Source organism: Colwellia asteriadis, assembly GCF_039523295.1.
Classification (GTDB): domain Bacteria; phylum Pseudomonadota; class Gammaproteobacteria; order Enterobacterales; family Alteromonadaceae; genus Colwellia; species Colwellia asteriadis.
Genome location: NZ_BAAAFA010000011.1, coordinates 68565 through 126235 on the forward strand (window position 1 = coordinate 68565; position 57671 = coordinate 126235).

Genomic DNA, 57671 nt, shown 5'->3' on the forward strand with positions numbered 1-57671 from the left:
AATAACCTGAGTTCGACTTAACAAATGTTTCTCTAGCAGCTATTTTTCCTAATTTTTTCGTTAAATTTACTTGCAATAGACCAGCCATTGACGCGCAATTTTCCTTGCTTATCATATGAAAAGAAGAAAAATTATCAAGCTAGCGGTTCATAAGAATAATTTTTACTGATATTTAAATTTGTTAAATGTCTCTTGAACCGAGTTCAGGTTAAATAGTTAATCCAAAGCAAAGTGGGAAAGTTAAACAATAAGCTTTTTACTTTGCTTTGGGTACTTAAAATGAGTTTAGACATTTAAAAGTCGGTAAAGCTCCAAGCAATAAAGCGACTGATTTTTTGCCCTTGTGTCATATTAATAACTTTATAGTGTGCAACATTCGCTTTTTTCAAACTGAGTTTAAGCAAAGACAAATTATCTTTTTTAGAAACTAAGCAAGTAAACCATAATACTTGCGCTTTAAAGTGTTTGCTCTCATTGATCATTTTACGAATAAAAGCTAACTCACCACCATCACACCAAAGCTCAGCCTTTTGGCCGCCAAAGTTCAATGCTGAAGTATTTTTAGCAATAGTATTAGCGTTATTATTATTTTTTTGTTTGTTTTTTGCTAATTTCTGCCACTTCTTTACAGAGCCTTCACTTGCTTGAGCAAGTGACTTATGAAAAGGAGGGTTGCATAGCGTGACATGATAAAACTCATTGGCTTGAATAATATTGGTAAATATTTTTGAGCTATCAGATTGTAAGCGACAATCTATATTATTCATTAAATTGCTATTTTCAGCTAAGTTATTATTGGCTTGTTCAATAGAGCGTGGGTCAATATCAGAGGCTGTAAATTGCCAATCATAAACACGCTGCCCTAAAATGGGGTAAATACAGCTAGCGCCAGTGCCAATATCTAATGCCTTTATCGGTGTGTTTTTATTAAGAATATTAGCAGGAACTTTTGCTATTAAGTCATGTAAGTAATGAAGATAATCAACCCGGCCTGGAATTGGCGGACATAAATACCCGAAAGGAATATCCCAAGCGTTAATTTGGTAGTGATGCTTTAATAAAGCCAAGTTAAGTGCTTTTACCGAATTACTGTCACTAAAATCAATAGTATCTTGATTGTTATAAGGATTTTTAATTATTAACTTAGCTAGCGGTGAGTGCGATTTAACTAATGCGCTAAAATTGTAGCCGTTTTTATGTAGATTATTTTTATGCACTATAATGCTTACTTATTTTCACTAGGTTTAGTGCCAATTTTGAACAAGCCGTTACTCGTAAACTGCACAACTTGCTGACGCTTTTTACCTAATAAAATGGAGCCGTCATCCATAAAAAGAAAGTTTTTCCAGCAGCGCTTGAATACCTGCCACGTAGTTTCAATTACATTGTCTCGAGCAGAGCAATAATAAACAACCGTATTACCATCCCAGTTTAAATGTTGTTCAATTAGTTCAGGTAATGCAGGGTTATCACTATCCCAAACGCTTTCCCATTTACCTTGCTCAACCCAGTTGCTTTGATCAAAAGGCCAGTCACCTTTTTTAAAAAAGTCGGGGTGATCCGCTTGGCGACTAATAAAGGTATCCCAAAGTATATTGGCCCGTTCAGACACCATTGGCTTTATTTTAGGGAAGTCTTTTTCAATGATAGGTAAGCTCTTGTGTTTAAAAATCCAAGCATTTTTTAATTGTTCAACAGGGAAATAATTCATATTGTTGTTTTATTGGAACATTACGGGGGTATAGCCTAATTATACCCAGCAAACAGGAAATTAAAAAGCTGAGTTTACAGCTGAAGCCTTTTAGGAGAGATTAGTGCTACATAAAGTAACATTTTTGTTGAAAATGGCATGACATAATATTTATATCGATAATGGCTTCATTATCATTATAAATAACGCGTTGATTTATTAACGCTTGAGTGAATAACTATTACCTGAGAAAACTATGATTCGTACCATTTTTAATACCACATTAGCTAAAAAATCATTACTAAGCGCCGCATTATCATTGGCGTTAGTAACAACCGCTAACGCAGAGCAGTTTACTTTTGAGCAAGGTAAAAGCACTAAATCAGCGACTACCTTAGTTGTTTTTCAAGCAAAAGAGCAGCCATCGAGCGATTTGAAACACTTAATTAATGCTTCTGAGCAGCAGATTTCTAACGTGTTAAAAGTTGCTAAATTTACGGGTGAAAAAGATCAATTAGTTGAAGTGATAGCTCCTCATGGTATTGATGCAGAGCGCGTTATTATTATCGGTTTAGGTGATATGAAAAACTTACATGCGGGCGCTGTTAATAATATTGGCGCTAGTGTCGCCGCTAAGTTAGCAAAAATGGACGCAGAAAATATCTCAATATTAACTCAAGGGGTTAGTGACGATACCAGTAATGCTAGCTTTGCGGCACATTTAGCACATGGTATTAACTTACGCTCTTATCAATTTGATAAATATTTATCGAAGAAAAAGCCGGCAGAAAAACACTATCACTTATCGGTAATAGATGAGCAAAAAGCACAAATAACTTACCAAGGGCTAAGTGCTATTGAAGCTGGCGTTTTTCTAGCACGTGATCTAACTTCTGAAACTCCTACCGAAATGACGCCTGTTGATTTTGCAAATGCGGCGAAAAGCTTAACTAAACTAGGAGTTAAAGTAACCGTGCTTGAACCTAAAGAGATTGAAGCTTTGGGTATGGGCGCATTACACGCGGTTGGCCGAGGCTCGCTTGAAGGCTCTCGATTAGTTGTTGCCCATTGGCAAGGAAGCGATGAAACACCTATCGCGTTAGTCGGTAAAGGTATTACGTTCGACTCAGGTGGTTATAATATTAAAGCGGGCAGCTCTATTTCTCGTATGAAATCAGATATGGCAGGTGCTGCAGCAGTATTAGGCACGGTTAAAGCAATGGCATTACAAAAAGCTAAAGTTAATGTGGTTGCCGTTATGCCAATGGCAGCAAATATGGTCTCAGAAACATCCTTCGCACCGGGAGACGTATTAACAACGGCTGAGGGATTATCGGTTGAAGTACTCAATACTGATGCTGAAGGGCGCTTAATTCTTGCTGACGGTATGTGGTATGCGCGTGATAAATACAAAGTTAATACTATGATTGATGTTGCTACTTTAACGGGCTCAAAAGTACGTGCGTTAGGCGATCGTTACAGTGCTATTTTTACCGATGATGAACAGCTATTAACCCAGTTAACGGTATCGGGTAAAACCGTTGAAGAGCAAGTGTGGCGTTTACCTTTAGCGTATAAAGATATGCTTAAAACACCGATAGCCGATTTGAAAAATATTGGTACTTCTGGGCCGGGTGCATCAACAGCTGCAGTATTTTTACAGCACTTTGCCGGTGATACAACATGGGCGCACTTAGATATTGCGGGTAATGCATTAGCAGCAAAAGATAAAGATGTAATGCCTGCTGGTGGTACTGGCTACGGCGTACGCTTATTGAGTAACTGGTTATTAACGACACAAGTAAAGTAGTTAAAAACTTAGTTTACTGTGTTGAAAAAATGGCTGATTTTCAGCCATTTTTTATGTGGGTTTATTCCACTTTATTTGTGAATGTTTTCTTTTTGACTTTAGCAAGCCGATAAGCATCAAACATAGCAAATAGCCAAATGAATAATAAGGCATAACCTAACCAGTTATACTGTGGTGGTTGCTTAGCTAATTGTACGGTAACGGCTTGAGAAATAGCCTCAATCGTTAGCGCAATTTCGCCATTAGTTATTTGTAAGGCTACTTTTTCGCTGATACGATTTAAGGTACTGAATAAATTATATAAAAGAAAGGTAAACGCGCTAATAAAGCTCAAACCGATAAAGTATTTTTTTAAGAATACATGTCCAGAGCCAGGATACAGTAATGCTGACAATAATACGGCTTTGTGTTCTAGTTTCATAAAAGACCTTAAATAATTTTTCAGGTAAACAACTTAGATAAATACACGATAGCTTACATCAAGTAATGCTCAAAGGTATAAGTCATAAAAATATGAAAATTTAAGGGAAGTAGAAAAGCAAAAAGCCACTTTAAAAGTGGCTTTTCAAATATGGTGCGCGGTAAGTGATTCGAACACTTGACAACTCGCAAGTCAGGCGAGGACTCTACCACTGAGCTAACCGCGCACAGTATAAATTTTTTAAGAGCCTTATAGGCTTTAACGAGCGCTATGTTAGCGCCTGTCTGATTAGCTTGCAAGCGGTTTTAATCGAAATAGCTTAAATGAGTGCTTAAGTGCTTATTTAATCTACATGAAGCGCAGTTAACACTCAAAATCTATCAAACTATCAAGTTGTTAGTTACCTAAAGCTTAGCTTCGCTATTATAGTTCAAATTCTGGCGAATTATTTTTTGTTGGTGGTAGTTCATCTTTATTTTGCTCAAGGCGTTGTTGAATAACGCGCAAACGCCACGCTAATAAGACTGCAGCAGCAGTTAAACCAATAATAAAGCCAATCCAAAAACCGTAAGGTCCCATTTTAGGAACTACCCAATCAGTAATGCCTAATACTAAACCAACACCAAGACCAATTAACCAATACGAAACGAAGGTAATATATAAAATTGACTTTGTATCTTTATAACCCCTTAAGGCGCCGGCCGAAACTACTTGAATAGTATCTGAGAATTGATAAATTGTTGCGAGTAACATTAAGCTAGCGGCAAGTTCTATTACAGGTAACTCGCGACTATAAATACCGGCTATTTGCTCTCTAAATACCACGGTTAAAATAGCGGTTACACAAGCGAGTAATAAACCAAGGATCACCGAATAAAAACTGTAATCTTTGGCTTGTTGGTAGTTTTTATTTCCGATGGCATAACCGACTTTAATGGTTGTTGCCATGGCAATACTCAATGGCACCATAAACACTAAACCTGTAAAGTTTAATGCGACTTGGTGACTTGCCACTACTTGTGAGCCAAAAGGTACTAAAATAATGGCAACAATAGCAAATAAACTTACTTCAAATAATAATGATAAAGCTATGGGAATACCGAGCCCGAGGATATTTTTGATATGGGTGAAATTAGGCCAATAAAAGCGGGTAAATAAGTTAGCCTGTTTTAATATGCTTGAGCGAAAGCAATAAATCAGCATGCTGATAAACATAGCCCAATAAACGATTGCGGTAGCAATACCACAACCTGCACCACCTAAAGCTGGAGCACCTAACTTGCCATAGATAAAAATATAATTGGCAGGAATATTTACCAATAACCCGATAATACTAATAATCATGGTCGGTTTTACATATGAAAGACCTTCCGCATAATTTCTTAATACTAAATACAAACAAAAGCCAGGAGCGCCCCAAACGATATAAGCTAAATAATCTAAAATTAGCGTTTCTAAATTACCTTCTAAGCTAAACATCGGTGAAAGTAGCGGTGTGGCAACGTAGTAAAGTGCAATAAGAGATATGCCTAAAGCTAATGATATCCAAGCGGTTTGATAGGTTTGCTCAGCAACTTCAGGGTACTTATTTGCACCAGCAAGTTGAGAAACAATCGCGGCTAATGCCATGATTAAACCATAAATAGTCAATATTAATGGTAGCCAAATACTATTAGCCACCGCTACAGCGGCTAAATCTTCAGCACTGACACGCCCAGCCATAACAATGTCAACAAAGCCCATTAAGTTCTGGATCAATTGTGCAATTAAAATAGGATAAGTGAGTTTGAGTATACTTTTACTGTGCGTAAAAAAGGCAGGTAAATTCATAAAGATCTTACATAATGGAAATAACGTGAAATATTACTGTGCGTAATGATTTAATATTTTATGACTAATAACTTTATTGTATAAGTACATTATAATTAGCGCATCATAGATGAGATATACCTAGCAAACAAGCGCTAACTTGTGACTTAAGGAAGTTTATTTATACAGTATTTTTGAGTCGTTAAATTGATGTTAATCATCTGTGTCAATCGACAGTTGAATTTTTTTTCGGTATTCATCAATATGCAAATGGTAGTGAATTTCCATACAACAAGCTGGGCATTCATCATAGTAATCTTGATCGCCCGCTGAAGCATCAACAGTTGTATGTAGGTGATGACCACAATGAGGGCAACAAATACGTTTTTCACTGAGTTGATTTTGCATGTTAACCTCCATATTCCAATTGAGTTTATAAGTATAGTTAGGTCGTGCTTAATGGTAGTTTAATGCCATAATACGAGCGAGTAATGCTTTAGCTTGCTCAAGGTAAATATTACCAAAAAGGTTAGCGTGATTGAGAATATGATAAAAATTGTAAACTAGCTTTCTTTGCTCATAACCATCATCTAAAGGATATTCTGCTTCATAACCATGGTAAAAATCGTTAGGAAAGTGTCCAAAAAGTTCAGTCATAGCGATATCAACTTCTCTATCACCATAATAACAAGCAGGGTCAAATAACATCGCCTGTTTATGTGTGAACCCTGTATTGCCTTGCCATAAATCGCCATGTACTAAACAAGGGGTTGCATGATAACAACGTAATATTTGATGGCAAACCTTGGCAATATGGTCAATATCGCCCAGTAGAATTGAACGCTCAGAGAGCAATTGTAATTGCCAAGCAATGCGTTGTTCAGCAAAAAATGAATGCCAATGCTTGCCCCAGTGATTAGGCTGTATAGTGTCGCCAATAAAGTTATCGTGTTGCCAGCCAAATTGATTATGTCGTGTTTCATAATGCATTTGTGCAAGCTGCTGCCCTAATTGGTACCATAGTACAGGTTTAGCTTTGCTAAAATTAATGTAATCGAGTACTAGAAAGCTTTTATCTAAGGTGGTGCCTATTGAGGCAACATGGGGGCAGGCTATGTGGGTAAGCTTACTTATTTGCCTTAAAGAATAAGCTTCAGCTTGAAAGTTAACTAAACACTCTTTTTTATTCAGTTTAATAAAGTAACTACGTTGTCCATCACTTACTTTAAAAGATAAATTAAGCGGTTGTTCGTTACTGTCCAATAAAGTATTTGTTAACGAGCAAGCACTAACTGCCTGCTTTTCAACAATATGAAAGCGTTTACCTGTTTCAGTGCTAATGGCTTGTTCAATACTCTGCCACATAGACACCTCCAAAGCTTGTTTAACACCTTTTAGAGTATAGTCGCTTTCTGTCAGAGTGCCTTAGCTGAGCGGTTATTCATCATCAATTTTTAAATATTTAATTTTTCCTTCAATACCATCCCATTGCTTTGCGTCTTTAGGTGGCTCCTTTACTTCAGTAATACGTGGCCAGTGTTGAGATAACTCCGCATTAAGTTCAATAAACTCTTTTTGATGTTCAGGTACTTCATCTTCTTGGAAAATAGCGCCAGCAGGGCACTCTACTGGGCACAAATCACAATCAATACAATCATTTGGATTTATAGCTAAAAAATTAGGGCCTTCATAAAATGCGTCGGCGGGGCAAACGGCGACACAATCCGTGTATTTACATAAAATACAATTATCAGTAACTACAAAAGCCATGGTTTTTTCTCAAAAGCAAATTAAAGGTTTTACAAGGTTAGAGCGGTAGATCATACCTTTGTTTCTCACAATTTCAATCTCTTGTTTCTAAAATGCCTCGGGATAGGTAAAATAGCGAAAATTACTTCCGTCCCAGCTGGATTTCAAAAGAAATGATTCGTTTAACCAATATAAAACTAGCCCTTGACCATCAAGCGCACGAACTTCAACAAGCTATTTTAAGTAAACTCTCAATTGATGAAGCGCAACTAGTTAACTTTTCTGTATTTAAACGTGGTTACGATGCCAGAAAAAAAAGTAATATTTTTTTAATTTACACTGTAGATGTTGATACCACTGAAAATGAACAGCTATTAGTGAAGTTTCAGCAAGATAACCAAGTCAAGGAAACGCCAGATATGGCGTATAAATTTGTTGGACAGGCTCCTGAAAATATAACCGAACGACCGGTTGTGATTGGTATGGGACCATGTGGTTTATTTGTTGGTTTAGTGTTAGCGCAAATGGGCTTTAAACCGATTATTTTAGAACGCGGTAAAGAAGTTAGAGAGCGAACTAAAGATACGTTCGGTTTTTGGCGTAAAAAAATATTAAATACTGAGTCTAATGTACAATTTGGCGAGGGCGGTGCAGGCACTTTTTCTGATGGGAAACTTTATAGTCAAGTAAAAGACCCTAAGCACTATAGCCGTAAAGTGTTACATGAATTTGTTGAAGCTGGCGCACCGGATGAAATTTTATATGTCAGTAAACCCCACATAGGTACGTTTAAATTAGTCACTATGGTTGAGCAAATGCGCGCAAAGATATTTGAACTTGGCGGTGAAGTTCGCTTTAGTGAGCGGGTAGAGAAAATTCACTTTGATGACAACACAAGTTCTGCAATCTCCACAGAAGGTGTTACTCCCGAATTAGCAGGCTATCAGCAAAAACAAGTAACGGGTTTAACATTAGCTAGTGGCGAGGAAATAAAAACTCGTCATATTGCTTTAGCTATTGGTCATAGCGCACGTGACACCTTTAAAATGCTTTTTGATGAAGGTATTTTTATAAAAGCTAAACCTTTCTCGGTAGGGTTTAGAATTGAACATGAACAATCAGTTATTGACGATGCTCGTTTTGGTGAAAATGCTGGTAACGAAATCTTAGGGGCTGCAGATTATAAACTAGTACATCACTGTAGTAATGGCCGCTCAGTGTATAGTTTTTGTATGTGCCCTGGGGGGACTGTGGTTGCGGCAGCTTCTGAAGAAGGGCGTTTAGTGACTAATGGCATGAGCCAGTATTCACGCCATGAACGTAACGCCAATAGTGCTATTGTGGTTGGTATTGACCCGAGTGACTTTACTCAAGGGGAATACGGCGCACAAACAGATTCAGTATTAGCAGGTATAGAATTTCAACGTAACTTAGAAGAAAAAGCCTTCCGTTTAGGAGGTGATAGCTACGATGCACCTGTGCAGTTAGTTGGTGATTTTCTTGCCAATAGAAAAAGTGGTGAACACGGAAGTGTTGCGCCATCGTATAAACCAGGCGTTACTTATTGTGATTTAAGTGAAGCGTTACCGCCTTATGCGGTGGCTGCTATTAGAGAAGCATTGCCAGCTTTTGAGCGAAAAATTAAAGGCTTTTCAATGAATGATGCCACATTAACAGCAGTAGAAACGCGAACTTCTTCGCCCATTCAAATAACGCGCGACAAAGAAACACTAGAAAGCCTTAATGCTAAGGGCTTATATCCTGCAGGCGAGGGCGCAGGTTATGCTGGCGGTATTTTATCTGCAGGGATTGATGGCATTAAAGTGGCTGAAGCTATGGCGTTATCAATGTTAGCGAGTAAGTAAGCTACGAAACAGGAAATGAAAAGGTAGCTCTTTATTGATACCTTTTCATTTTACTGTGAATTTATCCCATTTATATAAACAGCATAAGAGTTAGCTAAATAAATATTATTTTAGCTCCTTAATATTAGAGATTTTTTTGCTTTGCCAATGTGAGTGGGGTAATTGCTGTTGTAAGGCATGCATGCTTTTCCAAATTGATTTCAGCGCCATATGGTTTGCTAACCATGTCGGCGCATTACCGCCGCCATCGGCAATCACCGTATATTCAATAGCTATTCGTAGCGAGCCACCTTGCAGTTTAGGTGTTAACTTCCAATGAGCGTGATGAATGGTGACAATAAAAAAATCGTCAATGCTTTCGTCAAGAGCCGTGGTTAAATTCTCAGGAGGAGCAAGTTGTGTCACCGACATATCAACGCTGAGATCATCATTTTGCCAAAAGCGAGAATGCAACAATAGTAGTCGCGGTTTTAATGGCCATATTTTTGAGAAAGTCACGAAAAAACTTTGCTCACTTGCTGATGCGTGAGTAAGTATTTTACTTTCTTGTGCGCCTTTTAACCAATTGGGCGTATTATCAACATCTTGAAGAAATAATAAAAAACCGGCAAGGCTTGATTCAACGCTGAGTTTTGCTTGTATTTCAATTAAACCAGCGGCACTTTGCTGCGTTGGCAGTTGAGCATCTCTATAGCTGACACTTAAATGCCTATTATCTTCCCATACAGTCCAAGGCATATTGCTTGCGTGACAACTAAAGTGAGAGGTAAGTACAATAAATAGGAAAAAGATAAGTTTCATGAGATAAAATGTTGCCATTCAATAATGATTGGTTATAGCTATAGCCACTTCAAAAGGCCGCCATAGTAGATTTTTTTATTATATTTTACAATGTTATCTTGTACATAAGTTAGTGCCAAACGATGATTTTTATCGTCATTACTTTGTTTTAATTTGGCTTGTAAATTAACGTTTAAAGCTTCTTTAGCGTGAGATGACATAAATTCTCAATGAAAGCCCTTGTTTAAAAAGCGCAAGGCTTTTACAATCCCTATCCAAATAACATATAAAAGGAGCTTTTGCTCTTTTTTATGTTTTAATGCCGAAAAATGCTAATAAAATGAAGTATTAGCTACTACTTTTAAATTAATTTTCAAGCGACGCTTGGTATGCGCCGCCACTGATAAGGAAAAATTATGCCTGTAATAACTCTCCCCGATGGTTCTCAACGCTCATTTGAGCAAGCTGTTTCTGTAATGGATGTTGCCCTTGATATTGGTCCTGGTCTTGCTAAAGCAACTATTGCTGGCCGTATTAATGGTGACTTAGTTGATGCGTGTGAGCTGATTGAAGCTGATGCAAACTTACAACTTATCACCAGCAAAGATAGCGAAGGTCTTGAAATTATTCGTCATTCATGTGCCCACTTATTAGGTCATGCTATTAAACAGTTATATCCAAACGTTAAAATGGCGATTGGACCTACGATTGATAATGGCTTTTATTATGACATCGATCTTGAAGAATCAATTACCGAAGACGATTTAGCTAAGCTTGAAAAGCGTATGACTGAATTAGCGCGTACGGGTTATGAAGTCGTTAAAAAAACAGGTTCATGGCAAGATGCCTACGATGCATTTACAGCACGTGGCGAAACTTATAAATTACAAATTCTTGATGAAAATATTGAGAAAACAGACACTCCTGCTTTATATCATCATGAAGAATATATTGATATGTGTCGCGGCCCTCATGTACCAAGTATGCGCCACTGCCATCATTTTAAATTAATGAAAGTTGCAGGCGCCTACTGGCGTGGTAATTCAGACAATAAAATGTTGCAACGTATTTACGGCACAGCATGGGCTGATAAAAAACAACTTAAAGCTTATATCGTACGCTTAGCTGAAGCTGAAAAGCGTGATCACCGTAAAATTGGTAAAACGCTAGATCTATTCCATTGGCAAGAAGAAGCGCCAGGCATGGTATTTTGGCATAACGATGGTTGGACTATTTACACCGAACTAGAAAAATTTGTTCGTGAAAAACTACGTTCATACGATTATGACGAAGTAAAAGCGCCAATGATGATGGACAGAAGCCTTTGGGAAAAATCAGGTCACTGGGATAAATATGCTGATGGCATGTTTACCACTGAGTCTGAAAAACGCGAATACGCTATTAAACCGATGAACTGTCCAGGGCACGTACAAATCTTTAACCAAGGCTTAAAATCGTACCGTGATTTACCATTACGTATTGCTGAGTTTGGTTGTTGTCATCGTAACGAGCCGTCAGGTTCACTACATGGCTTAATGCGTGTTCGTGGTTTTACTCAAGATGATGCGCATATTTTCTGTATGGAGTCACAAGTTCAAGCAGAAGTGACTAAATGTATTGAAATGGTTTACGACGTTTATGGCTCATTTGGTTTTGAAGATATTGTTGTAAAACTTTCTACTCGACCAGAAAACCGTATTGGTAGTGATGAAATTTGGGATAAAGCCGAAGCTGGTTTAGCGCAAGCATTAACTGATAGTAATATTCAGTTTGAATATTTGCCAGGCGAAGGTGCCTTTTACGGGCCAAAAATTGAGTTTACCTTAATGGATTGTTTAGGCCGAGCTTGGCAATGTGGCACAGTGCAACTTGATTTTGCTTTGCCAGAGCGTTTAGGTGCAACTTATGTTGGTGAAGACAACGAAAGATACACACCGGTAATGATTCATCGCGCTATTTTAGGATCATTAGAACGCTTTATTGGCATTTTGATTGAAGAATATTCGGGTAAATTCCCAACGTGGTTGTCGCCAACTCAAGTCACAATTATGAATATTACCGATAAACAAGGTCAATATTGTGAAAAAATTGTTAAAAAACTAAAAGAAAATGGCTTTAGAGCAAAACTAGACTTGAGAAATGAGAAAATAGGCTTTAAAATCCGCGAGCACACTTTGAAGCGAGTTCCTTATTTATTAGTTGTAGGTGATAAAGAAATGGAAGCAGGTGAAATTGCTGTTCGTACTCGAGGTGGTGAAGATTTAGGAAAAATGTCGATTGATGACTTTATTACAAAATTATCAGGTGAAGTAAATAGTCGCCAAAGTGATAGTTTAGCGTAAAAAAATATGCATTAACGGACACCCAACATGGTTAATTATTATGACGAATAATCTAGATGCTAATTAACCAATATTTTATTGTGAAATATAGTATAATCAACGTCGCTTTAATTAAGCACAGTACTAACAGAATAAAATAATACTTATAAGATAAAAAAAGTTCTTTGGAGGAACATGGCTATTAAAGGTGGACAACGAGGCGGACGTAAAGAGCCAGCTCATCGTTTAAATGAGTTAATTACTGATATACCAGGCGACGAAATTCGTTTAATTAAATTTGACGGAGAGCCAGGTGGCATCGTTACATTAAATGAAGCAATGGATCAGGCTGAAGAAGCGGGCGTAGATCTTGTTGAAATTAGCCCTACGGCTAAACCACCGGTTTGTCGTGTCATGGATTACGGCAAGTTTATCTATGAAAAAGCTAAAGAACAAAAAGAACAACGTAAAAATCAGAAACAAATTCAGGTTAAGGAAATTAAATTCCGTCCTGGTACAGATGAAGGCGATTATCAGGTAAAACTACGCAACCTGAAACGCTTTTTAGAAGGCGGCGACAAGGTCAAGGTTACTTTACGTTTCCGTGGCCGTGAAATGGCGCACCAAGAGCTTGGTTTAGCTTTACTAACTCGCGTTAAAAACGATTTAGAAGAGTTAACTGTGCTTGAGTTCTTCCCGCGTCGTGCGGAAGGACGTCAAATGGTGATGGTCTTAGCCCCTAAAAATAGATAAAACTTGGTCTGAAAGTAATAAAGTATCTTCGGATACTTTATTCACCAACTTTATCTTTACGCTGGTAGTAAAGGCTTGCAAGTAAAGTAATATTTATTACTTTCGCCCTCGCTACTTAATATTTGGCATATACCTACGGGTATAAATGCGGAGTTATTCACATGCCTAAAATGAAAACCAATAAAGGTGCTGCAAAGCGCTTTAAAAAAACAGCTTCTGGCTATAAGTTCAAACAAGCTGGCCTTCGTCATATCTTGACTAAGCGTCGTACTAAAGTTAAGCGTCATCTTCGTGCTAAATGCATGATCGCCGCATCTGACATTAAGTCAGTTAAAAAACTTTTACGTCACGGTTAATTAGGAGATATAGAAAATGGCTAGAGTAAAACGTGGTGTACAAGCTCGTGCACGTCACAAAAAGGTTCTAAAGCAAGCTAAAGGTTATTACGGTGCACGTAGTCGTGTTTATCGTGTTGCTTTCCAAGCAGTAACTAAAGCAGCTCAATACGCTTACCGCGATCGTCGTCAACGTAAACGTCAATTCCGCCAGCTTTGGATCGCTCGTATTAACGCAGCAGCTCGTCAAAATGGTTTATCTTACAGCCGTTTCATTAATGGTCTTAAAAAGGCTTCTATTGAAATCGATCGTAAGATCCTAGCTGACATCGCAGTATACGATAAAGCAGCATTCACTTTCTTAGTTGAAAAAGCGCAAGCTTCTTTAGCTGCTTAAGACAGAATGTAAGCTGTAAAGCTTGAATAAAAGGACGCTTATTGCGTCCTTTTCTTTTTGCTTATTTTTATTTTATATTTGACGCTAAATAGAAAATAAAAATGAGTAACTTCAATAATACTTATGGGCGTTATTGAACTCGATATCAACACACGGTGAATTGGTATAATAGTTAATGCAAAAAGTCATCGTTTTTTCTTTAACGTGTATTATCAATTTAGTCAGTCATTTAAGTTATTAAAGTAAACAGTTAGTTTAATTGAGAGAAAAATCATGAGTCTTAGCGACAAAGTTCTTGCGGTGAATAACGACCTGCCAATTCGTACCGATGCGCCAGTTCACAGTGGTAAAGTTCGTTCTGTTTATTGGTTAACCCAAGCCGATAGCAAACGCCTTATTGAAGAGAAGGGCTACAACGTACCTAGCGACACTGCATTAGCCATTATGGTTATTAGCGATAGAATATCTGCTTTCGATTGTATTTGGCATGGTGAAGGTGGTATGAAAGGTGTTCCTGGCAAAGGTGCAGCATTGAATGCTATTTCAAACCATTGGTTTAAACTGTTTAAAGAGCAGGGACTAGCTGATAGCCATATTCTTGATATTCCTCATCCTTTCGTCTGGATAGTGCAAAAAGCACAACCAGTAATGATTGAAGCAATTTGCCGTCAATATATTACGGGCTCTATGTGGCGTAGTTATGCTAAAGGTGAGCGAGAGTTTTGTGGTATTAATTTACCTGAAGGGCTAACGAAAGATAGTAAGTTACCAACATTATTACAAACACCATCAACCAAAGGTATTTTAAAGGGCATTCCAGGTGTTCCTGAGGCGGATGATGTTAATATTACGCGTAAGAACATTGAAGATAACTTCAGTGCTTTTAACTTTAAATCGGTAGATGATATTGGTTTATATGAGAAGTTACTAACTCAAGGTTTTGATGTTATTGCTTCTGCATTAGCTGAGCTTGATCAAATATTTATTGATACAAAATTTGAGTTTGGTTATGTAAAAGATAAGGCGGGTAACGATAAGCTGATTTATATGGATGAAGTTGGTACGCCAGATTCATCACGTATATGGGACGGCGAAGAATACCGAGCAGGTAACGTCGTTGAAAACTCAAAAGAAGGTTTTAGGCAGCTATTATTAAACCATTTCCCAGATCCTGATATCTTACTAAATAAAGATCGTATGGCTGAGCGTGAAGCATTAGCACGCGATAATGCACTACCTGTCGATGTACTAATGAATGTATCTAAAACTTACATTGATATTGCAGAAAAAGTGACTGGGCAAAAAATAGTACTTTCTGATAACCCAAAAGCCGAAATTGTTGATATTTTACGTCAGCAATACCAGCTAATTGATTAAGCTATATTACTGAAGACATATGGCTTAAATAATATGGTTTAAGCCATTCTTTCGCTTAAAAGTGAACACAAAAAATGGCAATGATTGTAATATCATTGCCATTTTTTTTAGAATTTATTATTTACTCATTGGCTGAGTACAGGCTACTTTTTGCCACCATTTGTCAGTATTTCTCTTGCCATTTCATCAGCAATAACGCCCGTAGGTGAGTTGCTCAATTCAGCTTTTTGATAAATATCTAGTAAAGTATGATAAATTTCATGTACTTTTTTAGTCGACTTATCAGCATCATAATTATCTTCGAATGAGACATTAATGATACCGCCAGCATTAATAACATAATCTGGGGCATATAAAATCCCTTTTGTTAATAACATATGATCATGCGCAGGTGTTGCAAGTTGATTATTTGCACAACCTGCGATAATTTTTACTTTTAATCGGTTAAGGCTATCGTCATTAATTGTAGCGCCTAGAGCACAAGGGGCGTAAATATCAGCATCCTGATCGTAAATTTCATCTAAGTTGACAATCGTTGCGCCAAATTCATTTGCGGCTTTATCTAAAGCAAGCTTATTGATGTCGGTAATAATTAATTTAGCACCTGCATTATGTAGATGCTCACATAATGAATAGCCAACGCTACCTAAACCTTGCACGGCAACAGTTAAGCCAGTTAAATCATCACGCTTCAACTTGTGTTTTACGGAAGCTTTAATGCCTAAGAAAGTACCAAGGGCAGTAAAAGGTGCTGGGTTACCACTTTTACCCTCGGTTCCAGTAACAAAAGGCGTTACGGTGTTAGTTATTGCAATATCTTGTGTGGTGATATTAACGTCTTCTGCACTTAAGTAACGGCCATTTAAGTTGTTCAATGCCTGACCAAAGGCTTTGAATAATCCCTCAGATTTTAAGGTTTTAGCATCGCCAATAATAACAGATTTACCGCCGCCCATAGTCAAGCCAGCCATTGCATTCTTATAGGTCATGCCTTTTGATAATCTCAACACATCTATTAAAGCGTCTTCATCATTAGCATAATCCCACATGCGACATCCGCCAACAGCAGCGCCAAGTGCCGTACTGTGTACTGCGATAATTGCTTTTAAACCACTGGCCTCATCGCTACAAAAAACAACTTGTTCATGATCATCGAAGTCAGGTAAATCAAAGAATGCCATTGACATATATCTCCATAGCCACGCTAGAAAAGGCTTGTAAATTGTGTTGTAATTAATGAAATGCACCATAGCACTTAGCTTTTTTATAGACTAGCTAGGGTAGATAATTAACCCGAAGATTAAATGAGTTAAAGTGTTAAGTTAAAGCTACAGCAAGTGCTATGAACGGTTTATGTAACTATGGTCTGAGTTCAGATAATATTATTTCTTAAGGTATGAAACTAATGACACAAGAAGTCGCAATGACAACACAAGAGCAGCAGCAATGGATTAAAGAACAGTATCAAGTTGCGACCAAATACTTAGCTGAGAAAGGGTTGGTAACGCAAAGTGTTACTGCAGAGGAAAGCCGTTACTTAACCCCTATGATTGCTATTTGGAAGTTAACAGTAACAGGTGGTAGTAAATATTGGGTTATTTGTGGTGACTTGCCTACGGATCATAGCTCTATTGATGTCGCTACCACAGCAAGAGATGCCTTGAAACACTTTTCATTAAAGTGGCAAGTACAAGCTGAAAATTTATTACAGTCGGATAATAATGCTCAAAAAGATTTTGCTGGTTTCTTAATTAGTAGAGCAGAGGGGTTGTATCAGGTGTGTGACAACGAAAACTTATGGCAAGCTTAGATGATAAATTTTAAACAGATTTTATTCTGTGTTAACTATTAGTGGTTAAGGTAATACTTAGCGCTATCAATATTTTTTAATGCTTCATTTATTGAGCATGCCATACGTTGTTTTGGCATGCCAGCTTCCATATAAACAGAGCCTATAGGGTAAAACTCGTGCTCAGTAAAGTAGCTTACTTTATCTAATGGACTTGAAATAAAAACTTCCTTTAATGATAACTCTTTAGCGATACTAAATAAGCCTTTCATAATAAACTTATCAACTTTTTTGCTTCGGTAACCAATGACGACGGCTATTCTGCTTATTTCTCCTTGGGGGGATATTCTGCCGGTTGCAATAGGCTCTTGGTTTTGATCGTCACAGACAAGCATGTGATATGCAGTGCGATCACCATTATCAAACTCTATTTTTTTGGGTATACGCCTCTCACAGACAAACACTTTTTCACGAATACTCTTTAGCAGTGGGGCCGCTTGTTGCCATTGTACTCGACTAATACTGTAAGACATTGTTACCTCTAGGTGTGTGATAACGTAAAATAGTTAGTGTTAGGTAGGTGTGCGCTTGTTATTACTGACCGAATATTAAGAGCCCCTAATAATTTAACATTAGTTAATGATTTGAGATTAATCAAACGAGAAGGGAGTGAAAATGCGAACTTTTAGGCTCTTTTCTTTAACGAACGAGACAAAAAAAGAAGGCCGAAGCCTTCTTTTTTATTGATTTTTAATAGCTTAGCTATTTTAATTCATCAATAAAGTCTACCGCACGACCAATATAACCGCCAGGTGTTAATAAGCATAATTCAGCTTTAACCGCTTCTGGAAGCTCTAAGTTGTTAATAAATTCACGCATAGAGTCAGCATTGACACGTTTACCACGTGTCAGCTCTTTAAGCTTCTCATAAGGCTTTTCAATACCGTAGCGGCGCATAACTGTTTGTACAGGCTCAGCCAATACTTCCCAGTTGTGATCAAGCTCATGTGCTAGGTTTGCTTCATTAACTTCTAACTTACTAATACCTTTTAATGTGGCCTGATAAGCAATTAGCGCGTGCGCAAAACCGACACCTAAGTTACGTAAAACAGTCGAGTCAGTTAAATCACGTTGCCAGCGAGAAATTGGTAGTTTTTGTGCTAAATGACTAAAGAGTGCGTTAGCAATACCTAAATTACCCTCTGAGTTTTCAAAATCAATCGGGTTAACTTTATGCGGCATCGTTGACGAGCCAATTTCACCTGCAATCGTTTTTTGTTTGAAGTGACCAAGGGCAATGTAGCCCCAGATATCGCGGTCAAAATCAATTAAAATGGTGTTGAAGCGCGCGACGGCATCAAATAACTCGGCAATATAATCATGCGGTTCAATTTGTGTTGTAAACGCATTCCAAGTTAAGCCTAAAGAGCTAACAAATTCATCAGCAAAACCATGCCAGTTAACTTCAGGATAGGCACTTAAGTGAGCGTTGTAGTTACCTACTGCACCGTTAATTTTACCCAGTAATTCAATGTTGGCAATTTGCTCACGTTGACGTTGTAAACGAACATAAACGTTAGCCATTTCCTTACCTAAAGTACTTGGTGAAGCGGGTTGACCATGAGTACGACACATCATCGGGATGGCTTTATACTCAATCGCTAAGCTTTTAATGCTCGCTAAAATTTCATCGATGGCTGGTAACAACACTTGCTCACGGCATTCTTTCAACATTAAACCGTGTGAAAGGTTATTAATATCCTCAGAAGTACAAGCAAAGTGTATAAACTCAGTTACTGCATTTAATTCTGCATTATCAGCAATTTTTTCTTTAAGGAAATACTCAACGGCTTTTACATCGTGGTTAGTCGTTGCTTCAATTGTTTTTATACGAAGTGCATCTTGCTCTGAAAAATCATCAACAATAGCATTTAATACCTTGTTTGCCGCATCACTAAACGCTGGAACTTCGTTGATTTCGTTAGTATTGCTTATCTTTTGTAACCAGCGTACTTCAACGGTTACGCGATATTTGGTTAAACCAAACTCACTAAAAATAGGACGCAATGCGCTTGCTTTGCTGCCGTATCGACCATCAACGGGTGAAATAGCAGTTAATGCTGAAAGTTCCATAATGTTTTCCTAAAGTTATATATTAAATATGTTAATAGAGTTAAATTTTTACTTTAATTTTCGCTAAACCTGTTTCACTCAACTTGTTTAAGTAAGGCTTGGGCGGTATTCACCATTTTTTTACGGCTAAAAAGTACTTGTCTTCTTTTGCCACCTACTTGACGCCATAACACCGCAGCTCTGATACCGGCAAGTAATAACGCCCTAATTTTGTATTGGTTAACGGTTTGCTTCAATATTTCTGGTTCGCCGGTCACTTGGATTTTTTGACCCAATGGGCTGATAACATCACTGTAAATGCTAGCAAAACTTGCAATTAACGTTTCACTGGTTAAGTCATAATGCGCTAATTGGCGTTTGGTTGCATCAATCCGTTCACCTAAGTTATTGAGCTGCTTAGGCTGCTTCGCTAGGCGCCTTTCTAAATTGATAAGACTGATAACATAGCGTGTAAATTCAGGATCTTTTGGACTGTTTTGGGTGTCATTACTTAAATGTGTTATTAATAGCGATAAGCCTTTTTTAACATTATGTAAGTCATTACCATATACCGCCAAGGTGTTTTCAGGTGATGTTTCAATCAAGCTTTGTAATAACACACTAAAATCTTCGTCTGAAATAAGCCCTTTTTTAGACACTTGTTGCACATGGTAAGCAACTTGGCAAATTACAGCAAAAGTAATAATTTTATCGTTCATGTTTTCTCAATATTAATTTCAGCATTAGCTTAAGATAAAACTTGCTCGGTAAGTTGTCTGGAAGTCGTTCATGCTAAACTCAAAATAGTCAGTAAACGAGGCACCGAGCCAGTTCTTTAAATCATCCCATATCAACGATGTTAACGAATGAGTGTATTGATGATGCCGCCACCTAAGCAGACATCACCTTGATAAAAAACAACTGACTGCCCAGGGGTTACTGAGCTTTGCTGTTCTTCAAAGTCTATTTGGTATTCATCATTGGCTAACGGAGTGACTGTACATGCCACATCTTCTTGTCTGTAACGCGTTTTCACCGTACATTTAATGCTACTTTTTAGCGGTGTACGATTAACCCAGTCGAGTTGATTGGCGATTAAACCTTTTGAAAAAAGACGCGGGTGATTATGTCCTTGACCGACAATTAAGACATTACGCAATAAATCTTTTTCAACCACGTACCAAGGCGCTTCGCCAGCGTTTGCTAAACCGCCAATACGTAAACCTTTGCGCTGTCCTAGCGTGTGATACATCAAACCATCATGATGACCTATTGCTTCACCTTCTGCGGACTCAATAATACCGGGTTTTGCTGGTAAGTATTGACCAAGAAAGTCTTTGAATTTTCGTTCACCAATAAAACAAATGCCAGTACTGTCTTTTTTATTGTGTGTCACTAAACCTGCTTGCTCTGCAATAGCTCTGACTTCAGGCTTTTCAATATGACCCACAGGGAATAACGTTTGCGCAATTTGTGCTTCGTTTAAGGTATATAAAAAATAGCTTTGATCTTTATTATTATCGAGCCCGCGAATCATTAGCCATTGGTTATCACGAAACTCGCGTTGTACATAATGACCGGTGGCGATGTAATCAGCACCTAAATCTTCACAAGCAAACTCTAAAAAGGCTTTAAACTTGATTTCTTTATTACACATAATATCGGGGTTTGGTGTTCTTCCTGCTTTATATTCAGCTAAGAAATACTCAAAAACATTGTCCCAATATTCGGTTGCGAAATTGATGGTGTGTAATTTAATACCTAGTTTGTCGCATATTGCTTGTGCATCTTTAAGATCGTCTGCAGCAGCGCAATACTCGTCCGTGTCGTCTTCTTCCCAGTTTTTCATGAACAAGCCTTCAACTTGGTAACCCTGTTGTTGCAGTAGGTAAGCTGAAACGGAAGAGTCGACACCACCGGACATACCAACAATGACTTTGATTTGCTCAGGTGATTTACTGTTTTCTGCGGTTAAGGTGCTTGTTTTGCTCATAAATTACTAATTTCTGGTTGTGTTTTATTTATGTGAAAAGAACATAATTAAGTGTATAAAAGATAAATAAAAGTAAACGAAAACGAAATACTCAACGCTTTATTAACACTTGTTGTTAATAAAAGGCGCGAAATTATAGCATGCTGTTAGCTTAGGATATAGGTCAAAGCATCGATTTTAAATGGGATAATAAAATTTTATTACCGGACAAGTAATCTTCAATACATTCAAGTACCATAGAGCTTCTGAGCTCAAAGGTTTTCGCTTTAATTTCAGCAAGTGATAACCAGTGGGTCGCAGTAATATCAGTATCGTTGGCTTTGCCTTTTAAGTAACTTGTTAATTCGATAACAAAACAAAACCTTAAGAAGTAAAGGTCGACATCTTGGCGATAGAGATAATATATGCCTGATAAATAATCTGGGGATAAGCTCAACCCGGTTTCTTCTAACACTTCTCGTTTAATGGCTTCAATTAAATTTTCACCTTTTTCAAGATGGCCGGCAGGTTGGTTATAAACGGTTTTTCCTTGTTCAATTTCTTCGACTAATAAAAATTTGCCCTGATGGTGGATAATTGCGGCGACAGTCGTATTGGGCTTAAATTGCTGTTCGCCATGGTGGTTCGTTGTCACTCCTTGCTTAAGATTCAAGTCGATACTCCCCATTAGCAATGTTTTCGATATTCCATTGACCTATGCTATAGCGAATTAGTCTCAGTGTAGGATAACCGATATTTGCGGTCATTCGTCTTACCTGGCGATTCTTCCCTTCGGTTATTGTTATTGCTAACCACGTTGTTGGGATAGCGGCTCGCTCCCTGATAGGAGGAGTGCGAGCCCATATGTTGGGAGCAGGCATTAACTTAACTTTGGCTGGCTTAGTTAGCCCATCTTTAAGTTCGACCCCATGACGTAATTTGTCAAGATCACTCTCTTGCGGTGCCCCTTCAACTTGGACCCAGTAAGTCTTTTCAGTTTTTTTACTTGGGTTGGCTATTTGGTGCTGTAATTGTCCATCATTGGTTAATACTAATAAACCTTCACTGTCTCTATCTAATCTTCCTGCTGCATAAACGCCTTCAATATTAATGTAATCTTTCAGTGTTCGACGCTGCTGCTCGTCAGTAAATTGGCACAATACATCAAATGGTTTATTGAATAGGACAATTTTTCGATCGCCTATTAGTGGCTTCGCCTTGGTTTTAGGTTTTGTCTTATGTCTTGTATAGCCGTTGTTTTTCTTCATTTTGGTGATGGGTTCCGAGAAAATAAATTATTCAAGCGCTTGCTAGGCTATTTTAATACGCTTTGAATTACTATACTATGCGTGCGCAAATAAATTTTATGCTTGGGTGAATATTAATTACTTTTTAGTGCATCTTTATGCATTTCATCTTGGCTTTTAGCTAAATTACAGTAGGAAACTCAATGAGCACTGATAACTCTAAAATCATTTATACTATTACCGATGAAGCGCCAGCATTAGCGACGTATTCTTTATTGCCAATTATTCAAGCTTATACTGCTTCTTCAGGCATTAATGTTGAAACACGTGACATTTCTCTTGCCGGTCGTATTCTAGCTAATTTTCCTCAATACTTAACGCCAGAACAGCGCATTGATGATGCGTTAGCTGAACTAGGTGAGTTAGCGAAAACACCAGAAGCAAATATTATTAAATTACCAAATATCTCAGCTTCAATCCCTCAGTTAGAAGCCGCGATTAAAGAATTACAAGCAAAAGGATACAAGCTACCGAATTACCCTGCAGAGCCTAAAACTGATGAAGAAAAAGCCATTAAGGCGAGCTATGCTAAAGTATTAGGTTCAGCGGTAAACCCTGTTTTACGTGAAGGTAATTCAGACCGTCGCGCGCCAGGTTCTGTTAAACAGTATGCACGCAATAATCCACACTCAATGGGTGCTTGGTCTAAAACGTCTAAATCGCATGTTGCACACATGTCTTCAGGTGATTTTTATGGTAGCGAAAAGTCAGTTACGATTGACGGTGCTACGTCGGTAAATATTGAGTTTGTTGGCGAAAATGGCGATGTTAATGTTTTAAAATCTGACTTACCTTTATTAGATAAAGAGATCATTGATGCATCAGTAATGAGCAAATCTGCATTAGTTGAGTTCTTTGAAACAGAAATTAACAAAGCAAAAGAAGAAGACGTATTGTTGTCGTTGCATTTAAAAGCAACCATGATGAAAGTCTCTGACCCTATTATGTTTGGTCACGCAGTTAAAGTTTTCTATAAAGATGTTTTTGCTAAGCATGCGGCTACATTTGAAGCATTAGGTGTTGATGCTGATAACGGTATTGGCGATGTTTATGCGAAAATTGCTAACTTACCAGCGGATCAAAAAGCTGAAATTGAAGCAGATTTACAAGCAGTTTATGCAAGCCGTCCAGAAATGGCGATGGTCGACTCAGATAAAGGTATTACTAACTTACACGTTCCAAGTGATGTCATTATTGATGCATCAATGCCGGCAGCACTTCGTGCTTCAGGGCAAATGTGGGGACCTGATGGTAAGCAAAAAGATACTAAGTTTATGATCCCTGATCGTAACTACGCAGGTGTATTTTCTGCTGTTGTTGATTTTTGTCGTGAAAATGGGGCATTTAACCCAACAACAATGGGCACGGTACCAAACGTTGGTTTAATGGCACAAAAAGCTGAAGAATACGGATCGCATGATAAAACATTCACCATGACTGGTGCTGGTGTTGTTCGTGTAGTGAATACTCAAGGTGAAACCTTAATTGAGCAAACTGTTGCTCAAGGTGACATCTTCAGAATGTGTCAAGTTAAAGACGCGCCAATTCAAGACTGGGTTAAATTAGCAGTAACTCGTGCTAAAGCCACTAATGTTCCTGCTATTTTTTGGTTAGATGAAAATCGTGGTCATGATGCACAAATGATTAAAAAGGTTAACACTTACCTAGCAGACCACGATACAACAGGTTTAAATATACAAATTCTTGAGCCAGTAAAAGCTTGTGAATACACATTAGCACGTGCAGCTAAAGGTGAAGATACTATTTCTGTAACGGGTAACGTTTTACGTGACTACTTAACTGATTTATTCCCTATTTTAGAGTTAGGTACTAGTGCAAAAATGTTATCAATCGTACCATTAATGAATGGCGGCGGTTTGTTTGAAACAGGTGCAGGTGGTTCAGCTCCTAAGCACGTACAGCAGTTCGAAAAAGAAAACCACTTACGTTGGGATTCTTTAGGTGAGTTTTTAGCACTAGCGGCTTCTTTAGAGCACTTAAGTGTGAATACAGGTAATGCTAAGGCACAAGTGTTAGCTGATACACTAGATAAAGCGACCGGTGAGTTTTTAGATAAAAACAAGTCACCATCACGTCGTGTTGGTGAGTTAGACAACCGTGGTAGCCACTTCTACTTAGCACTTTATTGGGCACAAGCATTAGCTGAGCAATCTACAGATTTAGAGTTAAAAGCGTTATTTACTGATGTCGCTCAATCATTAACAGCACAAGAAGAAGCCATAGTTAATGAACTAAATACAGCTCAAGGCCCAGCGCAAAATATTAACGGTTACTACTTTGCTGATGTAGCACTTGCAGAGCAAGCTATGCGTCCGAGTACAACGTTAAATACTATTTTAGCTAGCTTAGTTTAATTGAGCTTAATTGAGTTTAATCAAAACGTTAGATTATTAAGTATGAAGCACTAGCAATGAGTTAAGTTGCCAGTGACTTTTATTGAAAACGATGCTTTTTAGCATCGTTTTTTTATTTGTGGGTTTTGGTATGCGCGGTACTGCCTTAGTTAACCTCAACTTGGTTTAAGAAGTGTTCAGCAAATTAAAAATCAATTTTTATATGCAGACTACGGTGAGATAGTTTTTTAATTCAAGAAAAATTCATGCGCCAATAAGGAGCTATTGCAAGTGAATTTGACGAAGAAGTTAACCTGAACTCGGCTTAAGAGATATTTAACAAATTGAAATATCAGTAAAAATTAATTTTATGAACCGCTAGCTTGATAGTTTTTCTTAATTCAAGGAAAATTTCGCGTCAATAGCTGGCCTATTGCAAGTAAATTTAACGAAGAAGTTAGGAAAAGTAGCTGCTAGAGAAACATTTGTTAAGCCGAGCTCAGGTAAGTTAGTAACAATAGTCGCTATAGAAAGATTTGCTAAGCCGAACTGAGGTTGATTGCTTATTACAGCGCTAAAAAAACACAGCAAATGCTGTGTTTTTGAAATGTATTTACAAGATGAAAAAATTTATTATTATTTCTATTCTATTTCATCGTCTGTTGGTTTTATACTTGCTGCATGATGACCCTTAGGGCCCTCATTAAGTTCGTAATTGACATCCTGTCCAGCTTTTAATGTTCGGTAGCCATCCATTTCTATCGTTGAATAGTGTGCAAAAATATCATCCCCGCCACTATCTGGACGAATAAAGCCAAAACCTTTCGCATTATTAAACCATTTAACTGTTCCGTGAGCCATACATCTACTTCCTTCTATATCCTTTAGTATTTAATTATGGTTAACTTAACCCATAGTTTGTGCCTATTAATAAAAAATTATTCAAATAGACAACAAATTGGCGACTAAAAATTAGTCACTGTTCAAATCGTAGATAAATTATAAAATTAGTCAAGTTAAAACGTGATTTTTTTGTTTTTTTGTTCTATTTATACGCAAAATTAATGCATTAAAAATTACAGCAAAAATAAGCAGTAGATACTAAGATATAAATATGAGTAATTGGAAAGAGTTAATTGATACTCAAGATTTTGTAGAAGAAGAAATCAAGAGTGATTTAGAAGAGCCGGCTAAGTATCACGTGTTTTTATTAAACGATGATTACACGCCGATGGATTTTGTGGTTGAGGTGTTACGACAATTTTTTAATAAAAATGAAGAGGAGGCTACAGAGATAATGCTAACGATTCACTACCAGGGTAAGGGCCTATGTGGCACATTTACTGCAGAAATTGCAGAAACCAAAGTGGATTTTGTTGAACGCTTTGCTTATGAACATCAACACCCGCTTAAGTGTGTATTAGAAAAAGCCTAAATTTGTAAATTGGAGTACCTATGCTAAATAAAGATTTAGAAGTTTCATTAAATTTAGCCTTTCGTCAAGCTAAAGAATCACGCCACGAATTTATGACAGTAGAGCATTTATTGTTGGCATTACTTGATAACCCTTCTGCCATAGAAGCGCTTAGTGCTTGTGGCGCAGATTTAGTTCGATTGCGTAAAAGCCTACTTGATTTTATCAGTGAAACAACCCCGATGATTCCGTTGGGTGAAGAAGAGCGAGAAACCCAACCAACATTAGGTTTTCAACGTGTTTTACAGCGTGCTGTTTTTCATGTTCAATCTTCAGGAAAAAGTGAAGTGAGTGGCTCTAATGTACTTGTCGCTATTTTTAGTGAACAAGAATCTCAAGCTGCTTACATTTTAAAAAAATCAGACATTAGTCGTTTAGATATTGTTAATTATATTTCACATGGTATTGCTAAAATAGATGATGGTACTTCCAGTCAACCACTTGATGGTGAGTCACATACGGAAGAAGAACCACGTACCATTGAGAACTTCTCAGTTAATTTAAATGAAGAAGCGATAAAAGGTAATATAGACCCTTTAATTGGTCGAGATGACGAACTTGAGCGAACATTACAAGTTTTGAGTCGGCGTAGAAAGAACAATCCTTTATTTGTTGGCGAAGCAGGTGTAGGTAAAACGGCTATTGCAGAAGGTTTAGCTAATTTAATTGTCGCTAAAAAAGTTCCTGAGTTCTTAGCGGATGCAACTATCTATTCTTTAGATATGGGAGCGTTACTTGCTGGCACTAAATATCGAGGTGACTTTGAGAAGCGTTTTAAATCATTACTTAAAGAGTTAGAAGCGGATAAAAACGCAGTACTGTTTATTGATGAGATTCACACTATTATTGGAGCAGGAGCTGCATCGGGCGGGATGATGGATGCCTCTAATTTAATTAAACCATTACTTTCCGCAGGTAAGATTCGTTGTTTAGGCTCTACAACATATCAAGAATATCAAAGTATTTTTGAAAAAGATCGCGCATTAGCGCGCCGCTTTCAAAAAATAGATATTGCTGAGCCAAGTGTTGCTGATACCACTAAAATTTTACAGGGATTAAAAGATAAATACGAAAACCATCACGGTATTCGTTATACCAATAAGGCTCTACATGCGGCAGCACAGTTGTCCGCCAAATACATTAATGAACGTTTTTTACCTGATAAAGCAATAGATGTTATTGACGAAGCTGGAGCTAAGCAACAATTAGTTGCGCCGAGTAAGCGTAAAAAAGTGATTAACAACATTGATATTGAAAGTGTTGTAGCAAAAATGGCCAGAATACCTGAAAAATCAGTTTCTTCTTCAGAAAAAGATGGTTTAAAAAATCTTGATCGTAATTTGAAATTAGTGGTATTTGGCCAAGATAAAGCTATTGACGAATTAACCTCAGTGATCCGCCTCTCTCGTGCTGGTTTAGGCAATGAAGAGAAGCCTATAGGCTCATTCTTGTTTGCAGGACCTACTGGGGTTGGTAAAACTGAAGTAACTCAACAATTAGCGAAAATATTGGGCGTTGAGCTCTTACGTTATGATATGTCAGAGTACATGGAGAAACACGCTGTTAGCCGTTTAATTGGTGCTCCTCCTGGTTATGTGGGGTATGAGCAAGGTGGCTTATTAACAGATGCTGTTATTAAGCATCCACATGCGGTTGTTTTACTCGATGAAATTGAGAAAGCCCATGAGGATGTTTATAATATTTTACTGCAGGTTATGGACCACGGTACTCTAACGGATAATAATGGTCGAAAAGCTGACTTTAGAAATATCATCCTAGTATTAACGACCAATGCTGGTGTACAAGAAACGGTAAGGCAGTCAATTGGTTTTAAACAACAAGATCATAGCTTAGATGCTTTAAGTGAAATTAATAAGGTATTTTCGCCCGAGTTTAGAAATCGCTTAGATAATATTGTCTGGTTTAATCATTTAGGCACTGATGTTATTCAGCAAGTAGTTGATAAGTTTATCGTTGAGCTACAAGCACAGCTGGATGAGAAAGGTGTATCGTTAGAGTTAAGTAAAACAGCTAAGCTATGGTTAGCTGAGCATGGTTACGATAAAGCCATGGGAGCAAGACCAATGTCACGCTTAATACAAGAACACTTAAAGAAAGCACTTGCCAATGAGCTGCTTTTTGGTGAACTAACACAAGGTGGAGTGGCGAAGGTTGATGTTAAAAAAGACAAACTCGTGATCAACTTTGAAAACAAAAAAGAACTTATTGCTGAGAAGTAATTACGGAGTATTCCTTGTCGAGAGGTAATTGTCGTCATCAATGAAAATAACCAGAAGTGCAGAAAAAGCTCTATTTAGTAATAAATAGAGCTTTTTATTAGCAATCTGTCTCGTCTTGAAATGTATTAACAAAAGGATTGTTAGTACACAGAAATGAGAAACACAGAAACGAAAAAAGCTACGAATAGTCGTAGCTTTTTCGTTTTACATTATGTGGCTCCCCAAACTGGGCTTGAACCAGTGACACATGGATTAACAGTCCATCGCTCTACCAACTGAGCTATTGGGGAATAAACTTTTTACTTCTGTTTACAAGAAGAATGTGGCTCCCCAAACTGGGCTTGAACCAGTGACACATGGATTAACAGTCCATCGCTCTACCAACTGAGCTATTGGGGAATAAACTTTTTACTTCTGTTTACAAGAAGAATGTGGCTCCCCAAACTGGGCTTGAACCAGTGACACATGGATTAACAGTCCATCGCTCTACCAACTGAGCTATTGGGGAATAAACTTTTTACTTCTGTTTATAAGAAGAATGTGGCTCCCCAAACTGGGCTTGAACCAGTGACACATGGATTAACAGTCCATCGCTCTACCAACTGAGCTATTGGGGAATTATAACTGCTTTTCTTTCGATAAGCTTGCTAACCGTCTCGGCTAACGGGGCGGAATATTAAAGACCTGTGGGCTGAGTGTCAACACAAAAAATAAAAAAAAATTAAATATTTTATTTTTGATGGAAATATAAACATCAACGCTTATTAAATGCTCATTAACGTTGGTTTTTTCATCAGTAATACTACTGTCATTGCTTTTTCACTTATCTCGTTTGTATATTTTATATCGTTGCTGAATGAATATCCAATTCATACAGTTATCCACTAAAGCTGTGGATAACTTTGTGAGTTAAAGTGTTACAAAGTAGGGTACTTTCCATTCTATTGAGCTTGCGCTAAGTCAACATAAAATTGATTTTATATTTTTTCTTTTAAAATCAGTTGGTAATGTGTTTTTCGTGTTTTTTATATTTGGTGGATTGTTTTTTAATCAGTTACAAATTTGGGAAAAATATTGTGTGTTTTTTTATTACCTTATTTTATGACATTGTAATTTAGCATTGCTTAAATGGTGTGAATAACAAGGATTTTTTGATTATTTGTAACATTTAAAAAGTAAACTAGGCTAGGTAAACCACCGTAATTCTTTTACAATAATAACTATAAATTAGTGCTTCCCCTAAATATTACCGATAACTTAATGACAAATAATACAAAGCAAGTTGACCTACTTGAAGATCCCGTTGCTAATACACTAAAACGCATGACGATACCTATGATTTACGGCATGGTATTATTAATGACCTTTAATCTAGTTGATACTTTCTTTGTTAGTTTATTAGGTACGCAGCCTTTAGCTGCTATTAGTTTTACTTTTCCCGTTACGTTCACTGTAATTAGCTTAACTATTGGTCTAGGTATAGGCACTTCAGCAGTCATTGCTAAATACTTAGGGCGAAAAGATCACGAGTCTGCTAAAGACGCTGCTACGGCCGCGCTTTATCTTGCGGCAATTGTTGTTGCGGCAATTTCCTTTGTCGGCTATTTAGTTACCGATGAGCTCTTTATGTTATTGGGAGCCCAAGCGTCAGTATTACCGCTAATTCATCAATATATGGATATTTGGTATGTTGGTAGTGTTTGTTTAATTGGCCCTATGATAGGTAATGCTATTTTGCGTGCCTCAGGTGATACCAAGACCCCGAGCATTATTATGGGAAGTGCAGGGCTTATTAATGCAATATTAGACCCTATCTTTATTTTTGGTGTTGGTCCTATTCCTGCTATGGGAATTCAAGGAGCTGCTATTGCTACTTTGGTGTCATGGATCTTTGGTCTTGTCTTTGTTTTTTATGTATTAACAACCAAACTAAACCTTATTCACACTTCGTTTATTCCCAGCAAACAATTACTGTCTGCTTGTCGTAATATTTTAAAAATTGGTTTACCTGCAGCAGGGGCTAATATGTTAACTCCTATTGCAGCGGCAATAATGACCGCGATTGTTGCCGGTTACGGTGAGTCTGCAGTGGCCGCTTTTGGTGTCGGCTCAAGAATTGAGTCCATAGCCTGTTTGGTGTTATTGGCACTGTCTATGACTTTACCGCCTTTTATTAGTCAGAACTTTGGTGCAGGGCAGTTATCCCGGGTTGAACAAGCTTATAAAAGCACGATAAAATTCGTGCTTGCTTGGCAAATACTTATTTATATTATTCTAGCGGTGAGTGCACCATGGATAGCAAGTATATTTGCCAAAGAGCAAGCCGTAGCTGAGCTTATTACCTTGTTTATTTGGATCCTACCGTTAGGCTACGGGTTACAAGGGGTTATTATTTTAACTAACTCTTCTTTTAATGCGCTACATAAACCCATGGTTGCTTTGGTGTTAAGTGTTATTCGCTTGTTTGTTTGTTATATACCGTTAGCTTTTATTGGAAGTTATTTTTATGGACTCACGGGGCTATTTATTGGTGCACTAGTTGGTATTTTAGTCATGGCTATGATTTCTTATCGTTTATTTATAAAACAATTTTCTAATGATAACTGCTTACTTCAGGAGCATACTTGATGAAATCTTTAACCTTATGCTCTGATTACACGCCAAGTGGTGACCAACCAACAGCAATAAAGCAGTTACTTTCAGGTATTGACTCTGGATTAGCGCATCAAACATTGCTCGGTGTAACCGGCTCAGGTAAAACTTTTACTATCGCTAATGTGATTGAAAAGCTCAATAGACCAACGATGATGTTGGCACCTAATAAAACTTTAGCCGCGCAGCTTTATGGGGAAATGAAAGAGTTCTTCCCAGACAATGCCGTGGAATATTTTGTTTCATACTACGATTATTATCAGCCAGAAGCGTATGTGCCAACTACAGATACCTTTATTGAAAAAGATGCTTCGGTTAATGAACATATTGAACAAATGCGTTTGTCTGCAACCAAAGCGTTATTAGAGCGACGTGATGTCATTATTATTGCTTCGGTATCCGCTATTTATGGTTTAGGTGATCCTGACTCTTATTTAAAAATGATGCTCCATATCAGTCAAGGCGACATCATTAACCAGCGTGATATTTTACGCCGTTTAGCTGAATTACAATATACACGTAATGATGTCGCTTTTGCGCGAGCTACCTACCGTGTTCGCGGTGATGTTATTGATATTTTTCCTGCCGAGTCAGATCGTTTAGCATTACGAGTGGAGCTTTTTGATGAAGAAATAGAGCGTATTAGTCAATTTGATCCCTTAACTGGGCAAGTTGAGCGTACGCTCGCACGTGTTACGGTATACCCTAAAACGCATTATGCTACCCCACGAGAAAAAATATTAGCAGCGGTTGAGCAAATTAAAATAGAGTTAAAGCATCGCTCAGAGCAGCTTAAAAGTAATAATAAATTAGTTGAAGAGCAGCGAATATCACAAAGAACACAGTTCGATATTGAAATGATGACTGAGCTTGGCTATTGCTCAGGTATAGAAAACTACTCTCGTTATTTATCAGGCCGCGGCGCTGGTGAAGCACCACCTACATTATTTGACTACTTACCGGATGATGGTTTACTTATTATTGATGAGTCGCATGTTACAGTACCGCAGATTGGCGCTATGTATAAAGGTGATCGCTCACGTAAAGAAAACTTAGTAGAGTACGGTTTTAGATTACCATCAGCGCTCGATAACCGCCCGATGAAATTTGAAGAGTTTGAAGCTTTATCTCCGCAAACCATTTATGTTTCGGCAACGCCTAGCCAGTATGAAATAGACAAGTCGGCAGGCGATGTTGCTGAGCAAGTTGTTCGACCAACCGGTTTACTCGACCCTGAAATTGAAGTGCGGCCAGTAGAAACACAAGTCGATGACTTACTGTCAGAAATACATAAACGCTTACCACTTAATGAACGAGTATTAGCAACTACGTTAACTAAACGTATGGCAGAAGATTTAACTGATTATTTAGATGAGCATGGTATTAAAACACGTTACCTTCACTCTGATGTTGATACCGTCGAGCGTATGGAAATTATTCGAGATTTCCGTTTAGGTAAGTTTGATGTTTTGGTCGGCATTAACTTGCTCCGAGAAGGGCTTGATATGCCCGAGGTTTCTCTCGTTGCTATTCTTGATGCCGATAAAGAAGGCTTTTTACGCTCAGAGCGTTCATTGATACAAACCATTGGTCGTGCGGCACGTAATTTGAACGGACGAGCTATTTTGTATGCCGACCGAGTGACTAAGTCAATGCGTTTTGCCATTGATGAAACAGAGCGAAGACGAGCTAAGCAGCATCAATTTAACCTTGATAACAATATCACGCCGCAAGGGGTCATTCGTAAAATCACTGATGTGATGGATGTTGGTACATACAGTGATAAAAAGCAGCTTAATAAAGTAGCAGAGTCTATTGCTCAGTATAATGTTGATGAGGAGGTACTCAGTACTAAACAAATTGACGATAAAATTACTGCGCTTGAGAAACAGATGTTAAACCACGCGCAAAACCTAGAATTTGAGCAAGCGGCATCGATACGAAACCAAGTAGCAAAGTTAAGAGTACAACAGCTCTCAAGTTAATATTTTTATTTTAATTAACTAGCAACGATAATACAGTTTCTGCCATTGTCTTTTGCTTGATATAAGGCAATATCGGCTTGATTAAATAGTTGGTTGAAAGTTACTTTTGAAGAGGATAGCTCTGCAATGCCAAAGCTAGCAGATATGTTAATTGTATGCTTGTCTACCACGATGGGCTTATTTTCTATCGCTTTTCTAATTCTTTCTGCTATTTCATAAGCTTGTGTTGCAGAAGTATTAGGTAACACCACTAAAAACTCCTCTCCACCTATGCGACCTAATATATCATTCGCTCTTACGTATTCATTGCCAATAGTGGCTATTTTCTTCAACACTATATCACCAGTGGTATGCCCGTAGGTGTCATTTACTTTTTTAAAGTGATCTATATCAAAAGCGATAATTGCAAAGTTATGCTGCTCATTTTTGGCTTGTTCAAGTATCTTTTCAGCATAGCTGAAAGTATATCTGCGATTAGCCAACTCAGTTAAGGTATCTGTATTTGCCAATTTATGTAGTACTTTACTCGTTCTGCTTTGACGGTAGATAAAAAAGGTTAGGCTTAGGGCAAAAAGAGAGACGAGAATAATGAAAAGTGTTTGAAGCTCTTGCTTTTGTTCTGCATTTTCAAGCGCGGCTTTATCGAGTAAATTATCACGCTCCAGTAGTTGATTTTTTAACAGTGCTTGATCGGTATCAAACATGATTTTGTATTTAGAGCGAATGATTTCTCGCTCTGTGTTTTGATAGCTGCTGACAAGCTCATGGGCATCCTTTTGGTATTGATAAGCACTTTGGTAATCGTTATTAAATACAGCGATTTTAGCTTTTAAGTTTAAAACCTTGGCATACCATGATAGTACTTTTGTTTTATCTATAGTTGCTAGTAAATCGTCTGCTTGCTGTAGATAACTAAGTGTTAAAGGAATATCTTTTTCAGAAAATGCAATTAAAGCACTTAAAACAATATCATCTAACTTCCTAAAAGGATTGTCGGAGTTTGGGCGTTTTTCTTTATACAAAGCAAAATAGTGTTGCGCTTTAACATCTTCACCTTTCCAAAGGTAAGATTTTGCCATACCTGAGTACGCAACATGAATAGGATGACCTTCAACGACAGAAGATAACTCAACAATACGCTGGTAACTTTCAATGGCATCGTCATAAGCATTCATTTTCATATAGGTATGCGCGAGGGTATTATGTGCAGATACTTCATCAAAAAAGTATTGATGCTGATTTAAGTACTCAATCGCTTCGTTAGCTAAACTAATAGCTCTTTCATAATCATATACATTGGAGTAAGCATGAGACATTTGTATTTTTAAATAGGCAAGCTCTAGCTTGTCATCTAACGCTTCAATATGTAAATAAGCTTGATGAAAGTATTTTAACGCCTCACTATCGTCATGATTGTATAGGTATGAATTGGCGATTACCGCATAAGTTTCACCAACTAATACATCATTTTCACTCTCTTTTGCATTTTTTTCAGCTTGTAAATATAGTGCCATCGCTTCTTTAGGTTTGCCTAGCTCATCAAGCACTCCGCCATGCGTTAATAATAATGAAATACCATCATGGTTTGTTAAATCGGTTTTTAAACGATAAAACTGATTAATATGATTAAGACTCTTTTCTAAATCGCCTAAATAAAAATGATATTCGGCTAATCTAGCAAGTAAAGCTGATTGAGATAAAGGAGATAGGCTATCTTTATGTTTATCAAGAAGGTCGCGAACATACTCTAAAGCGAGTAGGGGGTTTTTATCATTAAGAGTATCGGCTTTAAAAAGCGCTTCTTGAAACCACTCAGAGTTGATAGTGAATGCGTTAGCTTTTATGCTGTAATTACTGGTGAAAAAAAGACAAAATAACACGATTAAACACGCGTTTATTTTTATTTTATACGTGTTCGAAAACAGGAATTGATTACTCATAACTAAACACTCTTCACTTTATATCACTTTTTATCATGCTTTTAATTGTTTGATTTTGCAAGTGAAGAAAGTGTAATTCTCTGTAAATACAGTTAACAGAGCCTTACGTAAAAATATTGCTCAGAGCACTTAATTATTTCCTATCTTTAGCTACTTGAGGCGCTATTAGTGATATCAAGTATTCAATTGAATAATATACTAAGATTACTCTTTTAAACCTCCTCGTGAGTAACGACCAATAATTGCAGCAACAGAGTTACTATTACATTGTGGTAAACGACTAATTTCATCAATTATTTTATCTTGTGTATCGATAGGAAAAAGTAATATTTGCTCTAAATAGATGTGTGCTTGAGCCTCATTATTAGCATTAATAATTTGCATTAAATATTGTGTTTGGCACTTTTGTATTGCACTCATAAGGCACCTTGATTTAGGTTGGAACACTTATAAGTCTACAACACACGTCATATAAGGTTAGATGAAATTTGTCTTAAAAAAGCTTTCTATGTAAGATTCAATTATGTAAGATTCAATATAAAGGCTTCTAAGTGCTTAAATGTCTCATGAAGTTATTTACCTTAAATAAACGTTATTGTTTATTTCCCACAATGAGGGCATATATCATTGTGGTGCTCCTCTTTGATACGTTCAATACTTCGTTGCAGCTCTTCAGGGTCTATATCAAGTTTAGTAGCGAGCTTTACTAAGGCTTGATATTCAGTTTGATCAATATAACCATCACCTAAGGCATCTTCAATATGATCATTTAAGTTGGTTTTTCTTTCTCTTAACTCTTCACCAAAGCGTGCTGCTAACATACCGGCAGGCAATGCGACTAAACCGACACCAATTAACATAATAAAAGCGGCAACAACTTTACCAAAAACAGTAACCGGCACAACGTCGCCATAACCAACGGTTGTCATGGTAACAACAGACCACCATAGCGACTTTAAAATACTGCCAAATACCGCAGGTTGTAATTTACCTTCAATAGCATGCATTAAACTTGCAGCAATAATAATGAGAAATATCATAACCATCATGGCCGCGGTCATGGTTTTTAGTTCTTTAATAATTACTGTAGTAAAAATATTAAAGCCTTTAAAGTAATGATTTAATTTAAGTAAACGTAATACGCGCAGCAAGCGTAATGACCGTAAATCAATGGTAAAGAACATAGCGATTAAAAAAGGCAAAATAGCAATGAGATCAATCAAGGCAATGGGGCTGACACAATATTTTAATCGCGCTTTACTTGTGGAGAGGTGTTGATAAGTTGGGTTTTCAACGTTGCACCATACGCGTAGTAGGTATTCAATGAAAAAAATCGATAAAGAAATAATTTCAAATAAAGCGAATTGTTGTCGATAAGCCTTGTGGTAATCAGGCTCAGACTCAAACATGGCAGCAACAACATTACCGACAATTAAGATAATTAACATAATGTTAATTATCTTGGCAAAGTAGTTCTTATGAATATCTCCCTCAAGTAATTGGTACATCTTAGCGCGATAAGACAATTGGCTTGATTGAGAAGGATCAGTAACGGTTACTTTGCTCATTCTTGTGGCATCCCTGATTGAATACTGAGTTATTTGTATATTACTTATACTGATAGGCTAGTGCTTTTAATGCGCGCAGTTCAACACTCATAAACTAGTGGGTCTGTTACATTGTTCTCTTCAAAGGCTTCAAGGCGTTCTTGGCAAGCACCACACTTACCGCAAGCTTTATTGCGACCGTTATAACAGGTCCATGTATTGCTATAGTCTAAGCCCATAGCGATACCATCTGTTAAAATGGCGGTTTTGCTAACGTCTAAATAAGGGCTGAATATTTCTACGCTTTCATAGTTTGCGATCATGCACACATCATTCATTTTTTGCACAAATTCAGGGCGACAATCAGGGTAAATCGCGTGATCGCCAGAGTGTGCACCATAGTAAACTTGTCCAGCACCTACCGATACCGCATAAGCAACGGCTAATGACAATAAAACCATATTGCGATTTGGTACTACGGTTGACTTCATATTTTCAGCTTCGTAATGTCCTTCTGGAATATCAATATCGTCCGTTAATGAAGAACCCGCAAGCAGTTGATTAATGGCCGAAATATCAATTACTTTATGATTAATCTTAAGATCTTTACACACATGGCTTGCGCACTCTAACTCTTTAACATGACGTTGCCCATAATCAAACGATAACGCATAAACTTCTTTGCCATCTTTTAATGCACGATTTAGCACAGTAAAAGAGTCCATGCCGCCAGAATAAATAACAACAACTTTTTCAGCCATTTCTAAGCTCTCTTGAGGTATAATAATAAACGCTACGCATTTTACGCGAAATAAACCACAGGCTAAAGTATAAAAGTGAATACAACTGCAGATATCGTTAAATATAAAATCAATGAACTATTTGAAACCATTCAGGGAGAGGGCTCATATACTGGACAGCCGTCTATCTTTATTCGCTTACAAGGCTGCCCTGTGGGTTGTTCTTGGTGTGATACTAAGCATACTTGGGATGTTGAACTTAGCGATGAAGTAAGCCCTGAAAAAATGCTGGCTAAAACTCATGAAACACCATTATGGGCAAGTTTTACCCCACAAGATATTCTGACCTTAGTACAGCATAAAGGCTATCAAGCTAAACATATTGTTATTACCGGCGGTGAGCCCTGTATGTATGATTTAACACCGCTATGTGAGCTTTTTGAAGAGCAAGGTTACAGTGCTCAAATTGAAACATCAGGCACTTTTGAAGTGAAAACAACGGCCCGTTGTTGGGTAACCGTTTCACCTAAAGTAAACATGCGTGGTGGTTATGAGATTTTAACAAGTGCCATGTCACGTGCTAATGAAATAAAACACCCTGTAGCGACAGAGCAGCATGTGGATGACTTAAAAGCATTACTCAAAGCACATAATATTGTCGATACCGCAATCTATTTACAGCCGATTAGTCAGAAGAAAAGAGCAACCGAGTTAGCGATAAGCACTTGTATTGCCAATAATTGGCGTTTATCAATTCAAGTACACAAGTACATTGGTATTGAATAAGGTCTGAGTAATCTTACTTGTAGGTTAGCTAGCGGCAACTTTGGGCACACGTTTAGAAACACGAGTTAATAACTCATAATTGATAGTGTCACTACTTTTAGCGACGCTATCAATGCTAATATGCTTACCCCATAACTCAACTGAGTCGCCAACTGCTACGACAGTTAAATCGGTGACATCGACAGTAATCATATCCATTGATACCCGACCAACAATTGGCACAACGCGCCCGTTAATAAACACAGGAGTACCTGATTTGGCATTTCGCGGATAGCCATCAGCATAACCAATAGCTACTGTAGCAATTTTGCTGGTGCGTGTTGCTGACCAAGTATCGCCATAACCAACGGTTTCACCTATTTCAACTTGATGAATAGCGATGATCTTCGCTTGTAAGGTCATTACTGGATTTAGCTGTTCAGTTAATAAATTATTGTCTGTTGGACTTATTCCATAAAGCGCTAAGCCCAAGCGGGTATAGTCGCCATGACTCGCGGGAAAATTAAAAATTCCGGCAGAATTTGCCATGCTAAATTGACATGAATATTTTTCTACTAAAGGCTTTAATCGTGCTAATTGCTCAACAGGCTTGCGACTGGTTATTTGCTCAGAAGTAGAAAAATGTGAACACAATACCAAGTTTTGTTGGGTGGTTGTGTCTAGTTTGCTGATAATGTTATCAATATCGTCAATAGCAAATCCTAAGCGATTCATGCCGGTGTCTACTTTTAACCAAATATTTTGAGTAAGCTGTGGTTGGTGTGACAGTAGCCAATCAATTTGATAATCACTGTGAAGCATTAATAAAAAGTTATGCTCGTGAGCAATAGTAAAATCACTTACTTTAAAGGGACCTTCAAGAATTAAAATATTATTTTTTATACCACTTTGGCGTAGCGCTAAAGCTTCATCAATAAAGCCAACGGCAAATAGCTCAACATGTGGACTTAACGCGTGTGCTACTAAATTAGCATCGTGACCATAAGCATCGGCTTTTACGACAGCAATAGTGTTGCTCTGTGGAGCTATGCTGGCGACATATTGGTAATTCTCAACTAACGCATTTAGATCGATTGTGGCTTGAGTGTCTCTTGAAATATAACGCATGGAAAATAATAAACAGCCCGAATAAAAGGTAAAAACCTAACATAAAACAATAACTCAAGTGTATCATGGTAATGATAAACAGTGGATAGTAAATATTGTAAGGAGCGTTTACAACGATGGATATAAATACAGAGAGTAAAGGGTTGGGCGTTGTTGTGATCACAGGTGGCAGTCGAGGTATTGGAGCACAAACGGCTCGTTTATTTGCCAAGCATGGTTATGCGGTCTGTATTAACTATAAATCTCAAGCTGAGCCAGCAAAGAAATTGGTAACTGAAATAACGCAAGGCGGTGGTAAATGTATTGCTGTACAAGCGGATGTTTCGCAAGAGTTAGATGTAGAACGTTTATTCGCTACCACAGCGGCGAAATTAGGTAAGGTTAAAGTACTAGTCAACAATGCAGGTATTTTAAAGCCACAAATGCGTCTTGTTGACATGAACGCCGCACGTATTAATGAGGTATTACAAAATAATGTTACCAGTTATTTTTTATGCGCGCGTGAAGCGGTAAAAGTAATGTCGACAACATACGGCGGCAGTGGTGGCACTATTGTTAATGTATCATCTGGTGCGGCACGTTCAGGATCGCCCAATGAATATATCGATTATGCTGCATCTAAAGGAGCGATAGATACTTTAACTCGAGGCTTAGCCTTAGAAGTTGCAAAGGAAGGAATACGGGTTAATGGTGTTAGGCCTGGGTTAATTTATACGGATATGCATGCAGATGGCGGCGAACCAGCACGGGTTGAACGCTTAAAAAACATCATTCCTATGCAAAAGGGTGGGCAAGCCATAGAAGTTGCCGAAGCTATCTTATGGCTAGCATCGGCGTCCTCGTCGTTTACCACAGGCAGTTTTATTGATGTTACCGGTGGGCTTTAGCCTATTTATACACTGGCAATAGTGGCAAACTTTGCTTGAGTAATTGTTTTGAGATCATGAGGAGCGAGTGCTATTTCTAAACCACGTTTACCGCCGCTAACATACATAATATTTAGCTTTTCGGCACTGTTATCAATGAGCGTTTTTAGCGGTTTCTTTTGCCCTAAAGGGCTCACGCCACCTAAAATATAGCCTGTTGTAGCTTCTACACGTTTTGCATCGGCTAGACTCGCTTTTTTAACATTTAAGTTTTTAGCCACTGCTTTTAGGTTAAGCTGTGTATTAACGGGCACAATAGCCACAACCAATTGTTGAGTGTCGGTGTTAATCACTAAGGTTTTAAATACTTGCTCAGCAGGTAACGATAGCTTTTCTACTGCTTCAAGCCCATAAGAAGTGCTATTTATATCATGGTGATATTGAAGTAACTCAAAGGGAATTTTATACTTTTTAAGTAATAATACTGCAGGCGTCATAACGAATATTGCTCTGTTATTTATTAATGCACGATGAAGTTTATTTTCATTATGCCCTAATAAATAATTTACAGCTAACAGAGAGTTTTTTCGTTAAGTATTTTTTTAAACTGAAGAGTAAACTCTTTAACTTGCGCTCAGGTTATTTAATATTTAAAAATAGATAACTGTTGCTTTAAGGTATTCGCTTGGTTGAGTAACTCCTGTGATAAATGTTGAGTATTTTCGGTTTTTTCTAATATATCAACAGCTGAGGTAGCAATATCGACACCATTAACATTAATCTCCTCAGTAACTGTTGACTGTTGCTCTGCTGCGGTAGCAATAAGTAAGTTCATATCGTTTAAGGAATGAATCATAGTGACTACTTCGGTTAACATTTCACCATTAAGTGCACAAGAGTTTATTCCTTTCGTTGTCATTTTGGCTGCCTCTGAGGCTAATTTCACTGTATTTTGCGTACCATTTTGTAGTGCCTCAATTTTTCTTCTGATCTCTTCGGTTGAAGCTTGAGTTCTACTGGCAAGGGTTCTTACTTCATCAGCAACTACCGCAAACCCTCGACCTTGTTCACCAGCTCTAGCTGCTTCTATTGCAGCATTAAGCGCTAATAAATTGGTTTGTTCAGCAATTCCTTGAATTACATCAAGTACAGAGCCTATAGAAATGCTTTCTTGCTCTAAGGTGTTTATTGAGGTGCTCACTTGTATCATATGCTCGTTAAGCAAAGTCATATCATTACCTAAACTACTCGCTACCCCAGATGTTTCAAGACATTTATCGTTGGCTTCTTGTACCGAGTGCGCCGCATCTTTGGCTTGCTCGGCAACCCCCTGTACAGAGGCGCTCATTTCATTAATCGCAGCTGCAACAGATTCAGCGTTTTGTGACTGACTGGCGGTACTACTTTTAGCATGCTCCATTTCACTAACAATCGCTTCACTATGCACAGAGAGCTTATCAGCACTCTCGTTGAAGTTTCGCATTACTGATTGTAATTCTTTAAAAAAAACATTTAAGCTGTGCGCTAACATTGCAAGTTCACTGCTACCTTTTTCATTAAGCGTTAAGGTCAAGTCCTTGTTAGTGGTGGTTTTTTCTATTTGAGTGATGACATCAATAATAGGGCGGGCAACACTTTGACTAATTAACCAACCAATAAGGCTAGCGACAATAAGCAAGATCAGAAATATCCATAGCACAGTGAGTAAAAGCTCTTGCTCTGTGTGTTTAATATCTAAGGTCGATTCTTTTTCGTCTAATTCACTTAAAATAGCCCAGCGCAGACCAAGTACGTCCAAAGGTGCATATGCTGATAATACGTTTTCACCACGATAGTCTTTAAATATACCAAAGCCAGACTCACCGGTTAGTGCTTTAGCTACCCCCGTAGAGTTTATTTTCTGCAAGCCAATAGCAGAGGAGTTAGCGTCAATTAAGGCAATAGTTTTAGTATCAAGGGTGTTAGCGAGAAAGGATAAATAGTTACTTTTATCTTCAATAAGAAAGCGACTCTGACTACGCATTAATTTATCGCTACCAACAAGGTAGGTTTCGCCAGAATCACCTAAACCAATATCTTTCCATTTATTATCATAAGTCATTAATGAATTTATTTTATCGACGGGCATTTGAAAAATAAGTACGCCAGTAGTGTTGTTATTACTAACAATGGGCGTAGCAATAAATGAAGCCGCATTATTATATGATGGGTAATAGGGCGAAAAATCCTCTAAAATGCTTTGACCTTTTGTTAAGTTTTTCGCTTTGTTAAATGCTCTAGCTAAGCCCGAATCAACATAAGGGCCGGTTAGTAAATTGGTCGCATAATCGAGTTCTTTATAAACGGAATAAACCACATTGCCTTGAGTATCAACTAAAAAAATATCGTAGTAACCAAAAGACTCTAAGAAAAAGTTAAAATGACGGTGAAAGTTGTTGTGAATACTGTGATATTGAGCATCACCCACCCCTTGGTTAAGTTTATTCTTTTTACCTATCGGATTTTTGTTATTACTGATGTAACTCGATTGCAACGCTTTAGCAAAGGGCGATAGTTTATTAAATTTTGTTGTTGCTTGGGCTTGTTCGTCGGCATTGAGTTTTAAGAAGTTGTTCGAAAAATCTTTTTCATAGTAATGTTCTAACGCTTTATGATCTTCATTACTAAGCTCTGTTTCATAAAGCGAGAATGCCTGTGAAAAAAGCTCAATGGCAGTAGTTACTAGCTTGCCATCAGCAAAGGTTATTAATTGATTATTAATGGTATTAAAGTAGTCGGTTATTTGCGCGCGTTTAATTTCTCTAATCGAAATTAGCTGATTTTCCGAGCGTTGATTAATCGTTTGCTCTGATAGATTTAAGCTTCTCCATGCCACCATACCACCAGACGCTAAAATTCCTATGGTTGCCATAAACAAACAGGCAAGAATTATGCGTGTTGATATTTTCATTGTTAGCCCTTAACGGATAGTTAACAAACAGGGAGTACAATTAAGTGTAGACGTTTTTAGCTATTAGTTATGAATCGATAGGTATTTTTTATCCCTTAGCAAGGAATGCACAATGGGAGTTATTGATCTTTAAAGATTATTTTTGACAAAAAATATTAGCTAGGTAATTTTGTTCGAATATTGCTTCAGAGGGAAAATATCGGTGGTTATTAATTAGAGGAAACGGCGTTATGGCCAATAATACGTTATTGGCCATAAGCAACACGGATAGCATTGAGAATAACTTAGGGCATTATCTTACTGCTATTAATGTTGGTTAAATTACTCAAAAACTTAAAAAGACAGACTAATTGAGCCTATTAATGTTCTGCCTCTGCCAGGGGTTACTCCCCAATCAACCCCTTTAGCACCCGCTGATAACCAATATTCCTTGTCGGTAATATTTTCAACTTTGAAGCGTAATGTGGTTTTATATTGCGATAATTCATATTTTATTCCGGCATCTAAGCGAGTATATGATGGAAGTGATAATGTGTTTTGTACATTTTGTTCACGTTCGCCAACATAATAAATACCAGCATTCACATTAAGTTTTTCAACAAATGGTACTGCGTAATCTAGGTAAATATTGGCTTGTTTCTTAGGAACATTTGGCGGACGGTTACCATTAATGTCGGTTTCTCCTGTCAGATTTACCAGCTCTGCATCTAATAATGTTGCTGAAGTCACCAGAGATATATTTTCACTAAGCTCACCATTGATATTTAACTCTAAACCGCGATGCCTTTGAATACCGTCTTGAACAAAGTAATTACTTTGCTTGTTGTGATATTCAAGCATTTTTTCAATTTCAAATAGAGCAGCGGTGAATGTTGCATTAGCTAAACGGTACTTAATACCGGTTTCAATTTGTTCGCTTTTTTGTGGGCCCAATGAGTCACCTTCATTGTGCGCACCACTACCTATAACAGCAACGCCACCTTCTCCGACACCTTTAGAGAAACTCGCATACCAAGTGCCGTTATTGGTAAAATTATAATTCAAGCCTAACGTTGGCGTATAATACTTATGATTTTCGCTTATTACAGGTGAGTTTGGCGCATAAATATCTTTTTGGTAATGCAAATAACGTAAGCCTAAAGTACTAAATATGCTTTCAGTTAAATGAATAATATCTGTAATAAATAATGAGCTTTCTACCGTTTCAGTGTGCGTGGTATCACCTAATGGCGGAAAGTCAGGTTTATCTGTATATGTTGGCGTGAAAATATTTCCAATAGGGTTATTCAGTTCAAACCAACGACCATCATCCGACTGGTAGTCTCGAAAACTACCGCCAACCACTAATTCGTGTTGCATATTAAGTAATGTAAAATCACCATTTAAAAGGCTGTGGCCAGATAGCGTTTTATAAGACTCATCAGGTGTGACATGAATGCCTGAGCTTAATACGTCACCGTCGAGGTTAACGGCATAAATATCAGGGAAAATTGTAAAGCGATCATTAGATGAAAGTGATACCTGATTAACCCACTGCCAGTTACTGTTGAGCCAATAATCAACACGTGCGCCAATATTTAACGTTTCTGTTTGATATTGTGCCCATGGTTGCCCCAGTAAAACCTCACTGGTATCAATATAAGGTGGTAAAACTTGTTCATTTATATTATCGGGATCTTGCGCTAAACCAATGAGTGGTTGTGAAACAATAGATTTGTCCTGATAATCAATATCAAGCCTTACGATTAAATCATCGTTAGCTTGCCAATCAATAGCCGCACTTAAAAATTGTCGCTCAAGATCGTCACCGTCAGTAAAATCACCAGTATCTTCCAATGCAGCATTGAAACGGTAACCTAATGTCGCATTATTTGTAAATTGGCCACCTAGATCAATATGAAGGTATTTTCCATCTCTGCTACGTAGCTCAGCGCTAACATCAACAAACTTTTCTAATGTTGGCCTTTTCGTTACATAATTAATAGTACCGCCAGGGTTATTAAAGCCTGAAATTAAACCCGATGGACCTTTTAATACATCAACGCGGGCTATATTCTCTAAAGCAACATCTTGGTAAGGTGCTAAAGCTAAACCATCGCGGCGTAAACCATTAGTCCAATCGAGTTGATAACCACGTAAGCTGACAAAATCAAACACAGAGCCAATGGCGGTATTTTGCACAGAAGCATCATTGGCGAGTACTTCACTTAAAGTACGCAATCGTTGATCACTAATTAATTGCTCTGAAAATGATTGGATAGAAATAGGGAGCGTTAATGGATCTTTTATTCCTAAAGCGGCAGCATTGACGTCTCTTATATCAAAAAGTGGCGAACGCTTCCCTGTAACTGTAACTCTTTCAATATCTTTTAAATCGATAATTACCTGGTTTTCGGCATAAGCGAATGAGTTAACTAGTGAGTGTGATATTATAGCTAAAGTTGTTGCTTTATACTTGAGCATATTTTCCCTTGCTGTATCTAGATGTTAATTTTTTGTTTTTTAGGTGTTGCTTAAATATTGTTTTAAATGGTTTTTTAAACATTTGTTTGGTTGTGTTAATTATTGCTATGACTTTTTAGCATAAATACATACTGATTTATTTGTTATAATATAACATTTGTAGTTGTGTGGATATTGTTATTGAAAAAATAATTATTACTATTTAGTTCTACTTTTTTTCGCACTACTTATCTAAGTGTCAATTCTTATGATTTAATTTACCTATTCAGGTAAACTGAGCGCCTCAGCATTTTTATTTAATATCTTGTCTTTTATGCGAATTATTCACACTTCAGACTGGCATTTAGGTCAGTATTTTTATGGCAAAAGTCGCGCGAAAGAGCATCAGTTGTTTTTACATTGGTTAATTACACAAGTGAAGCAACACCAAGTTGATGCCATTATTGTCGCAGGTGATATTTTTGATACCAGCACACCACCAAGTTATGCCAGAAAAATGTACTTCAACTTTATTGGTCAGATGCAAGCGCTTGATTGTCAATTGATTATCTTGGCTGGTAATCATGATTCGGTTGCTATGTTAGGTGAATCCAAAACATTACTTTCAGGGCTATCAACGCATGTGATCACTCATGTTCATCATGAAGTATCTATTGAAGAATTAGCGCAAAAGTTAAGTGAAGAAACTAATAACGAAGTAAATCAAACAGAAAGTCCCCCTAAACTTGAAAGTACCGAGCAGGTTTTTGCGATAAACCATGCTAATGGACAGGCGTTAGCGGTTATTTGCGCTATTCCATTTGTTCGTCCGCGCGATGTTATTACCAGTAAAGTTGGGCAGTCGGCAACACAAAAGCAGCAAAGTTTGCAACAAGCCATTACGGAGCATTATCAAAAGCTCTATCAATATGCATTGCAATTAGTTGATAACATAGAAAAAGGGCAAGGAAGTCGGGTTCCTATTATTGCTACAGGTCATTTAACGGCGTTAGGAGTGTCTATGTCAGACAGCCAAAATGATGCCGTGCGAGATATTTATATTGGTACCCTAGAGGCTTTTCCAAGTAGTGCTTTTCCTCCTGCTGATTATATTGCCCTTGGCCATATTCATCGCGCACAAAAGGTTGGAAAAACTGAACACATTCGTTATTGCGGCTCACCAATCGCACTAAGCTTTGATGAAGCGAAGCAAGACAAACGCGTACTGCTTGTTGATTTTTCTGACAATTATTTAAATAGCGTGACCGATCTTACTATTCCTTGTTTTCAGCCGCTGCTGATGATCAAATCCACACTTGAACTTTTACCCGAAATCATTGAAAAATCACTTAAAGCGCTCAGTATTGATAGCGTTAATAACCACCAGAGCGATATACAAGCTGACGATGAAAAACAGTCGAATAATACTGTGTGGTTAGATATTGAAATAGCACAGAGCGATCATTTAAGTGACTTAGCGTTTCGCGTTAATGAGATAGTCGCTGACCTACCTGTTGAAGTGCTACTTGTACGTCGTGCTAAAAAAACACGCCAGCAGCAAGAACAAGGCATAGCTACAGAAAACGTGACTTTAAATGAGCTAAGCGTTGATGAAGTTTTTAGCTCTCGCTTAACTGAACTTGACTGGCAAAGTGATGAAGCCTTAGCGAGAAAGTCACGCTTATTAGTATTATTTAAACAAGTTGCCTTGCAAGTAACAGCGCAAAGTAACACTAAACAAAGTGAGTTGCTTGATGCTGCGGTTAGTGAAGAGCTAGTGCAAGTTAAAAAAGGTGAAAGCCAAGAGCACACTGAAAAAAACACCGTGCAAACTAGTAGCAGCAAAAGTGAGCTAAGTGAATGAAAATATTAAGTTTACGCTTTGAAAATATTAACTCATTAAAAGGCAGCTGGAAGTTAGATTTCACGCAAGAGCCGTTTGACAGTAATGGCTTATTTGCAATTACTGGCCCAACGGGAGCAGGAAAAACCACCATACTTGATGCCATTTGCTTAGCGCTTTATCATCAAACACCACGCTTAATGGTGTCTAAAACGCAAAATCAATTAATGACACGCTTTACTAGCCACTGTATGGCTGAAGTTGAGTTCGAAGTAAAAGGGCAAGGTTATCGTGCTTTTTGGAGTCAAAAACGTGCTCGTAATAAAATTGACGGCAATTTGCTTGAACCGGTGGCTGAGCTGGCAAAGTTAGACGGCACTATTTTAGCTGAAAAATTAAAAACAGTACGTAGCCATATTAGCGAACTTACCGGGTTAGATTTTTCACGATTCACCAAGTCAATGATGTTGTCGCAAGGTGAATTTGCGGCATTTTTAAATGCTGATGCACGTGAGCGCTCTCAATTATTAGAACAGCTTACCGGTACTGAAATTTATGGACAAATATCAAAACAGGTTTTTGAAAATCATCGAAGTGAAAGTAAAGCGTTAGAGTTATTACAAGCGCAAAGTAAAGGTACTTCGTTATTATCAAACGATGAAGTTAGCGCGCTTGAAAAGCAATTAACCCAAGTAACACAAGAAGAAGCACAATTAACCTTGCAGCACCAAAATAGTCAAACGCTTATACATTGGTGCCAAGACTTTCACGAAAATCAGCTGCAGTTAGCGCAATATCAGCAGCAGTTAGCTGACATTGAGCAGCGTGAATTGCAGGCTAAACCTGAGCTGGACTTACTTAAACTTTCAGAGCCTGCAGAGCAATTACGAACGCATTTTGAAGAGAATAATCGTTGTACCGCGCAGCACAGCAATATTGTTAATAAAGTAAAAGAGTTAACACAGCAGTTACACGTTATTGAAGGCGCAGTAAACACCAGCCATAGCGCACTAACCGCTGAGCAAGCTAGCCAAGAAAAACAAGCGATACAGCGCACTAGCATTGAAACTGTACTTAATGATGATATTGCGCCATTAGATAGTACTATTAGCCACCAAAACAATGACTTAGTTCAAGCTAAGCAAAAGCTTGATGATTTAATAAAAATACACAAAAATTTGAGCGACAAGGTTAATCAGCAAGTAAAAATTGAAGAGCAAACACGCGCTGAAATAGCAGCGCAAACAGATTACCTAACTAAGCACCAAGCCCTTGACATGGCGAGTGATAAATTATCGCTATGGCAAAGCCAAAGTCAGCAGTTATCACAACTGCAAAGTACGATGGCGTTAACGGCGCAAAAAATTATTGAGCAACAACAAAAGCAACAACAGTTAACAACAGAGCAAGCGCAGATTGAGCAACATAAAAAGACGCACTCGTTGCAGTTTCAACAGCTTAATGACAATAACAATATTTTTACTCAGCAACAGCAGCAACTCCTAGCCGATTATGGTTTTGATGAAAGTGCTGGTATTAATTCAGGTATTAGTTCAGGTATTAGTTCAGGTATTAGTTCAGGTATTAGTTCAGGTATTAGTACAGGGGATAATAACACCTCTAAGCATGTTAATATTCGTCATCACATAAGTGATAAAATTAACCACTTACAAAATCAACAGCTTAATTTAAATCAAGCATTGCCGTTAGCGCAGCGTTTTAGCCAGTTACTCACTAACCAAAGCAACCTTAAGCAAAGTGTTAGTGATAACGAGCAGGCTTTATTGGCCATAGAAACAAAGTTAACCACTTTACGACAAGGTTACAGTGAAAAAAACCAACAAAAGAAAGACGTTGAAACCCTAATACAGCAGCATCAAGCGATAATGGCACTTGAGGCATATCGCGATAAGTTACAAGCAGATGAGGCTTGTCCATTGTGTGGCTCAACGCAGCACCCCGCAATAGAAAGTTATCAAACACTGAGTGCGAATGAATACGAAGCTCGTTTAGCCATACTGGTAAGTGAGTTAGAGCAGTTGAAAAAAGAAGGGGATGGCTTTAATCATCAAAAGTCAGCGCTTGATGCTCAACGCAATGTTGCCACACAGCAATTAACCGAAATACAGACTGAATTGTCTGACATTCAACAGCGCTGGTTGCAAATTGACTTTAGCAATAATCAGCAACTGCAAAGTGCGCTTACTCAACAAGCTCCAGAAAATGTTGTTAATGAGCAACTAACCCAATGTACTAGCGCGTTACAAAATCTGAAAGACTTACAGCAGCAATTAAGCGTTATTGAACAACAACAACAAGCGAATAATGAGCAACTCATTACGCTTGAGCGAACTCAGAATGAACAAAATAGTAAACTTGCCTTAGTTGCCGAGCAGCTTAATAACCAGCAACAAAATATTACTCAACTTGAACAAGAAAAAACAAAGCAAGCTAATGACTTTAATAGTTTAAATGCATCGTTGTATCAAGGCATTAATCAAGCTGGCGTTGCGTCAACGACAGCGGAAATCACCTTAACACCGTTAACTGTTTGTGTAGATTCGTTATGGTTGAGCCAAATAGCTGAGCAAGTGCAGGAGTATCAACAAGCTAAAGCGAGCTACGAGCAAACTAAAACACAGTTAACAGATATTACTCAGCAGCGTAGCGTATTAATAAGCCAGCAAAGCCAACAACAGTTACAAATTGATGAAATAAGTAAGCAAGTTGACGTGTTAACTAAGCAACTTGCCAGCAATACCGCACAGCGTCAAACCTTGTGTGATAAGTTACTCGCAGAGCATGATCTTTTCTTCAATGAGCAATTAACGGCACAACTAAGCACACACTTTGATAGCAAAGCGGTTAAAGCTGAGCTAGTGCAACAACAGCGCAATGCGCAACAACAGCTAGAGCAATTACAATCGCAATACAATGCACATTATGCTCAGCAACAAAGCACCAACGGACAATTAACGAGTTTGCAAGCGCAGCTTATTGAAGCAGAGCAAGCTTACAAGCGCAGTCAATTACACTGGGGCGAGGTGCTGAAAGGGAGCCAATTTAGTGATGAAAATGCCTTTTTAGCGGCATTACTACCGCCAGATAAAAGACAACAATTAACTGTGTTAGCTAATGAATTAAGTGATGTGAAAAAGCAAACAATAACACTGCACAATCAGGCGCAACAGCGGGCTGATGTTATTGAGCAACAAAAAACTAAAATAGCTAATGAACAAACATCTCACCAAGCCAATAAACTTGACTATCATGATGAGGAGTTGGCGAGTGTCAATTTCATCAACATTAACTCTGTTAATGTTGAAACCATTGAACATCAAATTAAAGTATTAACCGAGCAAATTACTCAGTTAACTCATCAGTTAAAAACCAGTCAGCAGCAAATAGGGCAATTAACACAACAGCTTGATCACAACCAACGTAATCAAGCAGCGCAAGCACAACTATTAGAAAAAATTAAGCAAGCACAAATCGACCTTGATGATTTATCTCACCTTAACTCACTTATTGGCTCTGCCGATGGCGCTAAATTTAGGCGTTTTGCCCAAGGACTTACCTTAATTTACTTAGTGCAGTTAGCTAATGAACGTTTAGCGCGTTTATATGGACGTTATCAATTGCAGTGTCAGAAAAACGATAGCCTAGCCCTTGAAGTACTCGACACTTGGCAGGGTGACAGTGCGCGCGATATTAAAACTTTATCAGGCGGAGAGAGCTTTTTAATGAGTTTAGCGTTAGCGCTAGCTCTCTCAGATTTAGTGAGCAGCAAAACCAGCATCGACTCATTATTTTTAGATGAAGGCTTTGGTACCTTAGATAACGACACTTTAGAGGTTGCACTTGATGCGTTAGATAACTTAAATGCTAGCGGTAAAATGATCGGGGTGATCAGTCATGTTGATGCCTTAAAAGAGCGTATTGCGGTACAAATAAAAGTCAAAAAAATAAGTGGCTTAGGTGTAAGTTGTTTAGATAAACGCTTTGAATTTGTCCATGAACCTAATGAAAGTTAAATACTGTAATATCACTCAATAGTCATCGCTAAGGATATTTTTTGGAAATTTGGATTTATTTCACCTTACTTGCTGCTTTTATGCAAGCGGTCAGAACAGCAGGGCAAAAGCAACTATCAGGTAAGATAAATGCTATGGCAACTACGGCAGTACGCTATGTTTATGCCTTACCCTTTGCTTGGGGCTATTTATGGTGGATGCTTGATTATCGAGAGGTAGCAGCACCAACACTTAATCATAATTTTTTGTCTTACGCTTTAATTGCCAGTGTTACACAAATTATTGGTACGGCATGTTTAGTGGCGGCTTTTCAATATCGAAACTTCGCCGTTGCTACTAGCTTAGCGAAAACAGAAGCAATACAAGTCGCTGTTGTGGGGGCGTTATTATTTTCTGCGCCTTTATCTGGCTTAGGTTGGCTAAGTGTTATTGTTGGTGTGATTGGGGTGTTACTGGTTTCTAAGGTAAAATTCACTAAGCAAGCTGTATTTAGTGGTGAGCATAGCCTAAGCGGATTGTCGTACGGTTTAGCGGCAGGTTTAGGCTTAGCTATTACTACGTTACTTATTCGAGAGTCGAGTTTAGCACTAAATACCGACCTTATGGTCAGCGCAGCAATTACTTTAACTTTTATGATCACCGTTCAGTCGCTTATTTCTCTCATTTACGTGGTTATTCAAGATAAAAAACAACTACCGCTAATGGTAAAGCATTGGCGTCTATGTTTGTTTGTTGGTATTACCAGTGTACTTGGCTCTATTGGTTGGTTTACCGCCACTAGTTATCAAACTGCAGCCTATGTAAAAGCGCTTGGGCAAGTAGAGTTTTTCATCACCTTAGCATTAACCTATCGTATTTTTAAAGAAAAGGTCACTATAGCTGAATATCTAGGCATGGCTTTGATTATTGCCAGTGTGGTTATTTTACTGTTATGGGCGTAACAAGCGTTATTTATTAGAAAAAATAATGTTAAACTGGCGCGCACAGCAGTAACTAAAATTACAATAATATTAACGTAAGAGAAAAATAATGAATATAGCAGATAAAACCGTTGCACAGTTCCATTACATCCTTAAAGATGAAGCCGGTAACGAAATTGAAAGTTCTCATGGCCACGAGCCATTAGCTTATTTACATGGTGCTAATAACACTTTGCCAGGTTTAGAAAAAGCACTAACAGATAAAGCTACGGGTGATAAATTTACGGTAACACTACAGCCTGAAGAAGCGTATGGCGAGCGTAACGAAACATTAGTTGAGCGTGTATCAGCGAAACACTTACACGGTTTACCAAGTAAAAATGCCAAGTGGCAACCAGGTATGATTGCTATTGTGCAAACAGAGCAAGGTCAACGCCAAGTAACGGTTGTAAAAACCGGTAAATTTATGGTGACGGTTGATATTAACCCACCATTAGCGGGTAAAGTACTAACATTTGATATTGAAGTACTCGACGTACGTGCTGCCACTGAAGAAGAAATACAACATGGTCATGTACATAATGGCTCATGTGGTCACGATCACTAATGTTAAGCTAAGCATTAGTATTAGTGATACCTAAACGCTAAGACATTGACAATAAGTCAATAACTTAGCGTTTTTTTTATTGTCATTATTTATGTTAATGATTTACGTTAGACTATTATTTTCACGTAATGGTATTAACCAAAAGAGAAATATTATGAGCAGATACCTTTTACTTTTTATTGTGTTAGCCATTGTGGCTTTTTTCTTTTATCGTAGTTATGTCAATAAGGAAGCAGCAAAAATTAATATTGCTCAAGGCAATGAATTTTTAGCGGCTAATAAAGCCGTTGCTGGCGTTATTGAAACTGCTTCAGGTTTGCAATATCAAGTGTTAACACCTGGCACTGGCACCGAGCAGCCAACAGCATTGTCACAAGTAAAAGTGCATTACCATGGCACCTTAATTGATGGTAGTGTTTTTGATAGTTCAGTTGAGCGCGGTGAACCGATTAGCTTTGGTTTAAACCGCGTTATTAAAGGTTGGACTGAAGGCTTGCAGCTTATGGTGGTTGGTGAGAAAACACGCTTTTTTATTCCAGCCAGTTTAGGCTATGGTAATAATTCGGCAGGTAAAATTCAGCCGGGTTCAGTATTGATTTTTGATGTTGAATTATTGGCCATTAACTAAGTATTAGCAGAGCTAAACTTGGCTGAGTCAGATTGGGTTAAGCTAGACTTGGTTACGCTGGAGCTAGCTAAGCTTGACTTAGTGCTGCTAGCTTAAACAAGGGCTTACTTTTCCCTTAATTGTTGAAACAATAGGACGTTACTATGCACAGTTATGTGATCTTATTTCGAGGAATAAACGTTTCAGGTAAAAATATTCTACCAATGAAAAACTTGGCTGAGTTATTAACGCAGCATGGCTTTAAGCAAGTAAAAACTTATATTCAAAGTGGCAATGTTGTCACGTTAAGCGAGCTAACAGCGAGCGAAGTGAGTGAGCAGATAACGACATTAGTTGCCGAGCACTTTGGTTTTACCGCCCCCGTGATGGTGTTTACTAAAGCACAATTTAATCAATTTAGTATGCAAAATCCTTATGGCGATGTTGAGGGTAAGTTTTGTCATTTGTATTTTTGCAATACGCAAGCGCAGCTTAACCAAGAAAAGCTAGCACAATATAACGCCGCTTCTGAGCAGTACCAACTTCATGATAATGTTTTTTATTTACATGCCCCTGATGGCATTGGCCGCTCTAAATTAGTGGCAAATATTGAACTTTGTTTAGGTGTAACAGCGACAGGACGCAACTTAAATACCGTTAATAAGTTGAATAGCTTATTGGAAATTATTAGTGCTTAGCCGCACTTAGCTTGACACTTGCTCAAGCTGTTTAACGCTTGTAAATACCGCTTTAATAATAGGCTCATCAACTCTATTTTTTGCAATAACAAAGCTTAGTGGTGTAGTGAAATCTAGCGCTGAAATAATGTGGATTTGTTGATTTTTCTTGGCGGTTAATGCGCTTTCTTTTTCTAAAAAGCTTAATCCTAGCCCTGATGTAACTAAAGCTAAACGACTATTATCATCAGCGGTACTTAATACTGATTTAATAGTCGTACCTAACTTTTCAGTTAAAAAATGATCAAATGGGCAATAATCACTCATCATAATCCAAGGTTGCTGGCTAAGCTCGTACGCGCTGATATTATTACGAAAGTGTATTGGCGCAATGGTAGTTATTACTTGTGTGAGTACTGTCACACCTAAACAATCCTCAGGAATGTCACCATAAATATAACCCCCATCAATTAATCCCGTTTTTATATCAACAAGTGTTTTTCCTGTCGATTGAGCATGTACTGTTAAGTTTATCGCGGGGCAGTCTTGCTGTAACAGCGTAATTAAATCAGTCAGTTGAACTTGTTCACTATTAACATTAATCGCTAAGCTAAAGTTGCCGATGACTTCATGTTGTTGCTGCGCAGCAACATTTACAATGTCTATCGCGCTATCTAAGGTTACTTGGGCTTTTTCAAGTAATATTTTGCCTTTTTCGGTTAACGCCATGCCTTTGTTTGAGCGTATAAATAACGGAGTATTTAGCTCTTCTTCTAAATATTTAATGTGTGCGCTGATCGCTGGCGGTGTAGTGTATAAACGCTTTGCTGCTTGCGTTAAATTACCGGTATTAGCAACCGAGACAAAAGAGCGTAAGTGATAAAATTCCAATAAAACCTCCTATTGGCTGAATTCGTTTATTAAAGCTCGTCATTTAAAACCCGCGGACTCAAACATTATAGTCGCATAAAATTTAAAACTTTGTTCACAGGTAGCGCAACTATAAATGGCGTTATTTATTTTTGCTATTCATATTTACTGAACTTCTCTTTCAAAAAAAACGAATATGCTTAACTGACCATAGCAGTTACCTTAATTAACTTATAAGCGCTAAATTAAGCTCGTTAGATAAGTTAATTAAAAAGGAGAAAACTGTTATGACAAAAAATAAGGTAAAAAATAGCTTAAGTGTAGAGCCAGCGCCAATAACTAAAAACGGTGCATTTAACACTATTGCGACACCACCTGAACAAGCATTACGCTATTTTGCTGGTAAATTAGCTTGTGAGACAGATTGCTCAGATGTTTATACTGATATTCAAGCGGGTAATAATTCGTATATTTTACTCGATGTGCGCTCGGTTGAAGCCTTTGAAAAAAGCCATGCGATTGGTGCTGTGAATTTGCCTCACGGGCAAATTAATGCCGAAGCATTGGCGAGATACGCAACAAATACCCAGTTTGTGGTTTATTGCTGGGGACCCGGTTGTAATGGTGCCACCAAAGCGGCATTTAAAATAGCGGCTTTAGGTTATGAGGTTAAAGAAATGCTAGGCGGTATTCATTACTGGGAAGACTTTGAGCGTTATCCTGTGAACCGCCGTATGAATAAAGCTCAGCAATAACTAAAAAAACTCAGCTCAAGAATAAGTAAGCAGAACGAAGGTTATATTTGCTGAAAGACAACGATAGATTCAAGAAAATCATAACTTTTATTTATCGTTTATGGGCTATGTCAGTGTTTACATTTCTTTGCGTTTTTGCTGCTTAATTAGCGAGATAAAACCAGACTTTACTGCTTAGTTAGCTATTTACTCATAGCCATTCACGATACAATTACACTCAAGTAAGTTGCTGTACTAATGGCTGCTTTATGCTTAACAACTATACAATAGCTACCTTCGGTAGTTTGATAACCCCAAAGAGTTAAATTACGCCATGAAACAATATACTAACCTTGCTGAGTTAATTGAAAACTTAGAAGCTGAAATTCAAGCATTAACCAATGAAATAACCACGTTAAAACAAGAGCCTCAAAGCTTTAATGAGCAAGTGCTTTTGAAGTATATTGATACTGCCAGTACCGGAAAAACGAAAGACTTCGTTCGCTCGTTAGGGGTTAAATCAGAGCGTGGTTCTCTTTTTTCATCAGGCGATGTAAGTAAGTTAATTAAAGATGGCGCAGAAGATATTTCACCTGAATTATTGGCTATTGCACGTAAGGTTGTGGGTATGAAAAATAAATACGGTAAACAGCGTTAATCGTATTGGTAATTTAACAAAATAATAAAAATAATTAACTTACAACAGCTTTCTTTAAGCCGTTATTAACTTAAAATATGAGTAGGTTTACGCTATGAATAATCGATTTATTATGGTGCTTCTTAGCACTTTTTTGTCCGTTTTAACTCTTAACAGTGCACAAGCAAAGTCAGATAACTTTTCTACACAGCAGTTAACGGATGTTGAACAAATAAAACAACAAGCACTCACCAGTGATTTAGCGTGGGACTTAGTTGAGTCATTAACCACCGAAGTTGGTCCTAGAATGCCAGGTACACCAGGTGATAAAGCTGGCGTTGCATGGGCTGTTGCTAAATTTAATGCTATGGGGTTTGATAAGGTATGGACTGAGCCAGCAACTTTTCCTAAATGGATTCGTTACTCAGAATCAGCAGCAGTTATAAGCCCGTCACCACAAAAACTACATATTACTGCACTAGGTAATAGTATCAGCACGCCAAAAGAGGGCATACAAGCAGAGGTGATAGAGTTTCAAACCTTAGATGAGTTAGAGAGTGCCCCTGAAAGTGCAGCGAAAGGTAAAATAGTTTTTATTAATTACCAAATGAATCGCGATCGTGACGGTAATGGTTATGGTCCAGCAGTACAAGCACGTAGCCGTGGCGCCGTAGTAGCGGCTCAAAAAGGTGCCGTAGGTTATGTAATGCGATCGGTTAGTACTGCGCATCATCGTTTTGCCCACACTGGTGGTAGCCATTATAAAGAAGGCGTAACTAAAATAGTCTCTTCAGCAATTTCAAATGCCGATGCTGATCAATTACATCGTTTAGTTGCATTAGGTGAGCCAGTAACTATTAATATTAATGTGCAAGCGCAATCAATGGGCGAGGGGACTTCTTACAATGTTATTGGTGAATTTACGGGGAGTGAATTTCCACAAGAGCATGTGCTGATTGGTGGTCACTTAGACTCGTGGGATTTAGGCACAGGCGCATTAGATGATGGTGCTGGTGTTGCTATTACTATGGCTGCGGCTAAGTTAGCACATTCAAAAGGGAAAACTAAGCGTAGTATTCGAGTGGTACTTTTTGCTGCAGAAGAGTTTGGTTTATGGGGCGCTAAAGCTTACGTTAAAGCAAATGAGAAAAATTTGAAGCATATTGTTGCAG

The 57671-nt window shown here is 37.9% G+C and carries 49 protein-coding genes and 5 tRNA genes (1 of these 54 only partly in view); 24 read left to right on the top strand and 30 right to left on the bottom strand.

Features of this window, described 5'->3' with window-relative positions; genetic code table 11:
* Positions 1-293 precede the first annotated feature (293 nt).
* Together rlmF and ABD005_RS15240 are read right to left on the bottom strand one after the other, a co-directional pair.
* Positions 294-1217: a 23S rRNA (adenine(1618)-N(6))-methyltransferase RlmF gene (gene rlmF / locus ABD005_RS15235; protein ID WP_343818491.1), complete on the bottom strand. Its 924-nt coding sequence runs from the start codon at positions 1215-1217 to the stop codon at positions 294-296.
* 8 nt (positions 1218-1225) lie between these two features.
* Positions 1226-1711, bottom strand: coding sequence for a DUF2947 domain-containing protein (locus ABD005_RS15240; RefSeq protein WP_343818492.1), 486 nt, complete (start codon positions 1709-1711; stop codon positions 1226-1228).
* Between the two features lie 235 nt (positions 1712-1946).
* On the opposite strand from ABD005_RS15240, the gene ABD005_RS15245 reads away from it, so the two are divergent.
* Positions 1947-3500 (top strand): leucyl aminopeptidase, encoded by a 1554-nt coding sequence (locus ABD005_RS15245; protein WP_343818494.1) that lies wholly within the window; start codon positions 1947-1949, stop codon positions 3498-3500.
* A 61-nt stretch (positions 3501-3561) separates the two neighbouring features.
* Here ABD005_RS15245 and ABD005_RS15250 read toward each other — a convergent pair whose 3' ends face one another.
* The 6 genes from ABD005_RS15250 to fdxA form a co-directional block, all read right to left on the bottom strand.
* Complete coding sequence (locus ABD005_RS15250) at positions 3562-3921, bottom strand: hypothetical protein (protein ID WP_343818496.1); 360 nt, start codon at positions 3919-3921, stop codon at positions 3562-3564.
* Positions 3922-4072: 151 nt separating this feature from the next.
* Positions 4073-4147, bottom strand: a tRNA-Val gene (locus ABD005_RS15255).
* 197 nt (positions 4148-4344) lie between these two features.
* Complete coding sequence (locus tag ABD005_RS15260) at positions 4345-5751, bottom strand: MATE family efflux transporter (RefSeq protein WP_343818498.1); 1407 nt, start codon at positions 5749-5751, stop codon at positions 4345-4347.
* Positions 5752-5943: 192 nt separating this feature from the next.
* Entirely contained in the window at positions 5944-6138 is a 195-nt protein-coding gene (locus ABD005_RS15265; protein ID WP_215979481.1) for a CPXCG motif-containing cysteine-rich protein, read from the bottom strand.
* A gap of 48 nt (positions 6139-6186) precedes the next feature.
* Positions 6187-7095 carry a fructosamine kinase family protein gene (locus tag ABD005_RS15270; protein ID WP_343818500.1) on the bottom strand — a complete coding sequence of 303 codons (909 nt, stop codon included), beginning with the start codon at positions 7093-7095 and terminating at the stop codon, positions 6187-6189.
* Between the two features lie 72 nt (positions 7096-7167).
* On the bottom strand, positions 7168-7500 hold the full coding sequence (fdxA, locus tag ABD005_RS15275; RefSeq protein WP_215979479.1) for a ferredoxin FdxA: 333 nt from the start codon (positions 7498-7500) through the stop codon (positions 7168-7170).
* Between the two features lie 152 nt (positions 7501-7652).
* Between fdxA and ABD005_RS15280 the strand changes: the two genes are divergently transcribed.
* Positions 7653-9344, top strand: coding sequence for an NAD(P)/FAD-dependent oxidoreductase (locus ABD005_RS15280; RefSeq protein ID WP_343818503.1), 1692 nt, complete (start codon positions 7653-7655; stop codon positions 9342-9344).
* Positions 9345-9449: 105 nt separating this feature from the next.
* On the opposite strand, the gene ABD005_RS15285 is transcribed toward ABD005_RS15280, so the two are convergent.
* Positions 9450-10082, bottom strand: a complete 633-nt coding sequence (locus ABD005_RS15285; RefSeq protein WP_343818505.1) for an SRPBCC family protein — start codon at positions 10080-10082, stop codon at positions 9450-9452.
* 458 nt (positions 10083-10540) lie between these two features.
* Here ABD005_RS15285 and thrS point away from each other — a divergent pair, with 458 nt between their 5' ends.
* From thrS to ABD005_RS15310, 5 genes are all read left to right on the top strand, one after another.
* The gene (thrS, locus tag ABD005_RS15290) at positions 10541-12466 is read left to right on the top strand and encodes a threonine--tRNA ligase (RefSeq protein WP_343818507.1); all 1926 of its coding nucleotides are present in this window, start codon (positions 10541-10543) and stop codon (positions 12464-12466) included.
* 174 nt (positions 12467-12640) lie between these two features.
* Positions 12641-13198, top strand: a complete 558-nt coding sequence (gene infC, locus ABD005_RS15295; protein ID WP_215978960.1) for a translation initiation factor IF-3 — start codon at positions 12641-12643, stop codon at positions 13196-13198.
* Between the two features lie 161 nt (positions 13199-13359).
* Positions 13360-13554, top strand: coding sequence for a 50S ribosomal protein L35 (rpmI, locus tag ABD005_RS15300; RefSeq protein WP_033094689.1), 195 nt, complete (start codon positions 13360-13362; stop codon positions 13552-13554).
* 16 nt (positions 13555-13570) lie between these two features.
* Positions 13571-13930 carry a 50S ribosomal protein L20 gene (rplT, locus tag ABD005_RS15305; protein ID WP_215978959.1) on the top strand — a complete coding sequence of 120 codons (360 nt, stop codon included), beginning with the start codon at positions 13571-13573 and terminating at the stop codon, positions 13928-13930.
* Between the two features lie 273 nt (positions 13931-14203).
* Positions 14204-15307, top strand: coding sequence for a phosphoribosylaminoimidazolesuccinocarboxamide synthase (locus ABD005_RS15310; RefSeq protein ID WP_343818514.1), 1104 nt, complete (start codon positions 14204-14206; stop codon positions 15305-15307).
* Positions 15308-15450: 143 nt separating this feature from the next.
* Here ABD005_RS15310 and ABD005_RS15315 read toward each other — a convergent pair whose 3' ends face one another.
* Positions 15451-16488, bottom strand: coding sequence for a Leu/Phe/Val dehydrogenase (locus tag ABD005_RS15315; RefSeq protein ID WP_343818640.1), 1038 nt, complete (start codon positions 16486-16488; stop codon positions 15451-15453).
* 224 nt (positions 16489-16712) lie between these two features.
* Here ABD005_RS15315 and ABD005_RS15320 point away from each other — a divergent pair, with 224 nt between their 5' ends.
* On the top strand, positions 16713-17117 hold the full coding sequence (locus ABD005_RS15320; protein ID WP_343818516.1) for a DUF4826 family protein: 405 nt from the start codon (positions 16713-16715) through the stop codon (positions 17115-17117).
* Between the two features lie 38 nt (positions 17118-17155).
* On the opposite strand, the gene ABD005_RS15325 is transcribed toward ABD005_RS15320, so the two are convergent.
* The 6 genes from ABD005_RS15325 to ABD005_RS15350 form a co-directional block, all read right to left on the bottom strand.
* Complete coding sequence (locus tag ABD005_RS15325) at positions 17156-17629, bottom strand: GNAT family N-acetyltransferase (protein ID WP_343818517.1); 474 nt, start codon at positions 17627-17629, stop codon at positions 17156-17158.
* A 229-nt stretch (positions 17630-17858) separates the two neighbouring features.
* Positions 17859-19229 (bottom strand): adenylosuccinate lyase, encoded by a 1371-nt coding sequence (purB, locus tag ABD005_RS15330; RefSeq protein ID WP_343818519.1) that lies wholly within the window; start codon positions 19227-19229, stop codon positions 17859-17861.
* A gap of 74 nt (positions 19230-19303) precedes the next feature.
* Positions 19304-19927: a high frequency lysogenization protein HflD gene (gene hflD, locus ABD005_RS15335; RefSeq protein ID WP_343818521.1), complete on the bottom strand. Its 624-nt coding sequence runs from the start codon at positions 19925-19927 to the stop codon at positions 19304-19306.
* 140 nt (positions 19928-20067) lie between these two features.
* Positions 20068-21201: a tRNA 2-thiouridine(34) synthase MnmA gene (mnmA, locus tag ABD005_RS15340; RefSeq protein WP_343818523.1), complete on the bottom strand. Its 1134-nt coding sequence runs from the start codon at positions 21199-21201 to the stop codon at positions 20068-20070.
* Between the two features lie 163 nt (positions 21202-21364).
* A complete protein-coding gene (locus ABD005_RS15345) occupies positions 21365-21853 on the bottom strand; it encodes an NUDIX hydrolase (protein WP_343818525.1) in 489 nt (162 codons plus the stop codon).
* Positions 21843-22448, bottom strand: coding sequence for a pseudouridine synthase (locus ABD005_RS15350; RefSeq protein ID WP_343818526.1), 606 nt, complete (start codon positions 22446-22448; stop codon positions 21843-21845). The genes ABD005_RS15345 and ABD005_RS15350 overlap by 11 nt, the downstream gene beginning before the upstream one ends.
* Positions 22449-22630: 182 nt before the next feature.
* Here ABD005_RS15350 and ABD005_RS15355 point away from each other — a divergent pair, with 182 nt between their 5' ends.
* Positions 22631-24862, top strand: a complete 2232-nt coding sequence (locus ABD005_RS15355) for an NADP-dependent isocitrate dehydrogenase (protein WP_343818528.1) — start codon at positions 22631-22633, stop codon at positions 24860-24862.
* A 621-nt stretch (positions 24863-25483) separates the two neighbouring features.
* Here the strand turns inward: ABD005_RS15355 and cspD are convergent.
* On the bottom strand, positions 25484-25702 hold the full coding sequence (gene cspD / locus ABD005_RS15360) for a cold shock domain-containing protein CspD (RefSeq protein WP_215978949.1): 219 nt from the start codon (positions 25700-25702) through the stop codon (positions 25484-25486).
* Between the two features lie 253 nt (positions 25703-25955).
* Here cspD and clpS point away from each other — a divergent pair, with 253 nt between their 5' ends.
* Entirely contained in the window at positions 25956-26276 is a 321-nt protein-coding gene (gene clpS / locus ABD005_RS15365; RefSeq protein WP_215978948.1) for an ATP-dependent Clp protease adapter ClpS, read from the top strand.
* 20 nt (positions 26277-26296) lie between these two features.
* Positions 26297-28555, top strand: coding sequence for an ATP-dependent Clp protease ATP-binding subunit ClpA (clpA, locus tag ABD005_RS15370; RefSeq protein WP_215978947.1), 2259 nt, complete (start codon positions 26297-26299; stop codon positions 28553-28555).
* 214 nt (positions 28556-28769) lie between these two features.
* Here the strand turns inward: clpA and ABD005_RS15375 are convergent.
* From ABD005_RS15375 to ABD005_RS15390, 4 genes are all read right to left on the bottom strand, one after another.
* Positions 28770-28845, bottom strand: a tRNA-Asn gene (locus ABD005_RS15375).
* Between the two features lie 33 nt (positions 28846-28878).
* Positions 28879-28954 (bottom strand) — tRNA-Asn (locus ABD005_RS15380).
* Between the two features lie 33 nt (positions 28955-28987).
* Positions 28988-29063, bottom strand: a tRNA-Asn gene (locus ABD005_RS15385).
* Positions 29064-29096: 33 nt separating this feature from the next.
* Positions 29097-29172 (bottom strand) — tRNA-Asn (locus ABD005_RS15390).
* A gap of 643 nt (positions 29173-29815) precedes the next feature.
* On the opposite strand from ABD005_RS15390, the gene ABD005_RS15395 reads away from it, so the two are divergent.
* Together ABD005_RS15395 and uvrB are read left to right on the top strand one after the other, a co-directional pair.
* Positions 29816-31183, top strand: coding sequence for an MATE family efflux transporter (locus tag ABD005_RS15395; protein WP_215980002.1), 1368 nt, complete (start codon positions 29816-29818; stop codon positions 31181-31183).
* On the top strand, positions 31183-33192 hold the full coding sequence (gene uvrB, locus ABD005_RS15400) for an excinuclease ABC subunit UvrB (protein ID WP_343818531.1): 2010 nt from the start codon (positions 31183-31185) through the stop codon (positions 33190-33192). Before ABD005_RS15395 ends, uvrB begins: the two co-directional genes overlap by 1 nt.
* A gap of 14 nt (positions 33193-33206) precedes the next feature.
* On the opposite strand, the gene ABD005_RS15405 is transcribed toward uvrB, so the two are convergent.
* The 4 genes from ABD005_RS15405 to queC all read right to left on the bottom strand — a co-directional run bounded on the left by ABD005_RS15405 (position 33207) and on the right by queC (position 37440).
* A complete protein-coding gene (locus ABD005_RS15405) occupies positions 33207-35132 on the bottom strand; it encodes a tetratricopeptide repeat-containing diguanylate cyclase (protein WP_343818533.1) in 1926 nt (641 codons plus the stop codon).
* 204 nt (positions 35133-35336) lie between these two features.
* Entirely contained in the window at positions 35337-35552 is a 216-nt protein-coding gene (locus tag ABD005_RS15410; RefSeq protein ID WP_343818535.1) for a hypothetical protein, read from the bottom strand.
* Positions 35553-35731: 179 nt separating this feature from the next.
* Complete coding sequence (locus ABD005_RS15415; RefSeq protein ID WP_215979998.1) at positions 35732-36700, bottom strand: ion transporter; 969 nt, start codon at positions 36698-36700, stop codon at positions 35732-35734.
* An 80-nt stretch (positions 36701-36780) separates the two neighbouring features.
* Entirely contained in the window at positions 36781-37440 is a 660-nt protein-coding gene (gene queC / locus ABD005_RS15420) for a 7-cyano-7-deazaguanine synthase QueC (RefSeq protein WP_343818537.1), read from the bottom strand.
* Between the two features lie 75 nt (positions 37441-37515).
* On the opposite strand from queC, the gene queE reads away from it, so the two are divergent.
* Complete coding sequence (queE, locus tag ABD005_RS15425; RefSeq protein WP_343818539.1) at positions 37516-38205, top strand: 7-carboxy-7-deazaguanine synthase QueE; 690 nt, start codon at positions 37516-37518, stop codon at positions 38203-38205.
* A gap of 24 nt (positions 38206-38229) precedes the next feature.
* On the opposite strand, the gene alr is transcribed toward queE, so the two are convergent.
* Positions 38230-39312, bottom strand: coding sequence for an alanine racemase (gene alr / locus ABD005_RS15430; protein ID WP_343818541.1), 1083 nt, complete (start codon positions 39310-39312; stop codon positions 38230-38232).
* Positions 39313-39428: 116 nt separating this feature from the next.
* Between alr and ABD005_RS15435 the strand changes: the two genes are divergently transcribed.
* Positions 39429-40199, top strand: a complete 771-nt coding sequence (locus ABD005_RS15435) for an SDR family oxidoreductase (protein ID WP_215979995.1) — start codon at positions 39429-39431, stop codon at positions 40197-40199.
* A gap of 5 nt (positions 40200-40204) precedes the next feature.
* Here the strand turns inward: ABD005_RS15435 and ybaK are convergent, their stop codons facing one another.
* From ybaK to ABD005_RS15450, 3 genes are all read right to left on the bottom strand, one after another.
* Positions 40205-40675, bottom strand: coding sequence for a Cys-tRNA(Pro) deacylase (gene ybaK, locus ABD005_RS15440; RefSeq protein WP_343818543.1), 471 nt, complete (start codon positions 40673-40675; stop codon positions 40205-40207).
* Between the two features lie 146 nt (positions 40676-40821).
* Positions 40822-43128, bottom strand: coding sequence for a methyl-accepting chemotaxis protein (locus ABD005_RS15445; protein ID WP_343818544.1), 2307 nt, complete (start codon positions 43126-43128; stop codon positions 40822-40824).
* Between the two features lie 333 nt (positions 43129-43461).
* Complete coding sequence (locus ABD005_RS15450) at positions 43462-45591, bottom strand: TonB-dependent siderophore receptor (protein WP_343818546.1); 2130 nt, start codon at positions 45589-45591, stop codon at positions 43462-43464.
* Between the two features lie 313 nt (positions 45592-45904).
* On the opposite strand from ABD005_RS15450, the gene ABD005_RS15455 reads away from it, so the two are divergent.
* From ABD005_RS15455 to ABD005_RS15480, 6 genes are all read left to right on the top strand, one after another.
* On the top strand, positions 45905-47434 hold the full coding sequence (locus ABD005_RS15455) for an exonuclease SbcCD subunit D C-terminal domain-containing protein (RefSeq protein WP_343818548.1): 1530 nt from the start codon (positions 45905-45907) through the stop codon (positions 47432-47434).
* Positions 47431-51447: an AAA family ATPase gene (locus tag ABD005_RS15460; RefSeq protein ID WP_343818550.1), complete on the top strand. Its 4017-nt coding sequence runs from the start codon at positions 47431-47433 to the stop codon at positions 51445-51447. Before ABD005_RS15455 ends, ABD005_RS15460 begins: the two co-directional genes overlap by 4 nt.
* A 41-nt stretch (positions 51448-51488) precedes the next feature.
* On the top strand, positions 51489-52388 hold the full coding sequence (locus tag ABD005_RS15465; RefSeq protein ID WP_343818552.1) for a DMT family transporter: 900 nt from the start codon (positions 51489-51491) through the stop codon (positions 52386-52388).
* A gap of 88 nt (positions 52389-52476) precedes the next feature.
* Positions 52477-52974, top strand: a complete 498-nt coding sequence (locus ABD005_RS15470) for an FKBP-type peptidyl-prolyl cis-trans isomerase (protein WP_343818554.1) — start codon at positions 52477-52479, stop codon at positions 52972-52974.
* Positions 52975-53128: 154 nt separating this feature from the next.
* On the top strand, positions 53129-53602 hold the full coding sequence (gene bamJ / locus ABD005_RS15475; protein ID WP_215979987.1) for a BamJ family beta-barrel-assembly machinery protein: 474 nt from the start codon (positions 53129-53131) through the stop codon (positions 53600-53602).
* 143 nt (positions 53603-53745) lie between these two features.
* The gene (locus ABD005_RS15480; RefSeq protein ID WP_343818556.1) at positions 53746-54279 is read left to right on the top strand and encodes a DUF1697 domain-containing protein; all 534 of its coding nucleotides are present in this window, start codon (positions 53746-53748) and stop codon (positions 54277-54279) included.
* Between the two features lie 6 nt (positions 54280-54285).
* On the opposite strand, the gene ABD005_RS15485 is transcribed toward ABD005_RS15480, so the two are convergent.
* Positions 54286-55149 carry a LysR family transcriptional regulator gene (locus ABD005_RS15485; protein ID WP_343818558.1) on the bottom strand — a complete coding sequence of 288 codons (864 nt, stop codon included), beginning with the start codon at positions 55147-55149 and terminating at the stop codon, positions 54286-54288.
* A 266-nt stretch (positions 55150-55415) separates the two neighbouring features.
* On the opposite strand from ABD005_RS15485, the gene ABD005_RS15490 reads away from it, so the two are divergent.
* From ABD005_RS15490 to ABD005_RS15500, 3 genes are all read left to right on the top strand, one after another.
* Entirely contained in the window at positions 55416-55883 is a 468-nt protein-coding gene (locus tag ABD005_RS15490; protein ID WP_215979984.1) for a rhodanese-like domain-containing protein, read from the top strand.
* A gap of 313 nt (positions 55884-56196) precedes the next feature.
* Positions 56197-56520 carry a hypothetical protein gene (locus tag ABD005_RS15495; protein WP_215979983.1) on the top strand — a complete coding sequence of 108 codons (324 nt, stop codon included), beginning with the start codon at positions 56197-56199 and terminating at the stop codon, positions 56518-56520.
* 112 nt (positions 56521-56632) lie between these two features.
* Positions 56633-57671 carry the 5' portion of a M20/M25/M40 family metallo-hydrolase gene (locus ABD005_RS15500; protein ID WP_343818642.1) on the top strand. 347 nt of this gene lie beyond the right edge of the window, so the window shows 1039 of its 1386 coding nt (coding positions 1-1039); its start codon is at positions 56633-56635; the stop codon falls past the right edge of the window.

Excerpts from the sequence above, each read along its gene's own strand:
- ABD005_RS15435 (WP_215979995.1), top strand. The coding sequence starts at position 39,429 with ATGGATATAAATACAGAGAGTAAAGGGTTGGGCGTTGTTGTGATCACA.
- ABD005_RS15350 (WP_343818526.1), bottom strand. The coding sequence starts at position 22,448 with ATGAAGAAAAACAACGGCTATACAAGACATAAGACAAAACCTAAAACC.
- ABD005_RS15325 (WP_343818517.1), bottom strand. The coding sequence starts at position 17,629 with ATGTCTTACAGTATTAGTCGAGTACAATGGCAACAAGCGGCCCCACTG.
- ABD005_RS15245 (WP_343818494.1), top strand. The coding sequence starts at position 1,947 with ATGATTCGTACCATTTTTAATACCACATTAGCTAAAAAATCATTACTA.
- uvrB (WP_343818531.1), top strand. The coding sequence starts at position 31,183 with ATGAAATCTTTAACCTTATGCTCTGATTACACGCCAAGTGGTGACCAA.
- ABD005_RS15270 (WP_343818500.1), bottom strand. The coding sequence starts at position 7,095 with ATGTGGCAGAGTATTGAACAAGCCATTAGCACTGAAACAGGTAAACGC.
- ABD005_RS15250 (WP_343818496.1), bottom strand. The coding sequence starts at position 3,921 with ATGAAACTAGAACACAAAGCCGTATTATTGTCAGCATTACTGTATCCT.
- ABD005_RS15310 (WP_343818514.1), top strand. The coding sequence starts at position 14,204 with ATGAGTCTTAGCGACAAAGTTCTTGCGGTGAATAACGACCTGCCAATT.
- ABD005_RS15480 (WP_343818556.1), top strand. The coding sequence starts at position 53,746 with ATGCACAGTTATGTGATCTTATTTCGAGGAATAAACGTTTCAGGTAAA.
- ABD005_RS15265 (WP_215979481.1), bottom strand. The coding sequence starts at position 6,138 with ATGCAAAATCAACTCAGTGAAAAACGTATTTGTTGCCCTCATTGTGGT.
- ABD005_RS15490 (WP_215979984.1), top strand. The coding sequence starts at position 55,416 with ATGACAAAAAATAAGGTAAAAAATAGCTTAAGTGTAGAGCCAGCGCCA.
- fdxA (WP_215979479.1), bottom strand. The coding sequence starts at position 7,500 with ATGGCTTTTGTAGTTACTGATAATTGTATTTTATGTAAATACACGGAT.
- ABD005_RS15355 (WP_343818528.1), top strand. The coding sequence starts at position 22,631 with ATGAGCACTGATAACTCTAAAATCATTTATACTATTACCGATGAAGCG.
- ybaK (WP_343818543.1), bottom strand. The coding sequence starts at position 40,675 with ATGACGCCTGCAGTATTATTACTTAAAAAGTATAAAATTCCCTTTGAG.
- clpS (WP_215978948.1), top strand. The coding sequence starts at position 25,956 with ATGAGTAATTGGAAAGAGTTAATTGATACTCAAGATTTTGTAGAAGAA.
- ABD005_RS15460 (WP_343818550.1), top strand. The coding sequence starts at position 47,431 with ATGAAAATATTAAGTTTACGCTTTGAAAATATTAACTCATTAAAAGGC.
- clpA (WP_215978947.1), top strand. The coding sequence starts at position 26,297 with ATGCTAAATAAAGATTTAGAAGTTTCATTAAATTTAGCCTTTCGTCAA.
- ABD005_RS15240 (WP_343818492.1), bottom strand. The coding sequence starts at position 1,711 with ATGAATTATTTCCCTGTTGAACAATTAAAAAATGCTTGGATTTTTAAA.
- mnmA (WP_343818523.1), bottom strand. The coding sequence starts at position 21,201 with ATGAGCAAAACAAGCACCTTAACCGCAGAAAACAGTAAATCACCTGAG.
- queC (WP_343818537.1), bottom strand. The coding sequence starts at position 37,440 with ATGGCTGAAAAAGTTGTTGTTATTTATTCTGGCGGCATGGACTCTTTT.
- rpmI (WP_033094689.1), top strand. The coding sequence starts at position 13,360 with ATGCCTAAAATGAAAACCAATAAAGGTGCTGCAAAGCGCTTTAAAAAA.
- infC (WP_215978960.1), top strand. The coding sequence starts at position 12,641 with ATGGCTATTAAAGGTGGACAACGAGGCGGACGTAAAGAGCCAGCTCAT.
- ABD005_RS15395 (WP_215980002.1), top strand. The coding sequence starts at position 29,816 with ATGACAAATAATACAAAGCAAGTTGACCTACTTGAAGATCCCGTTGCT.
- ABD005_RS15315 (WP_343818640.1), bottom strand. The coding sequence starts at position 16,488 with ATGGCATTCTTTGATTTACCTGACTTCGATGATCATGAACAAGTTGTT.
- ABD005_RS15415 (WP_215979998.1), bottom strand. The coding sequence starts at position 36,700 with ATGAGCAAAGTAACCGTTACTGATCCTTCTCAATCAAGCCAATTGTCT.
- ABD005_RS15470 (WP_343818554.1), top strand. The coding sequence starts at position 52,477 with ATGAATATAGCAGATAAAACCGTTGCACAGTTCCATTACATCCTTAAA.
- rplT (WP_215978959.1), top strand. The coding sequence starts at position 13,571 with ATGGCTAGAGTAAAACGTGGTGTACAAGCTCGTGCACGTCACAAAAAG.
- ABD005_RS15445 (WP_343818544.1), bottom strand. The coding sequence starts at position 43,128 with ATGAAAATATCAACACGCATAATTCTTGCCTGTTTGTTTATGGCAACC.
- ABD005_RS15455 (WP_343818548.1), top strand. The coding sequence starts at position 45,905 with ATGCGAATTATTCACACTTCAGACTGGCATTTAGGTCAGTATTTTTAT.
- ABD005_RS15450 (WP_343818546.1), bottom strand. The coding sequence starts at position 45,591 with ATGCTCAAGTATAAAGCAACAACTTTAGCTATAATATCACACTCACTA.
- ABD005_RS15260 (WP_343818498.1), bottom strand. The coding sequence starts at position 5,751 with ATGAATTTACCTGCCTTTTTTACGCACAGTAAAAGTATACTCAAACTC.
- ABD005_RS15495 (WP_215979983.1), top strand. The coding sequence starts at position 56,197 with ATGAAACAATATACTAACCTTGCTGAGTTAATTGAAAACTTAGAAGCT.
- bamJ (WP_215979987.1), top strand. The coding sequence starts at position 53,129 with ATGAGCAGATACCTTTTACTTTTTATTGTGTTAGCCATTGTGGCTTTT.
- purB (WP_343818519.1), bottom strand. The coding sequence starts at position 19,229 with ATGGAACTTTCAGCATTAACTGCTATTTCACCCGTTGATGGTCGATAC.
- cspD (WP_215978949.1), bottom strand. The coding sequence starts at position 25,702 with ATGGCTCACGGAACAGTTAAATGGTTTAATAATGCGAAAGGTTTTGGC.
- hflD (WP_343818521.1), bottom strand. The coding sequence starts at position 19,927 with ATGAACGATAAAATTATTACTTTTGCTGTAATTTGCCAAGTTGCTTAC.
- ABD005_RS15280 (WP_343818503.1), top strand. The coding sequence starts at position 7,653 with ATGATTCGTTTAACCAATATAAAACTAGCCCTTGACCATCAAGCGCAC.
- ABD005_RS15410 (WP_343818535.1), bottom strand. The coding sequence starts at position 35,552 with ATGAGTGCAATACAAAAGTGCCAAACACAATATTTAATGCAAATTATT.
- ABD005_RS15320 (WP_343818516.1), top strand. The coding sequence starts at position 16,713 with ATGACACAAGAAGTCGCAATGACAACACAAGAGCAGCAGCAATGGATT.
- alr (WP_343818541.1), bottom strand. The coding sequence starts at position 39,312 with ATGCGTTATATTTCAAGAGACACTCAAGCCACAATCGATCTAAATGCG.
- ABD005_RS15285 (WP_343818505.1), bottom strand. The coding sequence starts at position 10,082 with ATGCCTTGGACTGTATGGGAAGATAATAGGCATTTAAGTGTCAGCTAT.
- thrS (WP_343818507.1), top strand. The coding sequence starts at position 10,541 with ATGCCTGTAATAACTCTCCCCGATGGTTCTCAACGCTCATTTGAGCAA.
- ABD005_RS15405 (WP_343818533.1), bottom strand. The coding sequence starts at position 35,132 with ATGAGTAATCAATTCCTGTTTTCGAACACGTATAAAATAAAAATAAAC.